Source organism: Kitasatospora sp. NPDC001159 (assembly GCF_053598235.1).
Genome location: NZ_JBSFJV010000004.1, coordinates 115,343 through 171,744 on the forward strand (window position 1 = coordinate 115,343; position 56,402 = coordinate 171,744).

Below are 56,402 nucleotides of genomic sequence, written 5' to 3' on the forward strand. Positions count from 1 at the left end.
CGGGAGACCGCCGAGCAGCGCGACCTGGCCGCGCGCGAGACCGCCGAGCTGCGCGAGGCGGCCGACGCGTACTGCGCCGAGCAACGGGCCCTCGCCGACCGCGAGACCGGCGATCTGCGCGCCCGCACCGAGGCCGAGACCACCGCCCTGCGCGAGCAGACCGAGCTGGAGCTCGCCGCCGAGCGCGAGGCCGCCGAGGCCGAGCTGGGCCGTCAGCGCGCCGAGGCCCAGGCCTACGACGAGCAGCTGCGCGCCGATGCCGAGGCCGAGCTGCGCGCCGCCCAGGAGGCCGCCGAGCAGCTGCGCGCGGACGCCGCCGCCCAGGCCGCCCGGACGGTGGCCGACGCCGAGGAGCTGGCCGCCGGGCTGCGCGCGGAGGCCGAGGAGTACGCCCTCGCCACCCGCTCCCTGGCCGACGAGTACGACAGCGCCACCCGCGCCCGCGCCGACGCCTACGACGCGGAGACCCGGGAGGCCGCCGAGCAGTTCGACAAGGCCACCCGCGAGCAGGCCAAGTCCGTCCTGGAGAAGGCCTTCGCGGACGCCGAGGCACTCGGCGAGGACGCCCAGACCACCGCGCTGGCCACCACCGCGGCCGCCGAGGAGCAGGCGGACGCGATGGTCGCCGCCGCCCGCAAGGAGGCCGACCGCCTGGTCGCGGCCGGCGAGGCGGCCGGGCAGGCCGAGGTCGAGAAGGGCCGGGCCGACGCCGACGCGCTGCTCGCCGAGGCCCGCCGGGACGCCACCGCGATCCGCGAGCGTGCCGAGGAGCTGCGCGAGCGCACCGACGCCGAGGTCGAGGCGCTGCACGAGCGCGCCCGCAAGGAGAACGCGGCGGCCATGAAGTCCGCCGGCGAGCGGGTGGACGCCCTGGTGACGGCCGCTCAGGAGCAGCTGACCGAGGCCGAGGAGCAGGCGGTGGCCACCGTCGCCGAGGCCGAGGACCGCGCCGCCGCCCTGGTCGCGGCCGCCGAGGAGCGGGCGGGCGAGCTGACCTCGGAGGCCTCCGCGGAGGCCAGCAAGGTCCGGCTCTCCGCCGTCCGCAAGGCCGAGGGCCTGCTCAAGGAGGCGGAGACCAAGCTCGCCAACTCCACCGACCGCGCCGAGGCGCTGATCGAGAAGGCCGAGGCCAAGCTGCAGTCGGCCGAGACCGAGGCCGAGGAGCGGCTGGAGAGCGCGGCCGCCGCGGCGGAGAAGCGGCTGCAGGAGGCCGACCGCACCGCCGACGAGCAGATCGAGCTGGCCAGGGCCGAGGCCGAGCGGCTGGTCGCCGAGGCCAAGGCCGAGGCCAAGCGGGTCACCGACGAGGGCCGGCGCGAGCTGGACGAGCTGGTGCGCCGCCGCAAGGACATCAACACCGAGATCTCCAGGGTCCAGGACGTGCTGTCGGCGCTGGAGGCGTTCGAGGCACCGTCACCGGTCGCCCAGGCCAACGGGGGAAGCAGTACCAAGAAGGACGGGGGTGCCAAGGCCGGTGCCGGAGTTGGCTCCCCCCGGTCGGGTGGCAATCGCTCCAAGAACGCACCACCCGATTGAGCGGACATTGGCGGTCATTGTCCGTGAGACAACGGCATTTCGCCGTCGACACTCCGGTACCGTGTCAGGATTCCCTCAACCACCTCAGCGGTTTGACGACAGGAAGCCCAGAGTCCCATGAGCGACAGTCACTCCCCTCACGGCTTCGACCTGGTGCGCCGTGGGTACGAGCGCGCCCAGGTCGACGAGCGGATCACCAAGCTGGTGGCCGACCGTGACAGTGCCTTGACCCGGATCAGCGCGCTGGAGAAGCGCATCGAGGAGCTCCACCTGGAGACCCAGACCGCCCAGGCGGCGGTCGCCGAGCAGGAGCCCTCCTACGCCGGCCTCGGCGCCCGGGTCGAGAAGATCCTGCGGCTCGCCGAAGAGGAGGCCAAGGACCTGCGCGACGAGGCGCACCGCGCCGCCGAGCAGCACCGCGAGCTGGCCGAGGCCGCCGCCCAGCAGGTCCGCACCGAGGCCGAGAACTACGCCAAGGACCGCAAGGCCAAGGCCGAGGACGAGGGTCTGCGGATCGTCGACAAGGCCAAGAGCGACTCCGCCCAGCTGCGCGCCGAGGCCAACAAGGACGCCCAGAACAAGCGCGAGGAAGCGGACGCCCTCTTCGAGGAGACCCGCACCAAGGCCGCCCAGGCCGCGCTGGAGTTCGAGACCAACCTCGCCAAGCGCCGCGAGCAGTCCGAGCGCGACCTGGCCGCCCGTCAGGCCAAGGCCGAGAAGCGCCTCGCCGAGATCGAGCACCGGGCCGAGCAGCTGCGCCTGGAGGCCGAGAAGCTGCGCACCGACGCCGAGCGCCGCGCCCGCCAGACCGTCGAGACGGCCCAGCGCCAGTCCGAGGACATCGTGGCGGACGCCAACGCCAAGGCCGACCGCATCCGCAGCGAATCCGAGCGCGAGCTGGCGGCGCTGACCAACCGCCGCGACAGCATCAACGCCCAGCTGACCAACGTCCGCGAGATGCTGGCGACGCTGACCGGCGCGGCCGTGGCCGCCGCCTCGCTGCCGAACGACGACACCATGGGCGTGCCCGCCCAGCAGTCGCGCTGACGGCCGGCGACCCGCGAGCAGGGACTAGCGCAGCAGGCCCTCACCCTCCCGGGTGAGGGCCTGTCGGCTTTCCCCCCGTCACTACCTCGGGTAGGCCCCGTCGGGCCGCTGGTGCCCGCTGCTGAGCTGGTTGCCCTCGTCGTCCGAGACGGTGCCGAACCAGGAGGTGCACCAGACCGACACCGAGTCGGGCCAGTACTGCACCTCGAACGGGTGCCCGGGCCCGTGGTCGCCGTACGAGGTGACGATGAAGGTCTCCCCCGGGCGCAACCAGTAGTCCTCGCCGAGTGGCTCCAGGGTCAGTTCGACCAACCCCTCGCCGCGGTTGGTCACCGGCATCCGGCCGGTCACCTCCAAGGCGGAGAAGTCCCAGCCCGCCGCGTCCTGACTCATCCGGCGGCCACCCGGGCGAGCAGTCGGCGGACGGCGGCGTCGAACGCGCCGGGTGCCTCCAGGGCGCTCAGATGGCCCACCCCGGGGACGACGGTCAGCTCGGCGTCCGGGCGGGCCCGTAGCATCCGTTCGGCCTCCTCCGGAGCCACCAGGGCGTCCTGGGCGCCCGCGACGACCGACAGCGGCACCCGTAGGCCTGCCAGGACGTCCAGGGAGTCCGGTCGGGCCGCCATGGCCCGCTGGGCCCAGGCGACCGAGGCCGGCGGCGCGGCGGCGACCATCGCCTGCACCCGCTCCACCAGGTGCTGCGAGTCGGGCCCGAGTTGCCCGGCCGCCACCTTCTCGTCCAGCAGCAGCTGGACGCTGTCCCGGGCGGTGACGGCGGCGGCGATCCGCTCCCGGTTGGCCCGGGCGGCATCGGTGTCGGCGGTGGCGCGGGTGTTGGCCAGCAGCAGTCCGGCCAGCCGCTGCGGGTGGCGGCGGGCGAAGGCCAGCGCCACGTAGCCGCCCATGGAGAGCCCGGCGACCACCGCGCGGTCGATCCCGGCCGCGTCCAGCAGCAGCGCGAGGTCGTCGGCGACCAGGTCCAGCGAGGGTTCGTCGGCGCCCAGCTCGGTGCCGCCGAAACCCCGCTGATCGGGGGCGAGCACCCGGACCTCGTCTCCGGTCAGACCGGGCAGCGCGTCCAGCTGGGTGGACCACATCGAGGCGTTCAACGGAAAGGCGTGCAGCAGCACCAGGGGTATTCCGGTACCGCTCTCGCGGACGGACACTGCGGAGGGGGGCTGGGTCATGCGCCCAACCTATTCCGGTGCGCCCGGCGGGGCCCACTCAGCGGGCCGCGTCATCCGCTTTGTCCTAGCGCCGCTGATCCGCCAGGCAATCCTGAGCTTTCCTCAGTTTCTGGTGGTCGCACGCGGCGGCCACCTGGCCGATCGTCTTCGCACCCTGGTGCCGGAACCTGACGATTCCGGCCCGCGTGGTGCGTCCCTCCGGACGCTGGCCGGCCACCGAGCAACTCGCCGCGGCCGGGAGGGCGCCCGACGTCGCCTGGACTCCGGGCCTGTGGTGACACTATGCAACAGGATCACTACCCTTTGCTATTGGGTCGGGTGGGCCCGACAAGGAGTAAGGGAGCGCAAATGATCGAGTTGCACGACCTGACAAAACATTACGGAAAGACGCTCGCCGTGGACGGGCTCAGCTTCCAGGTCCCCCGGGGGGTCGTCACCGGCTTCCTCGGCCCCAACGGCGCCGGCAAGTCCACCACCATGCGCATGATCCTCGACCTCGACCGTCCGACCAGCGGCCGGGTCACCATCGACGGCAAGCGCTACGGGCAACTCAGCGAGCCGCTCAAGTACATCGGCGCACTGCTGGAGGCCAAGGCCGTCCACCCCGGCCGCACGGCCCGCGACCACCTGCTCTGGCTCGCCCAGAGCAACCGCATCCCGGAGCGCCGGGTGGACGAGGTGCTCGCCCTGGTCGGCCTCACGCCGGTCGCCCGCAAGCGGGCCCGCGGCTTCTCGCTCGGCATGGGCCAGCGCCTGGGCATCGCCTCCGCCCTGCTCGGCGACCCGGAGATCGTCATGTTCGACGAGCCGGTCAACGGCCTGGACCCGGAGGGCATCCTCTGGATCCGCAACCTGATGAAGCGCCTGGCCGGCGAGGGCCGCACGGTCTTCGTCTCCTCCCACCTGATGAGCGAGATGGCCGTCACCGCCGACCACCTGGTGGTCATCGGCAAGGGCCGGCTGCTCGCCGACCTGCCGATGCCGGAGTTCATCCGGCGCAACTCCCGCTCCGCCGTGCGGCTGCGCAGCCCGCAGCCCGAGCGCCTGCTCGACGTGCTGACCGGGGCCGGCCTGCGGCACGAGCCGGGCCCGGAGGGCTCCTACGAGGTGCTCGACGGCGACATCGCGGTCCTCGGCGAGCTGGTCGCGGCGCACGGCGTGGTGCTGCACGAACTCAGCCCGCAGCAGGCCTCGTTGGAGGAGGCGTTCATGCAGATGACGGCGGACGCGGTGGAGTACCACGCGGGCGACGGACCGGGCCGGGACGCGGCCGGCGCACCCGGCCCCTGGGGCGCCGGCTGGAAGGCGGACGGCACCCGGCCGACCGCCGCGGTGCGACAGGAGGAGAACTGAGATGGCGTCCTTCCCGGCGATCCTCCGATCCGAGTGGACGAAGATCCGCAGCGTCCGCTCCACCGTCTGGACCCTCGCGCTGGCCTTCGTGGTCACCGTGGGCATCGGCGCGCTGCTGTCCCTGCTCACCAACAACAACTTCACCGAGTTCCGGCGGCACCAGCAGACCCCGTTCGACGCCACCGGCACGGCCTTCTCCGGCATCATGCTCGGCGAGCTGGCCATCATCGTCTTCGGCGTGCTGGCGATCGGCAACGAGTACAGCAGCGGCATGATCCGGGTCACCCTGGCCGCCGTCCCGCAGCGCGGCACCCTGCTCACCGGCAAGGCGATGGTGCTCGGCGCGCTGGCCCTGGCGGTCTCGCTGGTGACCGTCTTCGTCACCTTCTTCGTCGGCCAGTCGCTGCTCGGCGCCCACTCCACCACCCTGGGCGAGCCGAACGTGCTGCGCGCGGTGTTCGGCGCCGCGCTGTACCTGACGATGCTCTGCCTGTTCTCGGCCGGCGTCACCGCCATGCTGCACAACCAGACGCTCGCCCTCGGCGTGCTGGTGCCGTTCTTCTTCCTGCTCTCGCCGATCCTCTCGGCGGTGCCGAAGGTCAAGACCCTGGCCCACTACTTCCCGGACTACGCGGGCTCGCGGATGCTGCTGGTGTACGAGCAGAACGGCCAGCCGTACGGCCCGTGGGCGGGCTTCGCGATCTGCCTGGCCTGGACCGCGGCGGCCCTGGTCGGCGGCGCGCTGGTGTTCAAGAACCGCGACGCGTAAGGCGGTTCGGCACCCCGGGGGGGCAGCCGGTACCGGGTCAGAACCGGTCAGTACCGCGGAGCACCGCGGCCTCGCAGGATGTTCGAGGCCCGGCGCTCCCGCGCTCCCCAACACGCGCGGTGCCAGTGCCGCCGGTCGTCCACCCCGGCGCCGTGCATCGGCCAGGCCACCACGTGGCCCATCCCGGGCGGGATCTCCTGGTCGCAACCCGGGCAGCGGTAGGACCGCCCCGAGGTGCCCGCGACCGTCTGGACCACCCAGTCGTCGCCCTGGTAGTTCTCGGTACGGCGCAGCGATCCGCCGAGCGGGGCGGCGGCCGACTCGGCGCTCTCGCGGGGGGCGGCGATCTTGATCCGGTTGCGGCGGGGCACGGCGGACTGCCTCTCTTCCGGGGCTCGAAGTCGTTCCAGCCTAGGGCCTGTCTCCCGGGCCTGTCCGGGTGCCCGAGCTCTTGAACGGCCCCTATCACGGGTTCGGCCGGTGGTCCGGCGTTTTTGCCGAGATCCACCCGGTCATCGCGGAAATTCGGGGTTCCGCGTGCCATTGGCACATGACATCGGATACCCACGAAGGGAACAGGCGGGGCTCGCAGACCCTGCGTGCACCCGAGGAGGCCCCAGGATGACCAAGACCAGCCCGCGCGCCGAGACCCGTCGGTCCGTCGGCGTCCGGCCACCGGCACCCGGCCCGGCGCTGACCTCCGTACCACCGCTGACCGCCGTCGCGGGCGAGCCACTGACCGCCGCGCAACGCACCTGCGCGCTGCCGCCGAACACCGCCCCGGTACGGGTCGGCGCGTTCCTGTTGTCCGCGCAGTTCCCCGGACAGACCCACGGCGAGGCGCTGGAGCGCACCGTCCGGGCCGCTGTCGAGGCCGAACGAGCGGGCCTGGACAGCGTCTGGCTGGCCGAGCACCACTTCGTCCCGTACGGGGTCTGCCCCAACGCCGCGACACTGGCCGCGCTGCTGCTCGGCCGCACCCGCCGGATCGGCGTCGGCACCGCCGTCAGCGTGCTCTCCACCAGCCACCCGGTGGCACTCGGCGAACAGGCCGCCATGCTGCACCTGACCTCCGACGGGCGCTTCACGCTCGGGGTCGGCCGCGGCGGGCCGTGGATCGACCTGGACGTGTTCGGCAGCGGCGTGAAGGCCTACGAGAACGGCTTCCCGGAGCGGCTGGACCTGCTGCTGCGCTGGCTGCGCGGCTCCCAGGTGGGCGCGGACGGCCCGCAGTTCTCCTTCCCCGAGGTGCCGGTGGTGCCGCAGGCCACCGAGTCGCTGCGGCGCCCGGGCCTGGGCAGCTGGCTCGGCCTGGACGAGCCGTCCGGCCCGGTGCGCTTCCCCCGCCAGCGCCAGGACGCCGGCCTCGGCGAGGAACTCACCACCGCCGGAAGGCCGGTGGCCGGCCCGCCGGTGGTGGTCGCCTGCACCTCGCCGAACGGGGTCAGGCTGGCCGCCGAGCGCGGCCTGCCGATGCTGCTCGGCATGCACTCCGGCGACGACGACAAGCTGCGGATGCTGGAGCTCTACCGCACCGCCTGGCTGGCCGCCGGGCGCGGCGAGGAGCAGCTGCGCCGGATCAGCCGCCAGCACGTCGCGGCCGGGGTGGCCCAGGTGGACGACCGGGCCTCGGAGGCCCGGGCCACCCTGCTGAACGCGATGCCCGGCTGGTTCGAGCACGGGCTGGGCGCGCACCGCACCGTGGATGGCCGCGAGCGGAAGATGCGCGACCCGCACCAGTACACCGAACTCCTCTGCGACCTGCACGCGGTGGGCACCCCGAAGCAGTGCGCCGACCGGCTGCTGGCCACTGCCGAGCGCACCGGCATCCGGCGGTTCGCCCTGCTCGCCGAGGGCAGCGGCGACCGAGAGGCGACCCTGCACAACATCGCCCGGCTCGGCTCCGAGGTGCTGCCGCAGCTCAGTTGAGCTCGTCGGGACGGTCGGGCGTCGCCGCCGCCCCCTCCCCCCGCACCGGGGGACGGGGGCGGCCGGCACCGCCGGGCTCAGCAGTCCCGCAGTTCCTCGGACTGGTTGAGCAACTGCTCCCGGACGGAGGTGAAGCGGTCGTAGCGCGCCTCGTTGGCCTCCGACGGCAGGAACACCGCCACCCGATGACAGTTCTGGAACGCCAGCCGCACCCCGAAGTGGCGCTGCAGGGCGCCCCGGATGGCATCGCTGGCAAGGGCGCGCAGCAGCTGGCCACGGGCCTGCTCGCTGGGCGGCGGTACCTGGTTGTCGGCGAAGTCGGTGCCGTCGACCTTCGCCTGGGCGACCAGCGAGCTGATCAGGTCCCAGGCGTACGGCAGCGAGACGCGGACGCAGTCGACGAATTCCCGCTCGTCGACCTCGCCCCGCTCAGCCTTTTCCAGCAGGGCCGGTGAGACGTCGAGCGACATGGATTCTCCTCTCGCGGTCCACCCGCGCGGCGCCCGGGTGGTCGTGCGTGGTCCGAAGCTCACCGTGAGGGTGGGCGAAATCGCATGTGGCGTCCGGAACACCGTGGGACGGGGGTTTCCGGCACCCTTGCGAAGGGCGGAGGCGCCACGGGACGTGACGTCCCGGACACCGACCGCACCAGAACAGCGTGGCAGTCAACGGCGGAGCAGGCTGGTCATTCCTGGGGATCGCTTCGGAAATACGCCGTGGCGCACCCAGATTGGCCAGATCCTGTTGGATCGTTCATCTGAAGTCTCCATCCCGTTGACAGCGGCCCCGCATTCATGTCGTCACACAACGTAGCGACCACTCGGTGTGGGCGCCAGAGGGCGGCGGGCGGTGGCGGGATTACTGAGCATCCATGTTCGCGGGGTTCGCGCTTTCTTCACCCGGTCGTCGCGGAATCGCATCAACTGGCCCCGGTGGGCTAGCGTGGTCGACCGTGCGTCTCGTAATTGCCCGCTGCTCAGTCGACTATGCCGGTCGGCTCTCCGCCCATCTGCCCTCCGCCACCAGGCTGATCCTGGTCAAGGCCGACGGCAGCGTCAGCATCCACGCCGACGACCGCGCCTACAAGCCGCTCAACTGGATGTCCCCACCGTGCGCCCTCAAGGAGGCCGACGGGGTCTGGACGGTGGAGAACAAGGCCGGCGAGAAGCTCCTCATCACGTTGGAGGAGGTACTGCACGACTCGTCCCACGAGCTCGGGGTCGACCCCGGCCTGATCAAGGACGGCGTCGAGGCACACCTGCAGGAGCTGCTCGCGGACCGGATGGAGGTGCTCGGTTCCGGCTGGTCGCTAATCCGGCGCGAGTATCCGACCGCGATCGGCCCGGTCGACATCCTCTGCCGCGATGCCGACGGCGTCACGGTGGCCGTCGAGATCAAGCGCCGCGGCGAGATCGACGGCGTCGAACAGCTCACCCGCTACCTCGAACTCCTCAACCGGGACCCGCTGTTGGCCCCGGTCAAGGGCGTCTTCGCCGCGCAGGAGATCAAGCCCCAGGCCCGTGTGCTGGCCACCGACCGGGGCATCGGCTGCGTGGTGCTGGACTACGACGAGCTGCGCGGCATCGACGACGACAAGCTCAAGCTGTTCTGATCGGTCAGCCCGTCGTCGGGGGGGACGGGGAGACCGTCCCGGACGGCACCGTCGACGTGGCGGACGGCGTCGTCGACGGGGAGGTGCTCGCGCTGGTCACCGGGGACGACGGGGTGTGGCTCGGCGTCGGCTTCGGGGGCTGCGACACCGGCGGCTGAGGCTGCTGCGGCTGCCCCGGCTGCTGGACCGGCGGCTGCGGCTGCCCCGGTGCGGGCTGCTGCGGCTGCGGCTGCTGCGGGGCGTCCGACCCGGTGGCCCCCGGCGAGGCGCTCGGCCTCCTCGTCGGCGAGGCGCTCGGCGAGTGCGACGCGCTGCCGCTCGCCGAGGCCTCCGGGCTGGCGCCCGTCCCCGCCGGGCTGCCCGGCTCGGCACCGCCCGTACCGGCCGTCCCCGGGCTCCTGCTGGCGGACGGCAGCGGCATCGGCGCGTTCTTGGTGTCGCCGACGTCGTCCAGCCGCCCGTGCGGGTCGTTCCCCTTGTGCTCGTCGGGCCCGGTGATGCTCATCGCCACCGCCGTACCGAGCACCCCGAAGGTGAGCACGGCCGCGGAGGCCACCACCACCCGGCGCCGCTTCCCGGTCCGGGCCTTCAGGCCGGCCGGCACCCGAGCGGCGATCTTGCGGATCACCGGCCCGCGGCCGGGCGCCGCCACGACCGCGGCTGCGGGCAGCTGTCGGCCTTCGGCGCGCAGCAGGTCCAGCATCCGGCGCGCTGGGGCGACCCCGCGCTGCTCCCCGGCGGTGGCCCGCAGGGTGAGCGCGGTCTCCAGTTCGGCGATCGCCCTGGACGGCTGCTGGACGCAGATCGCGTGCACGCCCGCCTCGTGGTGGAACCAGGCCTGGTCGACCGTCGAACCGGTCCGCCGGGCCGCCTCCAGGCCCAGCTGCAGCACCCGCTCCCAGGCGCCCCAGCGCAGCGCCAGCGCCAGCGCGGGCGCCGCGGCCCGGGCCAGCCGGATCACCGCCTCGTGCCGCCCGGCGGTCCGGTCGGCGAGCAGCACGCCGATCACCACCTCGGCCTCGGCGGCGATCTGCTCCAGCGACACCGAGCTGTGCCCGACCCACCAGGCGAAGTGCTGGGCGGCGCCGTCCACGCAGCCGCGGGCCGGCCAGTGCGGGGCGAGCAGTTCGAGCGCCCCGGCGGTGAGCCGGTGGTGCCCGCCGATGGACACCGCCAGCCCGGCGTCGGCGAGTTCGGCCAGCGCGCTCTCGCCCTGGCCGACGTCGATCAGCGCGGGCAGGTGCGGCGCGGTGGGGCACTCGCCGCCGAGCGCGACGGCGAGCCGCAGCACGGCCTGCGCGGGCTCGCTCAGGCCCTCGGCGAGCCGGACGGCGGGCGAGGCGGTCTCGGCGACCGAGAGCAGCGGGACGGTGCGGCGCAGCACGTTCTCGCGCACCGCCGGGTCGGGGTCGCGGGTGGGCTCGTCGATCGCGCCGAAGACGTCCAGCCGGTCCTCCTCGGCGGCGACCAGCGCGTCCACCGAGACGTCCCGCTGGCGCAGCAGCGCGGCGGCCTGGACGAAGCGCAGCGGCAGGCCCTCGGACTCGAACCAGAGGTCGACGGCCCAGGCCTTCTCGGCCGCGTCCAGGGGGCGCCCGGCCTGCCGGGCGGCGAGGGTGAGACAGGCGGAGCGGGAGAGCCCGGCGACGGCGTGGTCCTGCAGCCGGGAGTCGGCCGGCAGCGGCGGGGCGTCCGGGGCGACCGAGATCAGGAAGGCGCAGCCGGGGGCGGCGGCGAGCAGTTCCTCCAGCTCGGCGCCGGTGGGCTCGGCCTCGTCGATCGCGACGATCGCGCCGATCCCGGCGAGGTGTGCGGCCAGCTGGCCGGGGTCGGGCCGGAAGCCGGGGGCGTGGTGGGTGGCCGCGAAGAGGTCCTGGAGCAGGTCGGCGGCGGTGCGGCGGTGTCCGCAGAGCTGGACGACGCCGCCGGGGGCCAGGTCGGCCGCGGCCCCGGCGACGGCCGCCAGCAGTGTGCTGCGGCCCGAGCCGGCTTTGCCGACCAGGCGTATCGAGCGGCCCTCGGCGAGCAGGCCGAGCAGTTCGGCGATGTCGGCCTCGCGGTCGAGCAGCGGCATGTCGGCGGGCCCGGCGCCGAGGGCGAGCGGGCCGACCGCGCGGCCGACGCCGCCGGCCGGGCCGCGGGCGGGCTCGCTGCGCTCGATCCGGCGCGGGCGGGGGCGCCACTCCTCCGGACAGGGCCTGGCCTCGGAGCCTTCCGGGGCTCCGAGGCCGACCAGCAGGCCGCCGGAGACCAGTTCCCCACCGCGGGTGCGGACGGCCTCCTGCCGGAACTCCCCGGTTGGCTGTGCCACGTTCTGCTCCGCATCGTGCTCGGCCGCCGGCGCCCCGCGCCGCCCGGCACCCGTCTCGGTCGCGGCCGCGGGCGGGGCCCGGGCGGCCGTTTTCTGACGGGCAGACTCTCGCACATCCTGGCCCGCCCGTGCAGAGCGGTCCGGTGCGGGGGAGGTGGCGGGGCAGGCCCCGGCCTAACGAAGCACCACTGCCTGACGAAGCACTGCTAGAGGATGTGCGCCTCGGCGACGCCGCCGTCGACGGCCAGGATGCGGTGCAGCTTGGTGGCCACCAGCAGCCGCTGGAGCTGTGCGGGGACGGAGCGCAGCACGAGCCGTCGGCCGATCCGGCCGGCCCTCCGGTGGGTGCCCATGATCACGCCGAGGCCGGTGGCGTCCCAGAACTCCAGCCGGGCGAGGTCGAGCACGAGGTCGCCGAGGCCGCCGTCGACGGCCTGGTGCAGCCGGGCCCGCGCGTCGGCGGCGGTGCGCACGTCGAGGCGGCCTTCGATGGCCAGCGCCGTGTGGTCGCCGGTGATGCGCATGCTCTCCTCCTTCGCCTGGGTGGCCTGCTCGGGGTGGTCCGCCCCGGCCGCGACGGGCTCGGAGGCGGGGTGGGGTTGTGGACGGAACGCCTGTGACGGCTCGGCCCGCACCCGGTCCCGGTCGGAATGCCGGGTTCCCTCATCTGACGGTGAAGCAGCGCCGCAGGTTGCTGGTTTTCGCCCTGGTCTGAAGCAACTTCACTCGTCCGAGGGAATATACGCAGGAACTCTCCACACCTATGCTCGATTACCGCCCAAATCACCCGTCTGCGGCACCCGGCGTGAGGAAACTCACCCGCCCGGCACAGCGGGCCGTACGATTCTCCGATCGCACGGCCCGCCAGGTCGTTCAGCCTTGTCGGCTCACTTGCCTTCGTACGGGTAGAAGCCGCGGCCGCTCTTGCGGCCGAGGTCGCCGGCGGTGACCATGCGGGCCATGATCTCCGGGGCGGCGAACTTCTCGTCCTGGGTCTCGGTGTAGATGTTGCGGGCGGCGTGCAGCAGGATGTCCACGCCGGTCAGGTCGGCGGTCTGCAGCGGGCCCATCGCGTGGCCGAAGCCCAGCCGGCAGGCGGTGTCGATGTCCTCGGCGGTGGCCACGCCCGACTCGTACAGGCTGGCGGCCTCGACGACCAGCGCGGTGATCAGTCGGGTGGTGATGAAGCCGGCCACGTCGCGGTTGACCACCACGACCTCCTTGCCGACGCCCTCGGCGTAGGCACGGGCGGCGGCCAGCGTCTCGTCGCTGGTCTTGTAGCCGCGGACCAGCTCGACCAGCTTCATCATCGGGACCGGCGAGAAGAAGTGCACACCGACGACCGACTCCGGGCGCTGGGTGACGGCGGCGATCCGGGTGATCGGGATGGCGGAGGTGTTGGAGGCCAGCACGGCGCCGTCCTTGGCGAGCTTGTCCAGCTCGCGGAAGACGCCCTCCTTGACGTCCAGGTTCTCGAACACGGCCTCGACCACGATGTCGGCCTCGGCGACGGCGCCCAGGTCGGTGGTGGTGGTGATCCGGCCCAGCGCGGCCTCGGCGTCCTCGGCGCTCAGCTTGCCCTTGGCGACGAACTTCTCGTACGAGGCGCGGATGCCCGCGAGACCGCGCTGCAGCGCTTCCTCGGTGACGTCCCGCAGCACCACCGGGTGGCCGGCCTGCGCGGACACCTGGGCGATGCCGGCGCCCATCAGGCCGGCACCGATCACGGCGATCTGCTTGCTGGACGCATTGCTCATGGCTGGGTCTCCCGATGCCGTCGCCGCCCCGCGGGCGGGCCCTGAAGGCGGCTCAGGGCAGGGGTCGCCGCCTGAGAGCCGCACCGCTCGATTCTCCGCCTCGCTGGCGCTCGGCGGTCACTCTCGCGAAGCGCGCCCCCTGATCGGTTCACTCGCTTCGCTCGCTCACGGCGGGACTCTAGTGCCCGAATCCCCCGTGCAGTAGCAATCTGGAGTGTGATCTGCAACCGACCTGGTCGGTCGCTCAGGAGGCCGATCAGATGGTCAGACCGAGGTCCTGGGCCAGGATCGCCGCCTGCACCCGGCTGCGCAGCCGCAGCTTCGCCAGGATCCGGCTGACATGGGTCTTGGTGGTCGCCTCCGCCATCTCCAGCCGGCCGGCGATCTCCCCGTTGGACAGCCCCGCCCCGATGCAGGCCAGCACCTCCCGCTCGCGGGCGGTCAGCCCGGCCACCGCCTCCTTCGCCTCGGGCCCGACCTGCCGCTCCGGGCGGGCGAAGACGCCGATCAGCCGCCTGGTCACCGAGGGCGCCAGCATGCCGTCCCCGCGCGCCACCGTGCGGATGCCCTCGACCAGGGTGTCCGCCTCCAGGTCCTTGAGCAGGAACCCGGCCGCGCCCGCCCGCAGCGCGCCGTAGACGTACTCGTCCAGGTCGAAGGTGGTCAGCACGAGCACCTGGGCGGCCCCGGCGGCGACCACCTGGCGGGTCGCCGAGACGCCGTCCAGCCGGGGCATCTGCACGTCCATCAGCACCACGTCCGGCCGCAGCTCCAGCGCCAGCCGGACCGCCTCCTCGCCGTCGGCGGCCTGCCCTACCACCTCGAACTCGGGCTCGGCCCGCAGGATCATCACCAGCGCGGCCCGTACCGCCGCCTGGTCCTCGGCCACCAGCACCCGGATCGTCATGCCCGTCCCTCGCTCTCCCGGCCGCGCGGCAGTACCGCGCGCACCCTCCACCAACCGTCCCGCGGCCCGGCCTCGAAGCTGCCGCCGAGCAGCCCGGCCCGCTCCGACATGCCCACCAGCCCGGCCCGGGCGCCGGGCAGTTCGCGGCCCGGTTCGCCCCGGTACGGGCTGTCGACGCTGATCCGCAGCTCCTGGGGCCCGAACTCCAGCCGCAGGGTGACCAGTCCGGGCCCGGCGTGTTTGAGCGCGTTGGTCAGCGACTCCTGGACGATCCGGTACGCGGCCAGTCCGACCGGCACCGGCACCTCGTCGCGCTCGCCCTCCTCGGTCAGCTCGAACTCCAGCCCCACGTCGTGCCCGGTCGTCCTGGCCTTGGTCAACAGGGCGTCCACCGCGGCCAGGTCGGGTGCCGCGTAGGACTCGTCCGCCTCTCCCCCGCCGCTGTCCCGAAGCAGTCCGATCATGCGACGCATTTCGGCCAATCCCTGGACGCTGTTCTCCCGGATCACCGCCAGCACCTCGACCAGCGGATCGTCCTCGGCCAACCGCCGCCGGGCCACCGACTGCGCGCCGGTGGCGTGGATCGCGATCGCCGACAGGTGGTTGGCCACCACGTCGTGCAACTCCCTTGCCATCCTCGCCCGTTCGGCACCGACCGCCTCGCGCCGGTCCATCTCCGAGAGCAGCGCGGTCTGTTCGGCCCGCAGCCGCTCGCTCTCCGCCTCCTGCCGGTGCTTGCGCACCAGGTCGCCGGTCCACACCGGCGCCAGGAACACCAGCGAGCTGACCACCACGATCAGCAGCCCGGCCGCGGTGCCGCCCACCCACCACGTCAGGGCGGAGAGCACCAGCACCGTCGAGCCGCCGGTCAGGTGCAGCACCCGCGACATCCGGTGGGTGCCGTAGAGCACCGCCGCGTACAGCAGATCGGTGTACATGATCGTCGTCGCCAGCAGGCTGCCGGCGACCACGCTCCCCGCGAAGGCCAGCCCGCCGAGCGACACCGCCAGCACCGGCCGGGTCCGCCGGACCAGCTCCAGCCCCGCCATCACCAGCAGCGGCAGCACCACCGCCCAGATCGGCAGGTCGTCGGCGCTGTCGTACACCTTGAAGGCGATCAGCACCGCGCCGCCGAGCACCCCGCACAGGGCGATCAGCTGGTCCACACGGCGCGGGGGGAGGGACGGTGCGAGCACGCCCCCATCTCACCATCCCCGGCGCCCGCACCGGCTCCCGTCCACGGAGGAGCCCGCTACATCGAAAGATGCAGCCCCGGACGGCACCGTGCGACGACGACACGGCCGCGCCCGCGCACGAGGCTGGACCAGGGCCTGTCTCCTGGGCCGTGCCGGGCCCGCCAGAACCGGGAGACAGGCCCGGACCACCGAACCGACCGGGAGCAGAACGTGATCGTCACCCTCATCGTCGCGGCCGAGATCTCCTGGTGGATCGTGCTCGGCCTCGCGCTCTCCGCCCGCTACCTGCTGCGCTGGCGCCGCACCAGCACCGCGCTGCTGATCGGCCTCCCGGTGGTGGACCTCGCCCTGTACGCGCTCACCGTGCTCAACCTGCGCGGCGGCGCCGAGGCGAGCTGGACGCACGCCCTGGCCGCGAGCTACGCCGGCTTCTCGGTCGGCTACGGCCCCTCGCTGGTCCGCTGGGCCGACCGGCACTTCCTGCACCGCTTCGCCGGCGGCCCCAAGCCGCTGCCCTCGCCGAAGTACGGCCCGGAGCGGACCAGGTACGAGTGGCAGGTCGCCGGCCGAACCGTCGTGTCCGCCGTGATCACCCTGGGCCTGATCAGCCTGCTGGTGCCGCTCTCCGCGGGCTCCGCCCACTTCGGCACCTTCAGCCAGTGGTACGTCAAGCTGGGCATCGCGGCCGTGGTGAACCTGGTCGTGGCCGGCTGCTACTCGATCTGGCCCAAGGAGCCGCCGGCCGGCGTGCGGGTCGAGAACGGCCGGGTGGTGGAGCAGAAGGCCCCGGCCGAGCGGGTCTAGCGGTTCTCCCCCGGCACCCAGAGCACGTCGCCACGCTCCTTGTTGGCCACCCGGGCCAGGATGAACAGCAGGTCGGAGAGCCGGTTGAGGTACTTCGCGGTCAGCGGGTTGACCGAGTCCCCGTACTCCGCGATCGCCGCCCAGGTGGAGCGCTCGGCCCGCCGCACCACCGTGCAGGCCAGGTGCAGGTGGGCCGCGCCGGGGGTGCCGCCGGGCAGGATGAAGCTGCGCAGCTTCTCCACCTGCGCCAGGTAGTGGTCGCAGTCCCCCTCCAGCCGGTCGACGTAGGACTGCAGCACCCGCAGCGGCGTGTACGTCGCCCGCGGCGAAGCCGCTGATTGATCCAGCTCCACCACCGGGGTGGACAGGTCCGCGCCGACGTCGAACAGGTCGTTCTGGACCCGGGTGAGCACGGCCACCACGTCCTCGGCCAGTGCGCCGGCCGCCACCGCCACCCCGATCGCCGCGTTCGCCTCGTTGGCGTCGGCGTACGCCATCAGCCGCGGGTCGGTCTTGGTGGTCCGGCTCATGTCGCCGAGCGCGGTGGTGCCGTCGTCACCGGTACGGGTGTAGATGCGCGTCAGATTGACCATGCGGCCAGACTAGCCCGGCAGGTTAGGCGACGTTAACCCTCTGGCCGGGCGGGGCCGCCTCCAGCCAGGCCAGGAAGCCGGTGAGCGCGTCCTCGCTCATCGCCAGCTCCAGCGGTTCCCCGTTGTGCAGGCAGCGCAGCACCACCGAGCCGGAGAGCAGCGCCAGCTCCTCCTGGCCCTCCGGGTAGCGCCGGCCGAGCACCTCGATCTCCCGGCGCGGCAGCACCTTGCGCGGGCGCGGGGCGTACGAGAACACCCGGAACCACTCGATCGAGTCGCCGCTGTAGCGGCCGATACCAAAAACCCACCCCTTGCCGTCGGTCGGGGGGACCGGGGCTGAGGTGGGTTTGCCGTTCTCGTCGAGGTCGGGCTGCGTCGAGGCGTCGGCGGGCATTTTGAGCCGGTAGCTGCAGTCGAACGTGCCGCCGACCCGCTGGATCAGGCGGCGGCGCACGGCGAAGGCCATCAGGCCGATCACTCCCAGCGCCACGACCGCCGCACAGACCACAAGCGCGAGGACCATGCTCACCTACCTCCTCGCTACCCGCGTTCCCCGTTAACGGTCGTACCAAGCGACCGCGCTGACCTACCAACTACGACGACAGTCCCGGGGTCACGCTCGCGCGTCCCCGGGACCGTCGGTCGACCCCGCTAAGCCGGGGTCCGGCACACTCAGGCGTGGGCCTTGAGGCCGCGCGCCGCGAACAGACGCACCTCGGCGCGACGCTCCGCGTGCTCGTCGAGGTCCGACTTGGCCTTCTCCAGTGCGCGCTCGGCACGCGCGACGTCGATCTCGTCCGCCAGCTCGGCGATCTCCGCGAGCAGAGACAGCTTGTTGTCGGCGAAGGAGATGAAGCCGCCGTGCACCGCGGCGATCACGGTGCCGCCGTCCACCGTGCGGATGGTGACCGGACCGGTCTCCAGCACGCTCAGCACCGGGGTGTGGCCCGGCATGATGCCGGTGTCACCGGAGGCCGTACGGGCGACGACGATGGTGGCCGCACCGGACCACACCTTGCGGTCGGCTGCGACCAGCTCGACGTGCAGCTCAGCCAACGTGGGCTCCTAGGCTCATGCAACGCCCGATTACTCGGGAGTTTCGGTAAGAATAACGGCCCCGCGCCTCCGGCATGAAACCGGCGGCACGGATTTGACCGGAATCACAGCCGATGCGACGTGAGGGGTGGACCCCAGGCTCGGGGGCCACCCCTCACGGTCACTCAGCTGCTACCGGCCGCGACTACTTCTTGGCCAGCTCGGCGGCGTTCTTCTCGAGGTCCTCGATGCCACCGCACATGAAGAAGGCCTGCTCCGGAACGGAGTCGTACTTGCCGTCCGCGATCGCGTTGAAGGCCTCGATGGTCTCCGACAGCGGCACGGTCGAGCCCTCGACACCGGTGAACTGCTTCGCCACGTAGGTGTTCTGCGAGAGGAAGCGCTCGATGCGGCGGGCACGGTGGACCGTGACCTTGTCCTCCTCGGACAGCTCGTCGATACCGAGGATCGCGATGATGTCCTGGAGGTCCTTGTACTTCTGCAGGATCCCCTTGATACGGACGGCCGTTTCGTAGTGGGTCTGCGTGATGTACCGCGGGTCGAGGATGCGGGACGTGGAGTCCAGCGGGTCGACGGCCGGGTAGATGCCCTTCTCCGAGATCGGACGCGACAGAACCGTGGTCGCGTCCAGGTGGGCGAAGGTGGTGGCCGGGGCCGGGTCGGTCAGGTCGTCGGCGGGGACGTAGATCGCCTGCATCGAGGTGATCGAGTGACCGCGGGTCGAGGTGATGCGCTCCTGCAGGAGGCCCATCTCGTCGGCCAGGTTCGGCTGGTAGCCCACCGCGGAGGGCATGCGGCCGAGCAGGGTCGACACCTCGGAACCGGCCTGGGTGAACCGGAAGATGTTGTCGATGAAGAGGAGCACGTCCTGCTTCTCGACGTCACGGAAGTACTCCGCCATGGTCAGCGCGGACAGCGCGACGCGCAGACGGGTGCCCGGCGGCTCGTCCATCTGGCCGAAGACCAGCGCGGTCTTGTCCAGAACGCCCGAGTCGACCATCTCGTCGATGAGGTCGTTGCCCTCACGGGTGCGCTCGCCGACGCCGGCGAACACCGACACACCACCGAAGTTCTCGGCGACGCGGTAGATCATCTCCTGGATCAGAACGGTCTTGCCGACACCGGCACCACCGAACAGACCGATCTTGCCACCCGTGACGTACGGGGTGAGCAGGTCGATGACCTTGATGCCGGTCTCGAACATCTCGGTCTTGGACTCGAGGTCCTTGAACTCGGGGGCCTTGCGGTGGATCGGCCAGCGGACCTCGACCTGGGAGTCGAACTCCTCCTTGTCGACGTTCAGCACGTCACCGAGGGCGTTGAACACCTTGCCCTTGGTGATCTGGCCGACCGGCACGGAGATCGCGGCGCCGGTGTCGGTGACCTGCGAACCACGGACCAGGCCGTCGGTCGGCTGCATCGAGATGCCGCGGACCATGCCGTCGCCGAGGTGCTGGGCGACCTCGAGGGTCAGGGTCTTCTTGCCGGTGCCGTCGGGGTTGTCCACCTCGACGTGCAGGGCGTTGTACATGTCCGGAATCGCGTCGACGGGGAACTCCACGTCGACGACCGGGCCGATGACCCGCGCGACGCGGCCCGTCGCCGTGGTCGGCTCAACAGTGGTGGTCATACTCATTCGCTCCCGCGGCTCGCGTCAGCGAGCGCGTTGGCGCCACCGACGATCTCGCTGATTTCCTGGGTGATCTCGGCCTGGCGGGCCGAGTTGGCAAGCCGCGTGAGCGACTTGATGAGCTCGCCGGCGTTGTCCGTCGCGCTCTTCATCGCGCGGCGGCGGGCGGCGTGCTCGGAAGCAGCCGACTGCAGCAGCGCGTTGTAGATCCGGCTCTCGACGTACCGCGGCAGCAGCGCGTCCAGGACGCCCTCCGCCGACGGCTCGAAGTCGTACAGCGGGAAGATCTCCGCCTTGGCCGGCGACTGGTCGCTGAGCTGGACCTCGTCCAGCTTCAGCGGCAGCAGCCGCGCCTCGACCGCGTTCTGCGTCAGCATCGACACGAACTCGGTGGAGATCAGGTGGAGCTCGTCCACGCCGCCGGTCTCGGCCGTGAAGGCCTCGATCAGGTCGGCCGCCACGGTCTTCGCGTCACCGTAGGTCGGCTTGTCCGAGAATCCCGTCCACGACTCCGCGATCGTCAGACCGCGGAACGTGTAGTACGAGACGCCCTTGCGGCCGATGATGTACGTCACCACGTCCTTGCCCTCGGACCGCAGGCGCTCGGAGAGCACCAGCGCGGCCCTGATGGCGTTGGTCGAGTAACCGCCCGCCAGGCCGCGGTCCGCCGTGATCAGCAGGACGGCGGCGCGCGAGGCGTTCGGGTTCTCGGTGGTGAGCGGGTGCTTGGCGTTGGACCGGGTGGCCACCGCCGTCACCGCCCGGGTGAGCTCATCGGCGTACGGAGTGGAGGCGGCCACCGCGCGCTGCGCCTTGACGATGCGCGACGCGGAGATCATCTCCATCGCCTTGGTGATCTTCTTCGTCGCGGTGACAGAGCGGATCCGGCGCTTGTAGACCCGAAGCTGTGCTCCCATGGGTCGTTACGTCCTTTCCCTCGCTACCGGACTCAGGCCTGCTCGGAGAGCAGCTTGCCGTCGGCGGTCTGGTAACCCTGCTTGAAGGCCTCGATCGCGGTGGTCAGCGCGTCGACGGTGCCGTCGGCGAGCAGACCGGTCTCGACGATGCCGGCGAGCAGGTCCTTGTGCTGCAGACGCACGTGGTCCAGGAACTCGCGCTCGAAGCGGCGGATCTCGGCGACCGGGACGTCGTCCATCTTGCCGGTGGTACCGGCCCAGATGGAAACGACCTGCTCCTCGACCGGGAACGGCTGGTACTGACCCTGCTTCAGCAGCTCGACCATGCGCGCACCGCGCTCCAGCTGGGCCTTGGAGGCCGCGTCCAGGTCGGAACCGAAGGCGGCGAAGGCCTCCAGCTCGCGGTACTGGGCGAGGTCCAGACGCAGACGGCCGGCGACCGAGCGCATGGCCTTGATCTGGGCGGAGCCACCGACGCGGGAGACCGAGATACCGACGTTCACGGCCGGGCGGATGCCGGCGTTGAACAGGTCGGACTCCAGGAAGCACTGGCCGTCGGTGATGGAGATGACGTTGGTCGGGATGTACGCCGAGACGTCGTTGGCCTTGGTCTCGATGATCGGCAGACCGGTCATCGAGCCGCCGCCCAGGGCGTCGTTCAGCTTGGCGCAGCGCTCCAGCAGACGGGAGTGCAGGTAGAAGACGTCACCCGGGTAGGCCTCGCGGCCCGGCGGGCGGCGCAGCAGCAGGGAGACGGAGCGGTAGGCCTCGGCCTGCTTCGACAGGTCGTCGAAGATGATCAGGACGTGCTTGCCGTCGTACATCCACTCCTGGCCGATGGCCGAACCGGTGTACGGGGCGAGGTACTTGAAGCCGGCCGGGTCGGAGGCGGGAGCAGCCACGATGGTGGTGTACTCCAGCGCGCCGGCCTCCTCCAGGGCGCCGCGGACGGACGCGATGGTGGAGCCCTTCTGGCCGACGGCGACGTAGATGCAGCGGACCTGCTTCTCCGGGTCGCCCGAGCGCCAGTTGTCGCGCTGGTTGATGATCGTGTCGACGGCCACCGCGGTCTTGCCGGTCTGGCGGTCACCGATGATCAGCTGGCGCTGGCCGCGACCGATCGGGGTCATCGCGTCGATGGCCTTGATACCGGTCTGCAGCGGCTGCTTGACCGACTTGCGGGCCATGACGCCGGGGGCCTGCAGCTCAAGGGCGCGACGGCCGGTGGAGGCGATGTCACCCAGGCCGTCGATCGGGTTGCCCAGCGGGTCCACGACGCGGCCGAGGTAGCCGTCGCCGACCGGAACCGAGAGGACCTCGCCGGTGCGGCGCACGGTCTGGCCCTCTTCGATGCCGCCGAACTCACCCAGGACGACGACACCGATCTCACGGGTGTCGAGGTTCAGCGCGAGGCCGAGCGTGCCGTCCTCGAACTTCAGCAGCTCGTTCGCCATGACCGAGGGCAGACCCTCGACATGCGCGATGCCGTCCGCCGCGTCAGTGACCGTGCCGACCTCTTCCACAGAGGCGGCGTCCGGCTGGTACGACTGGACAAAGTCGGCCAGCGCGTCCCGGATCTCCTCCGGACGGATCGTAAGCTCCGCCATCAGGCTTCCCTGCTCTCCTAGTTTGCGATCCTCGGCCCGCCATTGAGGGCCGCAAGTACTCGACTCTCGGCCGGGTCGTATGAACCGGCCGTACGATTTACCGGCTCCTTGGGGAACCGGTTTCCCGACCGAGGGTCGGATGTGCTGCTTGGGTGCTCAGCCTTCGAGCGACTGGCGAGCGCCTTCGAGGCGGCTCGACACGGTGCCGTCGATGATCTCGTCGCCGATCTGCACCCGGACACCGCCGACGACCTCGGGGTCGATGTCGATGTTCAGGTGGACCTGGCGGCCGTACATCCGGCCCAGAGCACCGGACAGGCGCTCCTTCTGGGTGTCCGACAGCGGCACCGCACTGGTGACCAGGGCCACCACGCGGCCGCGGCGCGCGGCGGCGAGCTTCGAGTAGGACTCCAGGCCCTGCTCCAGGCTACGGCCACGCGGCGCGTTGACGAGAGCGGTGACCAGCCGGACGGTGCCGGCGTTGGCGCGGCCGCCGAGCAGCTTCTTGATCAGCTCGGCCTTGGCGACGGCGCCGGCCTTCGGCTCGGTCAGCGCGGCGCGCAGCTCGTGCGAGCCGCTCACCACCCGGCCGAAGCGGAACAGCTCGTCCTCGACGTCGTCCAGGACGCCGGCCTTGTCCGCGGCGATGACCTCGGCGTACGCGGCGAGCTCCTCGGTCGCGTCCACCAGGTCACGCGAACCCGACCAGCGGGAGCGGACCAGGCCGGAGACCAGGTCCACGGCCTCACCGGAGACCTGACCGGTCAGCAGCGAGGTGACCAGCTGGGCCTTGTCCTGGCCCGACCGGGACGGGTCGGTCAGGACGCGGCGCAGCGAAACCTCGCGGTCCAGCACGGCCGTGACGGCGGTGAGCTCCTCGGCGAGCTTGGCCGCGTCCACCGAGGTGGAGTCGGTCAGGCTCTCCAGGTTCTGCCGACCGGCGGCAAGAGCCTCGCGGCTGGCGCCGATCACTTGGCCGCACCCTGAGCAACGGCGGCCTTGGCCTCCAGCTCGTCCAGGAAGCGGTCGATCACGCCGCTCTGCCGGGCGTGGTCCTCCAGGGACTCACCCACGATGCGGGTGGCCAGCTGGGTGGCCAGCGAACCCACGTCCTGGCGCAGGGCGGCAGTCGCCTGCTTCTTGTCAGCCTCGATCTGGGCGTGACCGGCCGCGACGATGGCCTCGCGCTGACGCTGGCCCTCCTCGCGCATCTCGGCGAGCTGGGCAGCGCCCTGCTCGCGAGCCTGCTCGACAATGCGGGCGGCCTCGTGGCGCGCCTCGGCGAGCTCGGCGCGGTACTGCTCAAGCACGGCCTGGGCCTCGGCCTGAGCCGCCTCGGCGCGCTCCATGCCGCCTTCGATGGCGTCCCGGCGCTCCGACAGCACCTTCTCGATGCTGGGAAGGAGCTTCTTGCCGAGCAGACCGAAGACGATGAAGAAGCAGAGCAGGCCGATAACGATCTCGGGCGTGTTGGGGAGAAGAGGGTTCATCTTCTCCTCAGCCGCGAGCTGAGCCACGATGCTCATTTCTGGACCTTCCTCGAAAGGGTCTGCGGCAGGATTACTTGTTGCCGAAGACGAACGGCATGACGATGCCGATGAGGGCGAGCGCCTCGGTCAGCGCGAAGCCGATGAACATGTTGGAGCGGATCAGGCCGGCAGCCTCGGGCTGACGGGCCATGGCCTGGACACCGTTGCCGAAGATCAGACCGACGCCGATGCCGGGGCCGATCGCGGCGAGGCCGTAGCCGATGGAGGCGACGGAACCGTAGACGTTGCCCTCAGCGAGGATGCTGCTCATTGACGTTGTCCTTTTGCAGGGGTGGTGAACCGGTGGTGATTGGCCACCGGGCGATCCGGGAGGTGGTTCAGGTGGGGCCGGGGGCCCCTGGCTCAGTGCGCCTCTTCCAGGGCACCGGCGATGTAGCTGCTGGCCAGCATCACGAAGATGTAGGCCTGCAGGAACTGGACCAGCAGCTCGAAGGCGGTCAGCGCGACGGCCACGATGAAGGAGGCCGAGCCGTACAGCGCGCCCAGGGTCGGGCTGAGCAGGTACCAGGAGGCGATGGAGAACATCACGATCAGCAGGTGGCCGGCGAACATGTTCGCGAAGGCTCGGACCGCGAGCGTGAAGGGGCGCACGAAGATGTTCGAGAAGAACTCGATCGGCACCAGGATGAACATGACCCAGCCGGGGATGCCCGAGGGCCAGCAGAGGTTCTTCAGACCGCCGACGAAGCCGTGCTTCTTGAAGGTCAGCGTCATGTAGGTGATCCACACGACGGCCGCGAGGCCGGCCGGGAACGCGATCGCCGCCGTCACGGGGAACTGCGCGAACGGGATGATCGACATGATGTTCATCAACCAGATGAAGAAGAACATCGAGACCAGCATCGGGACGTACTTCTCGCCCTTCTTGCCGATCGTCTCCATCACGATGGAGCGCTTGACGAAGTCGTAGCCGATCTCACCGACCAGCTGCAGCTTGCCCGGCACCAGGCGCGGCTTCGCGAAGGCGGCCCAGAAGAAGACGACCACCAGCAGCGCGACGAGGATCGACAGCAGCATCGGCTTGTTGAAGTCGATGCCGCCGACCGAGAAGATCGGCTTGAACTGGAACTCGTTCAGACCCGGGGCCGGGAAGCCGCAGCCAGCGTCCCCGAAGTGGCAACTGCTGGCGAGGGGGAGTTCAGCACTCACCACGGACTCCTTCGTCGTGACGCATGGTTACGGCAACCTCGGTGTGTCGGCGTGGCCTGCGGCCACGGAGCGGCACTGGAACTTGATGGGTTTCTCGCCGACCCCGCGCGGCAGTGCGCTGCACCACAGCGGGATCATCGAAGACTGCGCGGATCCGGGGGGCGATCCGTCCACTGTCCGGACAGACCAGGCCTCTTCCCGTACTCCGTTGTTGCGACGGACGATAGCAGCCCGTCAGTGCGGCATAAACACCGCCCCCCTCGTTGGGGGGACAGTTGGGGCTCGTCACTGTTGACGACCCTTGTCGGAGGGCTTGTCACCCTTGTTTTCCGAGGCATCGGTGTCGACGTAGAAGGTCTTGGCCTTGAGCGCGCCGCGCACCTGGAAGCCCGTCCAGATCAGGGCGCAGCCGAGCAGGGTGAAGGCGAAGGCCTGCCGGTTGAAGAGCTCGGTGTTCTTGAACACCGCCAGGACGATGCCGACCAGCAGGATCTGAGTGGTGTACACCAGGAGCGCCGCAGCCATCATGATCTGCGGGTTCGACCTGGTCAGCCGGTCGAGCGCGACCTGGCCGAAGCTGAAGAAGGCCATCACGAGCAGCGTGCCGATGAGGGCACCGAGCAGCCCCTTCCCACCGGCGACAACGAACGAGATCGCCATGGCGATGATCCCGGCGACCGCAGTGGGAATCGCGGCGCCTCGGAGGATCCGGGCGTCGGTGGACGGCATGTCGGCAGCTCCGGCGGCATGTCGATGTGGCGGGGGACGGGCACAGACGGTGGTGACAGGCACAACGGCGGTGGTGGCACCGGACCGAGCGGGCCGCCGCCGGGCCGCCCGCGTGAGCGGCGGGCCCGTCGAGGGAGACCGACCGGGGACGGAAGTCCTCCACCTGTCAGGTCTTTCGGCGTGTTCTCGGTACTCGTGAACGGTATCACAAACTATTTGATGAGAGCTTTACCATGAACGTGTGGCTCCTGTCACACCGACGACGCAGCGAATCCACCGTACGGGTGAGGCTATTTGGCCGAACGTCAACTTTCTTACTAGCGACGGCCGGTGGCCTTGTCATGGTCGGAGGACGCGGACGAACCCCGGCTGGCCTCACCGAGAAGTTGCTTGTCCTTTGCCGACAGTTCAGCCATCGGAGCGGAGCCGCCCTGCCTCCGGTACCGCGGCGGGACGAAGGACTGCACCGCCCGCGGGGCGCGCGGCCGGAACCGCGGGGTGAGCAGCACCACCAGACCGACGAGGCAGAGCCCGGCGAGGGTCAGCACCACGGTGCGGCCGGTGTTGGTCACCGAGAAGGCCACCGTGCCGAAGGCGATCAGCGCGGCCCAGAAGTACATGATCAGTACGGCGCGGCTGTGCGAGTGCCCGACCTGGAGCAGTCGGTGGTGCAGGTGGCGCTTGTCGGCGGCGAACGGGGACTGTCCGGCCCAGGTGCGGCGCACCACCGCGAGCAGCAGGTCGGCCAGCGGCAGCGCGATGACCGTCAGCGGCAGCAGCAGCGGGATGTAGATCGGCACCAGGGCGTGCACGGTGGCGGTCTGCGAACCGGTCTCGTTGTTGATCAGGTCCGGGTCGACCCGGCCGGTGATCGAGATCGCGGCGACCGCCAGCATCAGACCCAGCATCATCGAGCCGGAGTCGCCCATGAAGATCCGTGCGGGGTGCATGTTGTGCACCAGGAAGCCCAGGCACATGCCGATCAGCAGCACGCTGAACAGCACCGCGGGGGCCGCGTCGGTGATCGCGTAGCCGTACCAGAGCCGGTAGCTGTACAGGAAGAACGCCATCGCGGCGATACAGACCATGCCGCCCGCCAGGCCGTCCAGACCGTCGATGAAGTTCACCGCGTTGACCATGACGACGACCAGGGTGACCGAGATGACCATGCCCTGGGTCGGGCTCACCGCGACCGCGCCGACGCCGGGCACCGGAAGGGTGATCACCGTGACGCCCTGCCAGACCATCACACCGGCGGCGATCATCTGGCCGCCGAGCTTCACCAGCGCGTCCACGCCCCACTTGTCGTCGAGCACGCCGAGCAGCCACATGATCCCGGCGCCGGACAGCAGCGCGCGGATGTCGCCGCCCTGACTGAACACCTTGCTCAGGTTGTCCAGCTGCGAGGCGACCAGGATGCCCGCGCACAGCCCGCCGAACATGGCGATGCCGCCGAGGCGCGGGGTGGGCTCGCGGTGGACGTCGCGGGCGCGGACCGGGGGCATCGCGCCAGCCGCGATGGCGAACTTCCGGACCGGGCCGGTCAGCAGGTAGGTGACGGCGGCGGTGCAGAACAGCACCAGCAGATACTCACGCACCACTGGCCTCCTGCATCACTGTCGAACGGGGAGGTACCGAAGGTACTCCCCTGCCTTCCCGGGGTTCGAGGTGCGTCGCCACGGCACACACCTTATTGAGTCGGACGCCCGGGACGCGCATCGCGGTTCGCCCTCCCGGGTAGGAGATCCGGATGCCCGTGGACGACACCTCTTGATCGGTGCGCTCGCTGTCGCCCGCTCACGCGTCGACGAAGGCCCCGGTATAGGCCCCCGCCAGCTCCCGGACCCGCTCCGCGACCGGCGCCACCGCGTCCCCGGCGAGCAGGCGCGCGATCAGCCCGGCGATCTCCGACAGCTCCGCCTCGCCCATCCCCTGGCTGGTCACCGTACCCGTGCCCAGCCTGATCCCGGAGGCCTCGGTGGCCGGCGCCGGGTCGTACGGCAGCGCGCACTTGCCGAGCAGCAGCCCGGCCGTCGCGCAGCGCCGTTCGGCCTCCGCGCCGGTCACCCCGAGCGAGCTCACGTCGGCGGTCACCAGATGGGTGTCGGTCCCGCCCGTCAGGGGGCGCATTCCGGCCTCTGCGAGCCTCGCGGCGATCGCCCGGGCCCCTGCCACCGCCCGCTGCGCGTAGGCCCGGTAGGCGGGCGTCCGGGCCTCCGCGAGGGCGACCGCCTTGCCGGCCACCTCGTTCATCGCCGCGCCGCCCTGGCTGAACGGGAACACCGCCCGGTCGACCCGCTCGGCCAGCTCCGCGGTGGACAGCAGCAGGCCCCCGCGCGGGCCGCGCAGCAGCTTGTGGGTGGCCGCCACCGTGACGTCGGCGTACGGCACCGGGGAAGGCGCCTCCCGGGCCGCGATGAGACCGGTGGTCTGCGCGACGGCGGCGATCAGATAGGCGTCCACCTCGTCGGCGATCTCCCGGAAGGCCGCCCAGTCCGGGTGCCGGGGGTAGGAGATCGAGCCCGCCACGATGGCCTTGGGGCGGTCCCGGCGGGCCAGGTCGCGCACCTGGTCGAGGTCGATCAGGCCGTCATCCTCGCGCACGCCGTAGCCGGTGAAGGCGAACCAGCGGCCGGAGAAGTTGGCCCGCGAGCCGCAGCTGAGGTGGCCGCCGTGCTCCAGCGACATCGCCAGTACCCCGTCACCGGGCCGCAGCAGCGCCGCGTAGGCCGCCAGCATCGCCGAAGTCGCCGATCGGGGTTGGACGTTGGCGTGCGGGGCGGCGAACAGCTCGCGGGCCCGGTCGATCGCCAGCAGCTCCGCGGCGTCCGCCAGCGCGCAGCCGGTGTGGTGCCGGCGGCCCGGGTAGCCCTCGGCGTACTTGTCGATCAGCGGCCCGGTCAGCGCCGCCAGGACGGCGGGGCTGGTCAGGTTCTCCCCCGCCAGCAGCTGGATCGTCTCGGCCCGCCGCTCGGCCTCGGCGGCCAGCAGGTCGGCGATCTGCGGATCCGCCCGGCGCAGCGCCTCGGACGCCCACGGGCGGCCCCTCGTCGCGGTCGAGCCGGTCGCGGCATCGGTGACGGTCATGGCAGGGCTCCCGGCGCTGCGATGGGGGCGCCCCCGGCCGGCGGCTGGGGGGTCTACCCAGCGTAGGACCGTCTCGGCCGCCCGGCTCGGCGGCGCAGGGCCGTTTGGAGCCCCGGGCTCGGCTCAGCGCGGCGCGGGGATGCCGGTGAGCGCGGTGACCACCGGGTCGACCGCGTGGAATATCTCCTCGCCGCAGTTGCGGAACATGCCGATCGGCGCCCCGTACGGGTCCTCCAGCTCGTCCGACTCCGGGGTGGCGGCCAGCAGCCAGCCGCGCAGCGAGGCGGCCGCCCGGACCAGCGCGCGGGCCCGCTCGGTGACGTCGGCGCCGCGGCGGGGGTCGGGCAGGGTGCCCGGGTCGATCGTCCGCACCAGGCGGGTGAACTCCTTCAGCGTGAAGGTGCGCAGCCCCGCCTCGTGGCCCATCGAGATCACCTGGGCGCGGTGGTCCAGGGTCGCGGTGAGCACCAGGTCGGCCTCGACCACGTGCTCGTCGAGCAGCTCACGGCCGGTGAAGCCGCCGCTGTCGGCGCCGTACTCGTCGAGCACGGTCGCGGCGTGGTCCTCCATCGGCGCACCGACGTGGCCCCAGGTGCCGGCGCTCTCGACCAGCATCCGGCCGGCCACCCGGGGGCTGAGCCGGGTGTCCAGCTCACGCCGGGTGAGCCGCTCGGCTATCGGCGAGCGGCAGATGTTCCCGGTGCAGACGAACAGGATCCGGAAGTGGTCCAGCGGCCTGGGGCCCACGGCCAGGTACGGCGCTATGCCGGGCCCGTCATGGAGCGAGGCGGTGGGTGTCAACTTCCGGCCTCCAGGTCGGGGACGACCTCCCTCAGCTGCTCGATGCTGATCGCGCCGGCCCGCAGCAGGACCGGGACCTTGCCGGTCACGTCGACGATGGACGAGGCGGTGGCGTGGTCGGCCTGCCCGCCGTCCAGGTAGACCGAGATCGCGTCGCCGAGCTGGGCCTGCGCCTCGTCGCAGGTCGCCGGGGACGGCCCGCCGGTCTTGTTGGCGCTGGAGACCGCCAGCGGACCGGTGGTGTTCAGCAACTCGATGGCGACCGGGTGCAGCGGCATCCGGACCGCGACGGTGCCGCGGGTCTCGCCGAGGTCCCAGCGCAGCGAGGGCTGGTGCCGGGCGACCAGGGTGAGCCCGCCGGGCCAGAAGGCGTCGACCAGCTCCCAGGCCTGCTCGGAGAAGTCGGTGACCAGGCCGTGCAGGGTGGTCGGCGATCCGACCAGGACGGGCGAGGGCATGTTGCGGCCCCGGCCCTTGGCGGCCAGCAGCTCGCCGACGGCCTCCGGGGAGAAGGCGTCCGCGCCGACCCCGTACAGGGTGTCGGTGGGCAGCACGACGAGTTCGCCGCGGCGGATGGCCGAGGCGGCCTCACGCAGGCCGGTGGCGCGGTCCCCGGCGTCGGCACAGTCGTAGCGGCGGCTCATCGGTGCGGTCCCCTTCTGGAATGGCTCATGACGGTCACAGCGGGCTCACAGCACGGCTTTACGCGCCGTCGTGAAGCGCGGCCGGTTGTTCAGGTCGCGGTGGTCGGCGGTGTCCGTCCAGCCGCGTTCCTCGTTGAAGATCCACGGCACCTGGCCGCCCTGCTGGTCGGCGTGCTCGATCACCACCGCGCCGCCCGGGCGCAGCAGTCGCGCGGCCACCCGCTCGATGCCGCGGATGGTGTCCAGGCCGTCCTCGCCCGAGAACAGCGACATCTGCGGGTCGTGGTCGCGGGCCTCCGGCGCGACGTACTCCCACTCGGTGAGCGGGATGTACGGCGGGTTGGAGATGACCAGGTCGAAGCGGCCGTCCCAGGAGCGGTCGTCCTCGAAGGCCTTGGTGGCGTCCCCGGCGTGCAGGGTGACCCGCGCGCGGTCCGGGCTGGCCTCGATGTTGCGCCGGGTGTACTGCAGCGCGCCCTCGTCGAGTTCGAAGGCGTGCACGGTCGAGCGCGGCAGCTCCTGGGCCAGGGCGAGCGCGATGGCGCCGGAGCCGGAGCACAGGTCGACCACCAGCGGCTCGGCGACGTCCATGTCGCGCACCGCGTCTATCGCCCACTCGACGACCGTCTCGGTCTCCGGCCGGGGCACGAACACCCCGGGGCCGACCTCCAGTTCGAGGTAGCGGAAGAACGCCCGCCCGGTGATGTGCTGGAGCGGCTCGCGCGCCTCACGGCGCGAGACCGCCTCCCAGTAGCGGGCGTCGAAGTCCGCGTCCTTCACCGTGTGCAGCTGGCTGCGCTTGACGTTGTGGACGTAGGCGGCGAGTTCCTCCGCGTCGAAGCGCGGCGACGGCACGCCGGCCGCGGCCAACCGCTGGGTGGCCTGGGCCACCTCGGCGAGCAGCAGGTTCATCCGTACGACCTCTTGTTTCTGCGCTCCGGCTTCAGGCTTGCGTCGGGCTGGGGCGCGCCGGTCTCAGTTCTCTTGGGCCGCGGCGAGCTTGGCCGCCGCGTCCTTGTCGACGCAGGACTGGATCACCGCGTTCAGGTCGCCGTCCAGGACCTGGTCCAGGTTGTACGCCTTGAACCCCGTGCGGTGGTCCGAGATGCGGTTCTCGGGGTAGTTGTACGTCCGGATCCGCTCGGAGCGGTCCACCGTACGGACCTGGCTTCGACGTGCGTCCGAGGCCTCGCGCTCGGCCTCCTCCTGCGCGGCGGCCAGCAGCCGCGAACGCAGGATGCGCATCGCCTGCTCCTTGTTCTGCAGCTGGCTCTTCTCGTTCTGGCAGGAGGCCACGATACCGGTCGGCAGGTGGGTGATCCGGACCGCGGAGTCGGTGGTGTTGACCGACTGGCCGCCGGGGCCGGAGGAGCGGTAGACGTCGATCCGCAGGTCGTTGGCGTGGATCTCGACCTCGACCTCCTCCGCCTCGGGGGTGACCAGCACGCCCGCCGCGGAGGTGTGGATGCGGCCCTGGGACTCGGTGGCGGGGACGCGCTGCACGCGGTGCACGCCGCCCTCGTACTTCAGCCGGGCCCAGACGCCCTGGCCGGGCGAGCCGTCGGGGTTCGTCAGAGCGCCCTTGGTCTTGACCGCGACCGAGACGTCCTTGTAGCCGCCGAGGTCGGACTCGTTGGAGTCGATGATCTCGGTCTTCCAGCCGATCCGCTCCGCGTAGCGCAGGTACATCCGGAGCAGGTCGCCGGCGAACAGCGCGGACTCCTCGCCGCCCTCGCCCGCCTTGATCTCCAGGATGACGTCCTTGTCGTCGCTCGGGTCGCGCGGCACCAGCAGCAGCCGCAGCTCCTCGGTCAGCTCGTCGCGGCGCTGCTCGGAATCCTTCACCTCGGAGATGAACTCCGGGTCCTCGGCGGCGAGTTCACGCGCGGCCTCGATGTCCTCGCCGGTCTGCCGCCACTGCCGGTAGACCCGGGTGATCGGGGTCAGCTCGGCGTACCGCTTGGCCAGCTTGCGGGCGTTCGCCTGGTCGGCGTGGACGGACGGGTCGGCCAGCCTCTTTTCGAGGTCGGCGTGCTCGACGAGGAGCTCTTCGACTGCCTCGAACATGGGTGGCCTTCTTCCCGGGGCTAGGAACGTGTGAGGAGGTGAATGCGGGGCGTTCGGAACGCGCGGGGGGACGCGAACGGCGCCGGTCCCCAGCGCCCCCGGAACGAGTACGGGGACACCGGGAACCGGCGCCGAGGGAGCGCTAGGCCTTCGCGCTGTGCTGCTTGCCGAAGCGGGCCTCGAAGCGGGCCACGCGGCCACCGGTGTCGAGGATCTTCTGCTTGCCGGTGTAGAACGGGTGGCACTGCGAGCAGACCTCGGCGCGGATCTCGCCGCTGGTCTCGGTCGAGCGGGTGGTGAACTCGGCGCCGCAGGTGCAGGTCACGCGGGTGACCACGTACTCCGGGTGAACGTTGGACTTCAAGGGGTTCTCCTAGGTTTCGGGAGGGCACCGGGTCGGCGGCTGGAGTGCCGCACGTGAACCGGGACCGACGTACCAGTCTGCCAGGACCGGCCGCACCTTCCAAAACCGGGGCCTGCTGCGGGATATTCCGGGGGATGTTCCGGGCGCCGCCCGGGCCCGTCAGCGCCGCGCCGCGGCCGTCGCGGCGGGCTTCTGGGAGGTGGCCGGGGAAGCCGCCGGGGAGGCCGTGGGGGTCGCCTGGGCGGGGTTCTGCGGCTGGGACGAGACGACCGCCTGCGGGACGGGCCGGTCGGCCTTGAGCGCCGCCCAGAGCTGCTGGGCCTGCGGCTGCTGCTCGACCACCCGGTTGGGGTCGCCGGGGGCGGTCTCCACCGGCAGGGTGACCATGGTCAGCTGGTCCGGGCCGATCCCCTTGAGCTCCTGGCCCAGCCCCACCAGGGAGTTCACCGAGCCCAGCGCGGAATCGGTGGTGATGCTCCTGGTCATGGTGTCGCCGACCGACCACAGCTTGACCGGGTTGGAGAACAGTCCGATCCCGCCGGCCTGCTGGAGCAGCGACTTGACCATCTGCTTCTGCAGTTCGATCCGGCCGAGGTCGCTGCCGTCGCCGACGCCGTGCCGGGTGCGGACGAAGGCCAGCGCCTGCTGCCCGTTGAGGTGGTGCTCGCCGGCCGGCAGGTCGAGCCCGCTGTCCTTGTCGTGGATGGCCACCGCGGTGGTCACGGTGGCCCCGCCTATCGCGTCCACGACCCGGGCGAAGCCGGCGAAGTCGACCTGCAGGTAGTGGTCCATCCGCAGCCCGGTGAACTGCTCGGTGGTCTTGACCGCGCAGGCCGCGCCGCCGGCCTCGAAGGCGCTGTTGTACATCGCGCGTTTGGCGGCCGGGACGGCCCTGCCGTTCGCGTCGGTGCAGTCCGGGCGGTCGACCAGGGTGTCGCGCGGGATGGAGACCATCGAGGCCCGCGAGTGGTCCTGGCTGACGTGCACCACCATCGCGGTGTCGGAGCGGGCGCTGTCACCAGTGTCCCCGCCCGCCAGGTCGCCGTTCTCACCGACCCGGGAGTCGGAGCCCAGCACCAGGATGTTGAAGGAGCCGTCGGTGGCGGCCGGGGGCCGGGCGTCACCGAGGCGGCCGTCGATGTCGACGCTCCTGATGTTGCCGTTGAGCTTCAGGTACGCGTACCCGGCCGCCCCACCGCCGAGGACGACGAGCGCGGCGAACGCGCAGGCGGTCACCCGCAGGACCTTGCGGCGACGCCTCGGGACCCTCTTGTGCTCGGCCATACGATCCAGAGTAAAACGGACAAGATGATCGAATAGCCCCAAGTTGTCCCAACTCTGGAACAAAGCCGCCGCCCTGCTGGTCGGCGTGCTGGCGCACGGAACCCCGGACCGCTCGCGCGATCCGGGGTTCCGTGTTCCAACAGCCGTACGGCTACGGTCAGTCGCCGGAGCCGGGGGTGGTCTTGGCGATCTGCATCAGGAACTCGGCGTTGCTCTTGGTCTGCTTCATCTTGTCCAGGAGCAGTTCGATCGCCTGCTGCGAGTCGAGCGCGTGCAGCACCCGGCGCAGCTTCCAGACGATGGCCAACTCCTCGCTGCCGAGCAGGATCTCCTCCTTGCGGGTGCTGGAGGCGTCCACGTCGACAGCCGGGAAGATGCGCTTGTCCGAGAGCTTCCGGTCGAGCTTGAGCTCCATGTTGCCGGTGCCCTTGAACTCCTCGAAGATCACCTCGTCCATGCGCGAGCCGGTCTCGACCAGCGCGGTGGCCAGGATGGTCAGCGAGCCGCCGTTCTCGATGTTGCGCGCGGCACCGAAGAACTTCTTCGGCGGGTACAGCGCGGTCGAGTCGACACCACCGGACAGGATGCGGCCGGAGGCCGGCGCCGCCAGGTTGTAGGCGCGGCCCAGGCGGGTGATCGAGTCCAGCAGGATGACCACGTCGTGGCCCAGCTCCACCAGGCGCTTGGCGCGCTCGATGGCCAGCTCGGCGACGGTGGTGTGGTCCTCGGCCGGGCGGTCGAAGGTCGAGGAGATGACCTCGCCCTTCACCGACCGCTGCATGTCGGTGACCTCTTCCGGACGCTCGTCGACCAGGACGACCATCAGGTGGCACTCGGGGTTGTTGTGGGTGATCGCGTTGGCGACCGCCTGCAGCACCATGGTCTTACCGGTCTTCGGCGGCGCGACGATCAGACCGCGCTGGCCCTTGCCGATCGGCGACACCAGGTCGATGATCCGGGTGGTCAGCACGCCCGGGTCGCTCTCCAGGCGCAGCCGCTCCTGCGGGTAGAGCGGGGTGAGCTTGTTGAACTCGGGGCGGCCGCGTCCGGTCTCCGGGTCCATGCCGTTGACGGAGTCCAGGCGCACCATGGCGTTGAACTTCTCGCGGCGCTCGCCCTCGCGCGGCTGACGCACCGCACCGGTGATGGCGTCACCCTTGCGCAGACCGTTCTTGCGGACCTGGGCGAGCGAGACGTAGACGTCGTTCTGGCCCGGCAGGTAACCGGAGGTGCGCACGAACGCGTAGTTGTCGAGGATGTCGAGGATGCCCGCGACCGGGATCAGGACGTCGTCCTCGCCGATCTGCGGCTCGACGGTGCCGGTCTCGAAGCCCTCGCGGCCGCGACGGCCGCGACGGTCGCGGTAGCGGCCGCGACGGCCCCGACGGCCCTCGCCGAACTCGTCGTCGTCGTAGCCGCCCTGCTGGGCCTGCGGCTGCTGCTGGGTCTGCTGGCCGCCCTGGCGGCTCTGCTGGCCGTCGGGCTGGCCCTGCTGCTGGCCCTGCTGCTGGCCCTGGCGCTCGGCGCGGTCGCGACGGTTGCGGCGGTCGCGGCGCGACTCGCGCGTCTCGCCGTCCTGCCCGGCCTGGGCCTCGCCGGCGTCCTGACGCTCGGTGCGCTCGGTGCGCTCGCCGCCCTCGCGGCGCTCACGGCGATCACGGCGGTCGCGGCGGGTCTCCCGGCTCTCCTCCCGGCCCTCGAAGCCGCGGGTCTCGGCCGGACGGTCGGCCTGCTTGGGCTCGGCCACCGCGACGGTGGCGGCCTCGGCGGCGGCCTCGGCCACCGGGGCGGTCGGGGCACCGGCGGCGGCGGTGGCGCGACGGCGGGTGCGCTCGGTACGGGCGGGCGCGGCGGTCTCGGCGGCGGCCTGGACCGGGATATCGATCTGGGCCTGCGACTCGGCGGCCGCCGCCGCCGCGGCGGCGGCGGCGGCCTTGGTACGACGGGCCGGCTTCTCGGCCGGGGCCTCGGCGTCCGCCTTGGCGGCGGTGCGCTTGGCGGCCGGGGCGCCACCGGCGGCGAGCAGCGGGTCCCCGCCGCTCTTCTCCTTGATGGTCTCGATCAGCTGGCTCTTGCGCATGCGTCCGGTACCGGTGATGCCCAGGTCCGCGGCGAGCTTCTGCAGCTCGGCGAGGACCATGCCGTCCAGGCCCGCGGCGGCACTGCGGCGGCGGCGGGCCGGGGCAGCGGGGGCGGCGGCTGCGTCCGACGCCTCGGCGTCCGGGCGCGCGCCCATCAGATCGGTGGAGTCGCTCACTAAGGGTCCTTCCCTGGAGCGGACGTCGGCCTGTCTGGCTCGGCGACCGGTTGTGCTGTCCTGACCAACGCTCGACTGCGTCGGTCCGAGGCGGTGATCCCTCGAATGGCGGGAGCCCGTCGAGGGAGAGCTGCGAGGTGCGGTGCATGAAGCACGGTGGTGCTGAGGTGGCGCGTGGGCCGGTCGTGTGTCGACCTCCCCTGAGGGCACTGCCCCCACGCTGCCTGCGAATCCCGGGCCCCCGTCGCGTGACGGTGGCCCGTGCTCCGCCCGTCCTGGCCTCAAGGTGGGAGGCCGCGGGTGGGAGTCAGGTGCCGTCACGGCTTCGGGATGCGGCCGCATGTCGCGCAGGCAGGCTGCGTACGCGCTGCGGTGGGCTCCCGGAGAATCGTCGCCCCGGACATCGCCACGACTCCACGGCCGTGGAGTGCTGGGATCGGGACGCGGCGCACCGAGCCCCGGAGGGCACCTGGTGCAGCAATGAGGTTAACACTACCGACCCCCTCACACATTCCCCGACCGCGGGCTTGCCAATCGTGTCCGGACGGCCCGGCTGGACGCCGGGCCCGAACTGGCTGCTCAGACGCCCAGCGGGAGCACGGCGGCCCCGGTCCGGTCGATGCCGAGCCGGTGCGCGGCGAACGCCGGGTCCCCGCCGTGGCCGTGGTGGCCGGCGAAGGAGAGCACCTTGTCGACGCCGGCCGCGTCGGTGAGCGCCAGCACGGTGGGACCGGCCCCGGAGATGACCGCGGGGACGCCCTCCGCGCGCAGCACGCCGACCAGCGCGGCGCTCTCCGGCATGGCCGAAGCGCGGTAGTCCTGGTGCAGCCGGTCCTCGGTGGCCGCGAGGAGCAGCTCGGGCCGCCGGGTCAGCGCCTCCACCAGCAGCGCGGATCGGCCCGCGTTGGCGGCCGCGTCAGCAAGCGGGACGGTCTTCGGCAGCAGGCCGCGGGCGGTCTCGGTGAGCACCTCACCGGCCGGTACGAACACCACCGGGACGACCTGCTCGGAGGGCTCCAGGGCGACCGCCTTGGCCGACTCGTCGTCGGTCCAGGCGATGGTGAAGTTGCCGCGCAGACAGGCCGCGACGTTGTCCGGGTGGCCCTCCAGCTCGGAGGCGAGCGCCAGCAGCGCGTCGTCATCCAGCGCGGACGGGCCGCCGATGGTGACCGCGCGGGCGGCCACGATGCCGGCGCAGATGGCGGCCGAGGAGGAGCCCAGGCCGCGGCCGTGCGGTATCCGGTTGGCGCAGACCACTTCGAGGCCGCGGGGCTGGCCGCCGAGCCGGTCGAAGGCGGCCCGCATCGAGCGGATCAGCAGGTGGCTCTCGTCCCGGGGCAGCGTCTCGGCACCCTCGCCGGCGATGTCGACGGAGAGGCCCGAGTCGGCGACCCGGACGACCACGTCGTCGTACAGGCCCAGCGCGAGCCCGAAGGCGTCGAAGCCCGGACCGAGGTTGGCGCTGGTCGCGGGAACCCGGACCCGGACGGCGGCGGCACGGAACGCAGGACCGGCCATGCGGTGGACTCTCCTGGGGAAATCGGGCGGCGCGGAGCGCGTCGTCGGTGCAAGGGTGGGGGAAGGGCCGAGGACCCACAGGGCGGGCGGCCACAGTCGTCGGCGCGGCCCGCACCAGGACGGGCCCGGGGCATGTGCCACACGGCCGAAGCCAGAGTATCGAAGAGAGGTTCCCCAGTGGTACACCCCGTGGGCCTTCGATCTGGTGTGTTGCCGCTTCTGGCCGGAATGCGTACCCCTCTCTGTCAAAGAGAGGGGCGGAATCGGATCGGAATGCGAAGCGGAATTGACACAAAGGAGTCAGCGGGGAACTTTGACGGGCCTCCCCCCGAAAGAGTCGGCCCGTCGAAGCGTCAGACCCCGTCGTCAGTCCAGCAGTCCGAGCCGCTGGGCCGCGGCCTCCGGGTCGACCGGGACGACCTGCGGCTGCGGCGCGCCGGCCACTGCCCAGTCCGGGTCCTTGAGGCCGTTGCCGGTCACGGTGCAGACGATCCGCTGGCCCGGGTCGACCAGGCCGGCCTCCGCCTCGGCCAGCAGACCGGCCACCGAAGCGGCCGAGGCGGGCTCCACGAAGACGCCCTCCTGCGCGGCCAACAGCCGGTAGGCGGCGAGGATCTGACGGTCCGTCACCTTGTCGATGAGGCCGCCGGACTCGTCCCGGGCGGCGAGCGCGTAGTCCCAGGAGGCCGGGTTGCCGATCCGGATCGCGGTCGCGATGGTCTGCGGCTTGAGGACGGGCGCGCCGTCCACGATCGGGGCCGAGCCGGAGGCCTGGAAGCCCCACATCCGCGGGGTGCGCGAGGCCATCCCGTCGGCGGCGTACTCGCGGTAGCCCTTCCAGTACGCGGTGATGTTGCCCGCGTTGCCGACCGGCAGGACGTGGATGTCCGGGGCGTCGCCGAGCATGTCGACGATCTCGAAGGCCGCCGTCTTCTGGCCTTCGATCCGCGCCGGGTTCACCGAGTTGACCAGGGCCACCGGGTACTTCTCGGACAGTTCGCGCGCGAGCGTCAGGCAGTCGTCGAAGTTCCCGTCGACCTGCAGGATCCTGGCGCCGTGCACCAGCGCCTGGCCCATCTTGCCGAGGGCGATCTTGCCCTGCGGGACGAGCACGGCGGAGACCATCCCGGCCCGCACCGCGTACGCGGCGGCGGAGGCCGAGGTGTTGCCGGTGGACGCGCAGATGACGGCCTGCGCGCCCTCCTCCTTGGCCTTGGAGATGGCCATCGTCATCCCGCGGTCCTTGAAGGAGCCGGTCGGGTTGGCGCCCTCGACCTTGAGGTAGACCTCGCAGCCGGTGCGCTCGGAGAGCACCTGGGCGGGGACCAGGGGCGTACCGCCCTCCAGCAGGGTGACCACCGGGGTGGCCGCGGTGACCGGCAGACGGTCCCGGTACTCCTCGATCAGCCCGCGCCACTGGTGGGTGTGGGTGTGGGTGCTTCTGGCCGCGTTCTCGGCAACGCCGCTCATCATCTGTTCCTTACTCCCCTTCGACCCGCATGATGCTGGCCACGTCCCGCACGCTGTCCAGCGCGCGGAGCTTGTCGACCGTCGCCGACAGCGCGGCGTCGGTGGCACGGTGGGTGACCACGACGAGCGAGGCGTCGCCGTCGCGGCCCTGCTGGCGCACGGTGTCGATGGACACACCGTGCTCGGCGAACACGGACGCGACCTGGGCGAGCACGCCCGCGCGGTCGTCCACGTCCAGGCTGACGTGGTAGCGGGTGACCACCTCGTCCATCGGCTTGGCCGGCAGCCGGGTGTACACCGAGTCACCGGGACCGGTGGCTCCGGCCAGCTTGTTGCGGCAGACCGCGACCAGGTCACCGAGCACTGCGGAGGCGGTCGGCGAGCCGCCCGCGCCCGGGCCGTAGAACATCAGCCGGCCGGCCGCCTCGGCCTCGACGAACACCGCGTTGTACGCCTCGCGGACCGAGGCCAGCGGGTGCGAGAGCGGGATCATCGCCGGGTGGACCCGTGCGGTGACGGACTCGCCGTCGGCCGCCCGCTCGCAGATCGCGAGCAGCTTGACCACGCAGCCCATCTCCTTGGCGGAGGCGATGTCGGCGGCGGTCACCTCGGTGATGCCCTCGCGGTAGACGTCCGCCGCGGTCACCTTGGTGTGGAAGGCGATGCCGGCCAGGATCGCGGCCTTGGCGGCGGCGTCGAAGCCCTCCACGTCGGCCGTCGGGTCGGCCTCGGCGTAGCCGAGCGCGGTGGCCTCCTCCAGCGCCTCCGAGTAGCCGGCGCCGGTGGTGTCCATCTTGTCGAGGATGAAGTTGGTGGTGCCGTTGACGATGCCCAGCACCCGGTTGACCTTGTCCCCCGCGAGGGACTCGCGCAGCGGGCGCAGCAGCGGGATCGCGCCCGCCACCGCGGCCTCGTAGTACAGGTCCACCCCGGCCTCGGCGGCCGCGGCGTGCAGCTCGGTGCCGTCCTGGGCGAGCAGCGCCTTGTTGGCGCTGACCACCGAGGCGCCCTGCTCGAAGGCGGACAGGAGCAGCGATTTGGACGGCTCGATGCCGCCCACCACCTCGACCACCACGTCGATGTCGCCCCGGTTGATCAGGGCCTCGGCGTCGGTGGTGACCAGGTGCTCCGGCACACCGGGACGCACCCGACCGGCCCGGCGGACCGCGATCCCGGCGAGCTCGACCGGGGCACCGATGCGAGCGGCGAGGTCGTCGGCCGTCGTCGTCATGATGCGCGCCACCTCGGAGCCCACCACACCACAACCCAGCAACGCCACCTTCAGCGGGCGCGTACGCATCATCCGACTCCGCTCTGCATTCATCGTGCTTCGGTATTTCCGGCGGTTTTTCGGGGCCGCCGGGAACTTCGGTCCGTACCAGTCTCGGGGACTTTCCACACGGATCTACGGTCGTTCCATGATCTGAGACGAGAATTTCGTCATCCGATATCCAGGCGCAGGAGATCCTCCTCCGTCTCGCGCCGGACGATCACCCGGGCCGCACCGTCCTTGACGGCGAGCACGGGGGGCTTCAGGGCGTGGTTGTAGTTGCTCGCCATCGAGCGGCAGTAGGCGCCGGTGGCGGGCACCGCGATCAGGTCGCCCGGGGTCAGGTCGGCCGGCAGGAAGGCGTCCCGGACGACGATGTCACCGGACTCGCAGTGCTTGCCGACAACCCGGACCAGCATCGGCTCGGCCTCGCTGGTGCGTGACACCAGGGCCACCGAGTACTCGGCGTCGTACAGCGCGGTGCGGATGTTGTCGGACATCCCGCCGTCCACGCTGACGTAGGTGCGCAGGCCCTCTAGCGGCTTGACCGTGCCGACCTCGTACAGGGTGAACGCGGTCGGGCCGACGATCGCCCGGCCCGGCTCCACGCACAGCCGGGGGGTGTCGAGGTTCGCGGCGGCGCACTCGCGGCGGACGATGTCGGCCAGCGCGGCCGCGATCTCGGCCGGCTCGCGCGGGTCGTCCTCGCTGGTGTACGCGATGCCGAGGCCGCCGCCGAGGTCGATCTCGGGCAGCTGGACGCCGTGCTCGTCGCGGATCCCGGCCAACAGGCCGACCACCCGGCGGGCGGCCACCTCGAAGCCGGCCGTGTCGAAGATCTGCGAGCCGATGTGCGAGTGGATGCCGCGCAGCTCCAGGCTGTCGTGGCCGAGCACCCGGCGCACCGCCTCGGCGGCCGCGCCGCCGCCCTCCCGTCGCCCACCACCACCCTCAACCGAGCCGCTTCGCGGCGCAGCCAGATTCAGAGAGAGGCCGAACTTCTGGTCCTCGTGCGCCGTGGCGATGAACTCGTGGGTGTGCGCCTCGACGCCGACGGTGATCCGGATCAGCACCGGCTGGCGCACGCCCTGGCGGGTGGCGATCGCGGCCAGGCGCTCGATCTCCTCGTAGGAGTCGAGCACGATGTGCCCGACGCCGGTCTTCACCGCGTGCTCCAACTCGTCCACCGACTTGTTGTTGCCGTGCAGCGCGATCCGCTCCGGCGGCATCCCGGCGGCCAGCGCGACCGCCAGCTCGCCGGCGCTGCACACGTCGAGGTTGAGGCCCTCCTCGTGCAGCCAGCGCACGATCGCCTTGGAGAGGAAGGCCTTTCCGGCGTAGAAGACGTCCGCGTCGGCGCCGAACGCGTCCCGCCAGGCGCGGGCCCGGGTCCGGAAGTCCTCCTCGTCCAGCACGTAGGCTGGGGTGCCGAACTCGGCCGCCAGCTTCTTGACGTCGATCCCGCCGACGGTGGCCACGCCCTCGGCGTTGCGGGCGACGGTGCGCGACCAGACCTTGGGGTCGAGCGCGTTCAGGTCGGCCGGCGGGGCCTGGTAGTGGCCCTCGGGCAGCACGTCGCCGTGCCGGGGGCCTGCGGGGTGTGCGGAGCGACTCATGCGCCCACCTCGCTGCGCTCGGCGGGGCATTCGCCACGCGCAGTACCCATGATTCGCTCGCTTCGCTCACTCATGTCTGCAAAGTCCTTCGAGACCTATGGCGAGGGGCGGCGACGGTCCCCGTTGACCGTCAGCCGCCCCCCGCTGTGCGCTTGGGGTTGGTGCCTACATCCGCTCGGGCGCCGTCACGCCCAGGAGCGTGAGGCCGTTGGCCATGACCGTGCGCGTGGCCTCGACCAGCCAGAGCCGGGCACGGTGCGTGTCGGTGAGCTCCTCGTCGCCCTTGGGCAGGAACATGCAGTTCTCGTACAGGCGGTGGTACTTGCCCGCGAGCTCCTCCAGGTAGCGCGCGACCCGGTGCGGCTCGCGCAGCTCGCCGGCGGTGGCGAGGATGCGCGGGAACTCGCCGAGGGCGCCGAGGACGTCGTTCTCCCACTCGGTGGCGAGCAGCTCGGGTTTGAACTGCTCGACCGTGCCCTTGCCCACGCCCAGCTCGACGGCCTTGCGCGCCACGCCGCACATCCGGGTGTGGGCGTACTGGACGTAGTAGACCGGGTTCTCGTTGGTCTGGCTGGTCAGGATGTTGATGTCCAGCGTGATCGTCGAGTCCGTGGACGAGCGCGCCAGGGTGTAGCGGGCGGCGTCCACGCCGATCCACTCGACCACGTCGTCGATCGTGATGATGTTGCCGGCCCGCTTGGACATGCGGACCTCTTCGCCGTCGCGAAGCATCTTCACGAACTGGCCGATCTTCACCTCGATGTTGCGGTCCATGTCGTCGCCCGCGCAGGCCGAGATGGCCTTGAGGCGGTTGACGTAGCCGTGGTGGTCGGCGCCCAGCATGTAGAGCGCGACCTCGGCGCCGCGGTCCCGCTTGGACAGGTAGTAGGCGGCGTCGGCGGCGAAGTAGGTCTTGTCGCCGTCGGCCTTGATCAGGACGCGGTCCTTGTCGTCGCCGAAGTCGGTGGTGCGCAGGAAGACCGCGCCGTCCTGCTCGAAGACGTGGCCCTGCTCGCGCAGCCGGTCGATGGCCTTCTCGACGGCGCCGGAGTCGTGCAGCGTCTTCTCCGAGAACCACACGTCGAAGTGGGTGCCGAACTCGTCCATCGAGCGCTTGATCTCGGCGACCATGAGCTTGAGGCCCTCGGTGCGGAAGACCTGCAGCTGCTCGTCCTCGGGCAGGTCGAGCACGCCGGGGACGGCGCCGGTGATCGCCTTGGCGATGTCGACGACGTACTCGCCGACGTACCCGCCCTCGGGCACCTCGCGGCCGTTCGCGGCGGCCTGCAGCGAGGCGGCGAACTTGGTGATCTGCACGCCGGCGTCGTTGAGGTAGTACTCGGTGGTGACGTCGGCACCGGAGGCCCGCAGCACGCGCGCCAGCGAGTCGCCGACGGCGGCCCAGCGGACGCCGCCGATGTGGATCGGGCCGGTCGGGTTGGCGGAGACGAACTCCAGGTTGATCTTCAGGCCCTTGAGAGCCTCGTTGCGGCCGTAGGTCTCGCCCGCCTCGACGATGGTGCGGGCGAGCGCACCGGCGGTGGCGGTGTCCAGGGTGATGTTCAGGAAGCCCGGACCGGCGATGTCGACCCTGGCGACGCCGGTGATCCCTCGCAGGCGGTCGGCCAGCACCTCGGCAACGGCTCGCGGCGGCTTGCCGGCCGCCTTGGCGAGCTGGAGGGCCACGTTCGTCGCGTAGTCGCCGTGGTCCCGGTTCTTGGGCCGCTCGACCGTCACGTGCTCGGGCACGGCGACGGCCAGCTCGCCCGCCTCGACGGCGGAGCTCACTGCGGCCTGGATTGCCTGGGAAAGGTCTGCGGGGGTCACGACGCCAAGCGTAGGCGAGACGGGGTGCCCGCCCGCCACTCGGTTTACCGGTTGAGACGCGTGGAGGCGCCGCCGCGCCGTGCGTCCAGCGGTGTCAGCAGCGATCCGTGCGATCTGTTCGCTCAGGGCGAAACACTTCGGGCTGTCCGGTGAGTCGCATCAGGCGCCGGACCAGGGCCACCAGGTCGGCCGGGTCGAAGGGCTTGCCGAGGTAGCCGTCCACCCCGACGGTCTCCCCCAGGTCCAGATCCGCCGGGGTGCAGGCGCTCACGATCGCGATCGGCAGCCGACTGGTGTCCGGGGTCGCGCGCAGCCGGGCCGCGGTCCGCAGGCCGTCCAGCCGCGGCATCACCACGTCCAGGGTCACCACGTCCGGCTTCACCCGGCGGATGACCTCCAGGCACTCGGCGCCGTCGGCGGCGGTCACCACCTCGAAGCCCTCGAGCTCCAGGTTGACCCTGATCAGCTGGCGGATCACCTCGCTGTCGTCCACCACGAGGACCCGCCCGGACACTCCCGACACCTCACCGAGGGTATCGGCGGGCCCGCCGATACGTCCGGCCTTTGGGCACTTCCGCCCCGGGCCGACCCCGACGATCTTTCCGGAAACCCGTGCACGGACCACGGCCGAAGCCTGGTAGTGTTCATTCCGTCGGAACGCGGAAGCGACCGACAGGCCAACAGGCCCCCGTAGCTCAGGGGATAGAGCACCGCCCTCCGGAGGCGGGTGCGTAGGTTCGAATCCTACCGGGGGCACTTCGCGGTAAGTGCAACCGAGGCCCAGATCAGTGGAGTTGATCCACGGATCTGGGCCTTCGTCATGTCCGGAGCAGGGTTGCGGGCAGTCCGGGCCCGGAGGGGACCGGCGGCGGTGGGGTCGGGCCCCCGAAGGGGCCGGCGCCGCGCGGGGGTCAGGACGCGGCGGACTCCGCCTGGGCGTACAGCTCGGCGATGGTGTGGTCGAAGTAGGCGCTGTACGAGGTGTCGTCGCTGTCGCCGCCCTGCTGGTAGCCGCCGATGGCGCCGACCACGTCACCGGTGGCCGCGCTGATCCACGGGCCGCCGCTGGTGCCGGCCGGGTAGGACGGGCACTGGATGACGCGCTGGTAGGCGCTCTCCTGGGCGGTGGTGTTGGTGCAGAGGCTGGGCGTCTCGGCGTCGGCCGGGTAGCCGTACAGGCGGACTGTGGAACCGAAGGGCTCGCCCGCGCCCAGGCGGTTGCCGCCGACCACGTCCTCGACCTTGCGGCCGTTGCTGGGGGCGGTCTCCAGGATCGCGAAGTCCTCGTCCACGTCGCCCTTCTGGGACCAGCCGGCGGTGGTGTGGACCGCGGTCACCCGCCAGGTGCCGTACGGGGCGGAGCCGTCGCGGTAGCCGGGGACGAAGGTGACGCCGTCGGTGCTGGTGATGCAGTGGGCGGCGGTCAGCAGCAGGTTGCCGGTGGCGCTGTGCAGCACGCTGGCGGTGCAGAAGTGGTTGCCGGCCGCGACCGAGCCGCTGAACAGCGCGCCGACGATGGAGCTCTCCTTGTCGGCGGTGGGGGCGGAGGCGGTCGTGCCGAGGGTGGTGGGGGTGGCCGAAGGGGTGGCCGTGGGGGTGTCGGCAGGGGTGTCGGCGGGGGTCGGGCTGTCGCTCGGCGTGGTGGCCGCGGCCGGGGCGGGCGGTGCGGGCTCCGCCGTGGCGGCGCTCGGGCTGGCGGTCGGCGCGGACGCGACGACCCGGGCGCTGCGGGCCTCCTTCCCGGCGGCCGTCGCGTCGGACAGGTTCAGCTCGTGCGCCCCGGTCACCACCGCGGCCACCACGACCGCGGACAGCGCGGTGAACAGTGACGGGGCGAGCAGACGGTGACGGCGCGACCTCTTGCGGCGGTGCTGACCCATGCCTGTCTCCTGCCGTGGTCGGTGGCGGCGTTCGGTCAACGACTATGACGCCTCAGCCTGCAAAGGTTGTTACCGCAGGCTTGAAGGTCGATGAGAAATCGGTCACCGGGACAGCAGGGTATCCAGTGCGCGGGGGCCGATGAAGTCGGTGTGCGTACCGGCAGTGGTGCAGGTGAACGCGCCGGCCGCCGAACCGGCCCGGGCGCAGTCCAGCGGCGGGTGTCCGCGGAACCAGGCGTACAGGAACCCGGAGACGAAGGCGTCCCCGGCGCCGTTGGTGTCCACCACCGGGCGGCCCGGGTCGACGGCGGGCAGGTGGCGCAGGACGCCGTCCTCGCGGGTGAGCAGGTAGCAGCCCTCCGCGCCCGCGGTGGCGGTGACCGCGCTGGCCCGGCCCTCGGCGAGGATCGCCCGCATCACCTGCTCGTGCCGGCCGCGGCAGCCGGCCACCGAGAGGAACACCAGGTCGGAACCGAGCGCGTAGTCACGGTGGTGGGGGTTCGCGCCGTCCCAGTCGTGGAGGTCGGTGGAGGTGGTGCGGCCCAGCCGGCGCAGGTCGTCGTACATGTCGCGGTTGACGCCGGTGATCGAGAGGTGGACGTGCCGGCTGCGCTCGACGTACGGGAGGTACAACTCGCGCGGGAGCCGCAGGTCGGCGGGGTGCCGGCCGTCGAAGAAGGAGAACCGGCGGCCGTCCGCGTCCACCAGGTTGACCCCGCGCGGGGTGCCGTGCGGGCTCACCAGGTGCGCGAAGTGCAGCCCGTGCCGCCGGTAGTGGGCGCGGACCAGGTCGCCCTGCGGGTCGTCGCCGAGGAAGTCCAGGAAGGCGGTGCGCAGGCCGAGGCGGTGGGCGCCGAGGGCGACGCCGTTGCCGGTGTGGCCGACGTAGTCGCGCACCGGCTCGACGAACCGCGAGTCGCCGGGCGGGATCTCCAGCCGCTCGACCCGGACGATGGTGTCCACCCCGGCACCGCCGACGACCAGCAGGTCGAACTCGGGCGACTCGGTTTCCGGCAGCATGGCGGCGCCTCCTTGGTCCCTGGACGGTGGCCAGGAGTCAAGCAGGCGCCGGAGGTTGACTGCAATACCTTGCTGCAAGCTTTCAATCGGGGTGCTGCCGATCGGCCGCTCTCAATCGGTCCGTGGCGGCTTCGCGTCGGCCACCGCAGCGGCCCCAGGACTCGCGACCGAGTCCCGGAGCCCCACTCCGCACCGGTCCTACAGCGCCGACAGCTCCGCGACCAGGTCGTCCAGCCCCAACGAGCCCTGCGAGAGCGCCGCCATGTGCCAGGCCTTGAGGTCGAACTCCTCGCCGCGGGCCTCGTGCGCCGCCCTCGCCGCCGCCCGGCCGCGCAGCCAGGCGCGCTCGCCGAGCTTGTAGCCGATCGCCTGGCCGGGCAGGCCCAGGTAGCGGACCAGCTCGCTGTCCAGGAAGTCGGCGGACAGGCCGCAGTACCGGCCGAAGAACTCGCGGGCGTGCTCCGGGCTCACCGGCTCGCCCGGCTTGTACGGGGAGTCGGCCGGGAAGTCCAGGCCCAGGTGCATGCCGATGTCGATGATGACCCGCAGCGCCCGCATCATCTGGGCGTTGAGGTAGCCCAGGCGGTGGCCCGGGTCGGTGAGGTAGCCGAGCTCGTCCATCAGGCGCTCGGCGTACAGCGCCCAGCCCTCCAGGTTGGCGCTGACCCCACCGAGGCTCACCTGGTAGGTGGAGAGCCGGTCGGCGACGTAGTTCCACTGCGCGAGCTGCAGGTGGTGGCCCGGGACACCCTCGTGGTACCAGGTGGAGACCAGGTCCCAGACCGGGAAGCGGTCCTTGCCGAGCAGCGGCAGCCAGGTCCGGCCTGGGCGGCTGAAGTCCAGCGAGGGCGCGGTGTAGTACGGCGCGGCGGCACTGCCGGCCGGGGCGATCCGCGACTCGACCCGGGTGACCGGCTCGGCCAGGTCGAAGTGGGTACCCTGGAGGTCCCGGACCGCCTGGTCCATCAGGCCCTGGAGGTACTCCCGGGTCGGCTCGGCGCCCTCGATGGCCGGACCGTCCTCCTCCAGCCACTTCATCGCCGCCATCGGGTCGGAACCCGGGCGGACCTTCTCGGCCTCCGCCGTCATCTGCGCGTACAGGTCGTGGAACTCGCCCCAGGCCCAGGCGTAGGCCTCGTCCAGGTCCAGGTCGGCGCCGGTCCAGTAGCGCACCCAGCGGCCGTAGCGTTCCCGGCCGACCTGGTCCGGGGTGCCGGCGGCGGCCGGGGCGTACACGTCGCGCATCCAGTCGCGCAGCGCGGCCAGCGCCTCGGCGGCGGCCACCGCGTGGGCGGACAGCTCGGCGCGCACGCCCTCCGGGGCGTCCTGGACGAACTGCCCGAACCACCCGCCGGGCACCTCGCCGTCCAGCCACTCGCCGAACTGCCCGATCACGGTCTCCACCTGACGGGGACCGGACAGCAGACCGCGCTCGACGCCCTCCGCCAGGGTCTGCCGGTACTGCTCCAGCGCCAGCGGGAAGCGGGCCAGCCGACGGCCGATCACCTGCCACTCGGCCTCGGTGCCGGTGGGCATCAGGGTGAAGGCCTCCCGCGTGTTGTGCACCGGGGAGGCCAGGTTGCGCACCGCGCGGAAGTTCTCGCCGGCCTCGTGGACGGCGAGTTCGGCGGTCAGCCGCTCGCGCAGCAGCCGGGCGCAGCGGCGCTCGGCCTCGTCCTCGGCGGCGCCGGCTCGCTCGGCCTCGTCCAGCCGGGCCAGGGTACGGCGGCCCAGGTCGGCGATCGCCTCGGTGCCGGCCGGGGAGAGGTCGGGCAGGCGGTCGCCCTCGGGGTCGAAGCCGAGGTACACCGCGGTCAGCGGGTCGAGCTCGGCCAGGGTGCGGACGTAGTCGTCGGCGATGCGGCGCGGGGTGTCGCCGCCGGAGGTGATCAGTTCTTCAACCATCCGGACATCATCGCGTTGCCGGGGCCGTTTGCAAGCCCCTGCCGCAGACCGGTTGACCTGCACCGGCCCGGAATCTGACGGACGGTGGGCGACACAAACGCCCGTTCGGAAAGATCCGTGCCCGACAGGTCCCGATCGATCCGACGCCCATTACGCTGACGGCCATGAAAGCCCGCCCCACCACGGCACCCGGACCGGTCCCCACCCCGGCCGCGCCCGACCTGCGGCCGCGCCGCACCGGCTACCGGCGGCTGCCGGTCGAACAGCGGCGTGAGCAGCTGATCGCGGTCGCCCTGGAACTGTTCGCCTCCCGGCCGCCCGAGGAGGTGGGCCTGGACGACGTCGCCGAGGCCGCCGGGGCCTCCCGGCCGCTGGTCTACCGCTACTTCGCGGGCGGCAAGCAGCAGTTGTACGAGGCCGCGCTGCGCACCGCGGCCGACGAGCTGACCAGCCGGTTCACCGTCCCGCCGACCGGGACGCCGTCCGAGCAGCTGGCGTCCGTACTGGACGGCTACTTCGACTTCGTGTCCGAGCACCAGGCCGGCTACTCGGCACTGCTGCGCGGCGGTTCGGTGGTGGAGACGGCCCGCACCTCGGCGATCGTGGACGACGTCCGGCGGGCGGCGCTCAAGCGGACCGTACGGCACCTGGGCGTGCGGGAGGCCGGGCCGCGGCTGACCCTGCTGGTGCGCTCGTGGATCGCGGTGGTCGAGGGCGCCTCGCTGAGCTGGCTGGACGAGGGGCGCGCGCTGCCGGTGGCGGAGCTGCGCGACTGGTTGGTGGACCAGTTCACGGCGATGGCGGCGGCGACGGCGCTGCACGATCCGCAGACGGCGGAGGTGCTGGCGGGGCTGCTCGCGCTGGACGGCCCGAGTACCGACCGGGCCGGGCGGCTGCGCGCGGTGCTGGGCGGGCGGCAACGCGGTCTCGGCTCGCGATGACCGGGGCAGGGGCCGGGGCCTGGCTCGCGGCAGGGCCTTCCCGACCCCGTGCCAAGGGTCGGGTGCACCCGGAGGCTACGCCTTGCCGAGCACCTGGCGCTGGCGGCCGAGGCCGTCGATCTCGATCTCGACCACGTCGCCTGGGGCGAGGAACGGCGTGCCGGGGCGGCCCAGGGTGACCCCGGCCGGGGTGCCGGTGACGATCACGTCGCCGGGCTCCAGCACCATGAACCGGCTCGCGTAGCGGACGAGTTCGAGCACCGGGAAGATCATCTCGGCGGTGTTGCCGTGCTGCCGCTGCTCGCCGTTGACCCAGAGCCGCAGCTCCAGGGCCTGCGGGTCGGCCACCTCGTCGGCGGTGACCAGCCAGGGCCCGAGCGGGGTGAAGGTCTCCGCCGACTTGCCCTTGTCCCACTGGCCGCCGCGCTCGAACTGGAAGGCCCGCTCGGTGACGTCGTTGGCGATCGTGTAGCCGGCGATCACCCCGGCGGCCTCGGCGTGCGAGTCCAGGTAGCGGGCGGTGCGACCGATCACGATCGCCAGCTCGGCCTCGTAGTCGGTCTTCTCGCCGCCGCGCGGCACCAGGACCTCGTCGTACGGGCCGACCACGGTGGAGCTCGGCTTGAGGAAGATCACCGGCTCGTCCGGGATCGCGGCCCCGGCCTCGGCCGCGTGGTCGCGGTAGTTGAGCCCGATGCCGACCACCTTGCCCGGCCGGGCCACCGGCGCACCCACCCTGAGGCCGTCCAGGTCCACCACCGGCAGCAGGCCGGCGGCCACCTCCCGGGCCAGGGCGTCGGTGTCCAGCCCGGCCAGGAAGGCCCCGTCGAGGTCGCGGGCCCGCCCGGAGAGGTCGTACGCGGTACCGTCCTCGCCCAGCACGACCGGGCGCTCGGCGCCCGGGGGTCCGACGCGGAGGAGCTTCATCGATCCCTCACCAGCCTTTCGTCGCAGCTCACCGGGGCGGCACGGACACCGCTCCCGAGTCTGGCAACGAGGTATACCAACGGCCCGAGGCAGCGGACCAGACCGTCCCGATGGGCGAATTCCCATCAAATCCCACCGGAGCCCGAGGGCCCGAATCGGCGGCCCGTACGGTTGACACCCGCAGGCGGATCCGCCGGGAGCGGACCGCGCACACCCGGGACAGGCCCAGAGCGAACGCGGGCGTACGGCGGCGCCGGAGGGCGCAGGATCCGAGCATGGAGATCACCCGGGTACGCGACGAGTTGCACATGATCACCCTGGAGTTCGGCACCGCCTACCTCTGGCGGGACGAACACGGACTGACCCTGGTCGACACCGGCATCGCCGGGTCGGCGGACGGGATCGAGAAGGGCATCCGCACCATCGGGCTGGATCCGGCCGCACTGCGCCGGATCGTGCTCACCCACCACCACGAGGACCACACCGGCTCGGCCGCCGAGCTGGCCCGCCGCTGGAGCGCCGAGGTGGTGGCGCACCGGCTGGAGGCGCCGGTCGTCCGGCGCGAGCAGCCAGCGGCGCCGCCGGTGCTGAACGCCTTCGAACAGGAGCTGTGGGACGGCCTGCCGCCGATCCCGCCCGCCGAGCCCTGCCCGGTCCACCGCGAGGTCGAGGACGGGTACGTGCTGGACATCGGCGGCGGCGCGCTGGTCGTGCACGTGCCCGGCCACACCGACGGCAGCATCGCGCTGCACCTGCCGGGGCCCGGGGTGCTGTTCACCGGGGACATCGTGTCCAACGTCCAGGGGCAGACCAGGCCGGGGGTGTTCAACACCGACCCGGCGCTGGCCCTCGCCTCCTTCCACCGGCTGACCGCGTTGCCGGTGGAGACGGTGGTGTTCGGGCACGGCGACCCGATCGCCGTCGGCGCCTCAGCGGCCCTGCGCGCCGCCGCCGAGCAGCACCCCCAGGCGTAGCGGCCCCGGGCCCCGCCCCTCGCCCGGGCCGAGCCGGGCGGCCTCCCGCTGCCAGTGCGCGAGGTCGCGCCGCAGGTCGTCCCGGGTCTCCGGGGCGGCGCCGGGCTCCAGCGTCAGCGCCTCCAGCAGCTCGACGGCGGCGCCCCGGCTGCCGTCCCGGGCCAGCCAGAGGGCCAGGTCGTGGCAGGTGCGCAGGGTGCGCGGGTCCGCCGGACCGCAGATCCGGGCGAAGTCGGGAACGAGCTTCAGCAGGACCTGCACGGCCTCCCCAGCCTTGCCGCCGACGCCGAGCTGCCAGGCCTGGTCGGCCCGGCGGCGCAGCTGTTCCGGGCTGGGGTCGTCCGGCCGCAGCATCCCCGGCCGGATCCGGCGCAGCCGCTCCAGCACCTCGGCGGCGTCGGCCGGCCGGTCGGCGGGCCGCTTGGCGAGCAGCCGGGCGACCAGGTCGGCCAGCGCCGGGTCGTGGCTGCGGATCCGCAGCGGGGTCACCTCCAGGTGCTTGGCCATGTACTCGTACGGCGAGTCGGCGTAGAACGGCCGCCGGCCGGTACTGACCTCGTACAGCATCACGCCGAGCGCGTAGAGGTCGGCCCGGCCGTCCACGGTGCCGCCGGACCAGCACTCGGGCGCCAGGTACGGGACGGTGCCGACCACGCTGCCGGTGGAGGTGAGCCCGGTGGACTGGGTGAGCAGCCGGGCGATGCCGAAGTCCAGCACCTTCGCCCGGTCCCCGCTGTCCGAGATCATCACGTTCTCTGGCTTGATGTCCCGGTGGATGACACCGCTGCGGTGCGCCGCGTCGAGCGCCTCGCAGATCTGCCCCATCCAGGCCAGCGCGCGTCCGTGGTCCGGCCGGCCCTCCTTGAGGATCTTGGACAGCGGCCGGCCGCGGACCAGCTCCATCACCAGGTAGTGCATCTCCCCGTCACCGTCGGCGACCCGGCCGTAGTCGTGCACCGTGACGATGTGCGGGTTGGACAGGCCGCCGGCCAGCTTGGCCTCGCGGACGAACCGCCCGACGGCCTCCCGGTCGGCGGCGTGCTCGGCCAGCAGCAGCTTGATCGCGACCTCCCGCTCCAGCCAGTTGTCGGTCGCCCGCCAGACCGATCCGAAGCCGCCCCTGCCCAGGAAGTCGTCCAGCCGGAAGCGACCGTCGAGCACCTCGCCCTTGTGCATGCCCTCCCCCAACTCGACCGCGCCCGTACGTCGTTCGCCGCCGGATGGGCCACCATAGCGGCGGGCCGGGGCGAGCGGGTGAACGGGGAAGGCCCTTGGGGCTTGGGCTTCCTCCGGTCCGCCCGGCTTCCGGCTGCACCGACTGCTCGCTGGCCGCGCTCCCGACGGCGGCGCTGGCGGCGTGAGCGCCGGGTGTTCAGGGCGCCTACGGCCCGAAGATCTCCTCCACCAGGTCCTCGTCCGAGACGTGGTCCGGGGCCTCGAAGACCAGGTCGGCGAGGCCCTTGAGGCCGATCCCCCGGTCCAGCGCGTCGATGGCGGCCCGGGCCTCCTGGTCGGTGGCGAAGTCCCACACCCGCAGCCGCCGGACCAGCACCAGCGCCTCCATCCGGCTCATCCTCGGCGCCTTGCGGCGGTTCGAACCGCCGAGCCCCCTGCGGCCGCTCTGGGCGAGCCGCTGCTGGTAGCCGGCCAGGTCCTGCCAGGCCTGGACGGTGCTCGGGTGGTGCTCGCCCAGCGCCCGGACGAGGTCGGGCAGCAGCGAGTGCAGCTGCACCACCGCGCTCTGCAGGTCGCCCCGGTTGGCCAGGTGGACGGCGAGGTCGTGCCGGGCCTTCAGGACCCGGCTGTCCTGCGGGCCCCAGGCCGCGGTCAGGTCCGGCAGCAGCTCGTGCAGCAGCCGGATCGCGGTGACGGCCGAGCCGCTCTCGCCGATGCACCACGCCAGGTGGTAGCGGGCGCCCAGGGTGTCCGGGTCGGCCGGGCCGAGCGCCGAGCGCATGTCGTCCACGACGGTGGACAGGAGCCGGATCGCGCCGTCCAGGTCCCCGGCCCGGCTGAGGTACCAGGTGAAGTCCCGCCAGGCGGCCAGCGTGTCCCGGTCGGTCGCGCCGAGCGCGGTGACGCACTCCTGGGCGATCGCTTGCAGCTGGATCGCGGACTCGCCCGCCGTCGCCGCCTGGTACGCGGCCGAGCGGCGTTCGCGCAGCCCGGCCCGTACGGCCTCCGCGGACGGCGGGGCGGCGACCACCGGCGGGGTGGTCAGCGGGGACAGCACCGCCGGCCCGGGCACCACCGGCGGGGCGGCGGGCGGCGTGGGCGGGGCAGGGGGTGCGGGCGGGGGCGTGGTCGGCGCGGGCGGCACCACCGGGCCCACCGACACCGGGCCCACCGACACCGGGGCCGGGGCCGGGGCAGGCGTCGGAGTGGGGACGGGGGCCGGAGCCGGCCGGTCCACCACCGTCGGCGCCGACGCACCGGTCCTCGCCCCGCCGCCCTGCCACCCCGCCAGCTCCGCCAACCGCCGCTCGACCGTCCGGGCGTCGGCCGGCCGGTCCGCCGGGTCCTTCGCCAGCAGCTCCGCGACCAGCCCCGCCACCTGCGGCGGCAGCCCGAACTGCGCCGGGTCCAGCGGCGCCGGCGCCTCGTTGAGGTGCTGGTACATCAGCACCGGCGTCGAGTCCCCGCTGAACGGCCGCGCCCCGGTGAAGAGTTCGACCAGCACGCAGCCCAGCGCGTAGAGGTCGGCCCGACCGTCCACCCGGCCGCCGGTCCAGCGCTCCGGTGCCATGTACGCCGGACTGCCGACGATCGTCCCGGTGGTGGTCAACCCGCCCGCGCCGCCGTCCAACTGGGCGATCCCGAAGTCCAGCACCTTCAGGTGCCCGGCGTCGGTGATCATCACGTTGTCCGGCTTGATGTCCCGGTGCACCATGCCCGCGTCGTGCGCCGCCGCCAGGGCGCCGCTGATCTGCTGCCCCCAGCGCAGGCTGAGCGCCGGCTCGGGCACCCCCGCCCGCAGCACCTCGGTCAGGGTGCGGCCGATGAGCAGCTCCATCACCAGGAAGGTGACCTCCTGGCCGCCGAGTTCGCACTGGCCGAGGTCGTGCACCGTGACGATGTGCGGGTGCGACAGGTTCCCGGCCGCGCAGGCCTCCCGGACGAACCGCAGCGCGGCCTTCCCGTGGTCGCCGCCGTGGTGCCCGATGACCTTGACCGCCACCGGCCGCCGCATCCGGCTGTCCTGGGCCCGCCACACCACCCCGAAGCCGCCCTGGCCGAGCTTCTCCCCCAGCTCGTACCGGCCGTCGAGAACGTCACCGACTCGCACGCGCCCCTCCCCCTCCCGTCATGACGCCCAGACTCTACCGACGGCCCTCCCCTTGTTCCGGCCCAGGTGGAAGGATGGCCCGAGCCCCCGCGACGGTGCGGTGGTTCGACCAGCAGAACCCGAGGAGCGCAGTCATGGCCAAGCAGGCCCCGCAGAGCGACCCGGCGCAGGACGCCCCCGGGGTGTCCGCGCCCCAGCACGCGGCCGCCGGCCTGCCCGCCGTCGGCCACAGCCTGCGGATGGCCGCCGAGCAGATGGGTGCCCGTCGCACCCTCGCCACCCTGCTCAAGGTCAACCAGCCGAACGGCTTCGACTGCCCCGGCTGCGCCTGGCCCGAGCCGGACAAGACCCACACCGCCGAGTTCTGCGAGAACGGCGCGAAGGCCGTCGCCGAGGAGGCCACCGAGCGCCGGATCCGGGCCGAGTTCTTCGCCGCCCACCCGGTCGCCGAACTCGCCGAGCGTTCCGGCTACTGGCTCGGCCAGCAGGGCCGGCTCACCCAGCCGATGCTGCTCGACGAGGGCGCCACCCACTACACGCCGGTCTCCTGGGACGACGCCTTCGCGCTGATCGCCGAGGAGCTGCGCGCCCTGGACACTCCGGACGGCGCCGCCTTCTACACCTCCGGCCGGACCAGCAACGAGGCCGCCTTCGCGTACCAGCTGTTCGCCCGCCGGCTGGGCACCAACAACCTGCCGGACTGCTCCAACATGTGCCACGAGTCGTCCGGTTCGGCGCTCACCGAGACGCTCGGCGTCGGCAAGGGCAGCGTCAGCCTCAAGGACCTCTACCAGGCCGACCTGATCATCGTGGCCGGCCAGAACCCGGGCACCAACCACCCCCGGATGCTCTCCGCCCTGGAGCGTGCCAAGCGGGCCGGCGCCACGATCGTCAGCGTGAACCCGCTGCCGGAGGCGGGCCTGGAGCGTTTCAAGAACCCACAGCACGCCCGCGGTCTGGTCGGCCACGGCACCAAGCTGACCGACCTCTTCTTGCAGATCCGCCCCGGCGGGGACCTCTCGCTGTTCCGCGCGCTCAACCGGATCATCCTGGAGCAGGACGGCGTCGACCGCGCCTTCGTCGCCGAACACTGCCACGGCTACGAGGAGTTCGAGGCGCAGGCCCGGAAGACGGACCGGGAGGACGTGCTCGCCGCGACCGGCCTGCCCTGGGAGCAGATCGAGGAGCTCGGCCGGCTGGTGCTGGCCTCCGAGAAGGTCATCGTCTGCTGGGCGATGGGCCTCACCCAGCACAAGCACGCCGTGCCGACCATCCGCGAGGTGGTCAACTTCCTGCTGCTGCGCGGCAATGTCGGCCGCCCCGGCGCCGGGGTCTGCCCGGTGCGCGGGCACAGCAACGTCCAGGGCGACCGGACGATGGGCATCTTCGAGCGGCCGGCGACGGCCTTCCTCGACGCGCTGGGCAAGGAGTTCGGCTTCGAGCCGCCGCGCGAGCACGGCCTCGACTCGGTGGACACCATCCGCGCGATGCGCGACGGCAAGGTCAAGGTGTTCTTCGCGATGGGCGGCAACTTCGTCGCGGCCACCCCGGACACCGAGGTCACCGAGGCCGCGATGCGGCGCTGCCGGCTGACCGTCCACGTCTCCACCAAGCTCAACCGCTCG

General features: G+C 72.0%; 51 protein-coding genes and 1 tRNA gene (2 of these 52 running past the window's edge). 11 read left to right on the forward strand and 41 right to left on the reverse strand.

Annotated elements, in window-relative coordinates; all coding sequences use genetic code 11:
* On the forward strand, positions 1-1,536 hold the end of the coding sequence (locus ACWC9T_RS03815) for a hypothetical protein (RefSeq protein WP_449819425.1). Its footprint begins 3,192 nt before the window's first position; the window shows 1,536 of its 4,728 coding nt (coding positions 3,193-4,728); its start codon lies off the left edge, out of view; its stop codon occupies positions 1,534-1,536.
* 117 nt (positions 1,537-1,653) lie between these two features.
* A complete protein-coding gene (locus ACWC9T_RS03820) occupies positions 1,654-2,583 on the forward strand; it encodes a coiled-coil domain-containing protein (RefSeq protein ID WP_030282004.1) in 930 nt (309 codons plus the stop codon).
* 81 nt (positions 2,584-2,664) lie between these two features.
* Here the strand turns inward: ACWC9T_RS03820 and ACWC9T_RS03825 are convergent, their stop codons facing one another.
* Together ACWC9T_RS03825 and ACWC9T_RS03830 are read right to left on the reverse strand one after the other, a co-directional pair.
* Positions 2,665-2,976: a hypothetical protein gene (locus tag ACWC9T_RS03825; RefSeq protein WP_449819426.1), complete on the reverse strand. Its 312-nt coding sequence runs from the start codon at positions 2,974-2,976 to the stop codon at positions 2,665-2,667.
* Positions 2,973-3,770 (reverse strand): alpha/beta fold hydrolase, encoded by a 798-nt coding sequence (locus ACWC9T_RS03830; RefSeq protein WP_449819427.1) that lies wholly within the window; start codon positions 3,768-3,770, stop codon positions 2,973-2,975. Before ACWC9T_RS03830 ends, ACWC9T_RS03825 begins: the two co-directional genes overlap by 4 nt.
* Before the next feature lie 348 nt (positions 3,771-4,118).
* On the opposite strand from ACWC9T_RS03830, the gene ACWC9T_RS03835 reads away from it, so the two are divergent.
* Together ACWC9T_RS03835 and ACWC9T_RS03840 are read left to right on the forward strand one after the other, a co-directional pair.
* Complete coding sequence (locus ACWC9T_RS03835; RefSeq protein ID WP_449819428.1) at positions 4,119-5,123, forward strand: ABC transporter ATP-binding protein; 1,005 nt, start codon at positions 4,119-4,121, stop codon at positions 5,121-5,123.
* Between the two features lies 1 nt (position 5,124).
* Positions 5,125-5,892 carry an ABC transporter permease subunit gene (locus tag ACWC9T_RS03840; protein WP_449819429.1) on the forward strand — a complete coding sequence of 256 codons (768 nt, stop codon included), beginning with the start codon at positions 5,125-5,127 and terminating at the stop codon, positions 5,890-5,892.
* 47 nt (positions 5,893-5,939) lie between these two features.
* Here ACWC9T_RS03840 and ACWC9T_RS03845 read toward each other — a convergent pair whose 3' ends face one another.
* Positions 5,940-6,263, reverse strand: a complete 324-nt coding sequence (locus tag ACWC9T_RS03845; RefSeq protein ID WP_449819430.1) for an ATP/GTP-binding protein — start codon at positions 6,261-6,263, stop codon at positions 5,940-5,942.
* A 250-nt stretch (positions 6,264-6,513) separates the two neighbouring features.
* On the opposite strand from ACWC9T_RS03845, the gene ACWC9T_RS03850 reads away from it, so the two are divergent.
* Positions 6,514-7,821, forward strand: coding sequence for an LLM class flavin-dependent oxidoreductase (locus ACWC9T_RS03850; protein ID WP_449819431.1), 1,308 nt, complete (start codon positions 6,514-6,516; stop codon positions 7,819-7,821).
* 77 nt (positions 7,822-7,898) lie between these two features.
* On the opposite strand, the gene ACWC9T_RS03855 is transcribed toward ACWC9T_RS03850, so the two are convergent.
* The gene (locus tag ACWC9T_RS03855) at positions 7,899-8,291 is read right to left on the reverse strand and encodes an SCO5389 family protein (protein WP_045694845.1); all 393 of its coding nucleotides are present in this window, start codon (positions 8,289-8,291) and stop codon (positions 7,899-7,901) included.
* A 482-nt stretch (positions 8,292-8,773) separates the two neighbouring features.
* On the opposite strand from ACWC9T_RS03855, the gene nucS reads away from it, so the two are divergent.
* Positions 8,774-9,433: an endonuclease NucS gene (nucS, locus tag ACWC9T_RS03860; RefSeq protein ID WP_449819432.1), complete on the forward strand. Its 660-nt coding sequence runs from the start codon at positions 8,774-8,776 to the stop codon at positions 9,431-9,433.
* A gap of 4 nt (positions 9,434-9,437) precedes the next feature.
* Here the strand turns inward: nucS and ACWC9T_RS03865 are convergent, their stop codons facing one another.
* From ACWC9T_RS03865 to ACWC9T_RS03885, 5 genes are all read right to left on the reverse strand, one after another.
* Positions 9,438-11,744 (reverse strand): ATP-binding protein, encoded by a 2,307-nt coding sequence (locus ACWC9T_RS03865; RefSeq protein ID WP_449819433.1) that lies wholly within the window; start codon positions 11,742-11,744, stop codon positions 9,438-9,440.
* A 206-nt stretch (positions 11,745-11,950) separates the two neighbouring features.
* Positions 11,951-12,268, reverse strand: coding sequence for an STAS domain-containing protein (locus ACWC9T_RS03870; protein ID WP_355671458.1), 318 nt, complete (start codon positions 12,266-12,268; stop codon positions 11,951-11,953).
* A gap of 363 nt (positions 12,269-12,631) precedes the next feature.
* Positions 12,632-13,501 carry a 3-hydroxyacyl-CoA dehydrogenase family protein gene (locus ACWC9T_RS03875; RefSeq protein WP_449819434.1) on the reverse strand — a complete coding sequence of 290 codons (870 nt, stop codon included), beginning with the start codon at positions 13,499-13,501 and terminating at the stop codon, positions 12,632-12,634.
* Positions 13,502-13,757: 256 nt separating this feature from the next.
* Complete coding sequence (locus ACWC9T_RS03880; RefSeq protein WP_449819435.1) at positions 13,758-14,408, reverse strand: response regulator; 651 nt, start codon at positions 14,406-14,408, stop codon at positions 13,758-13,760.
* Entirely contained in the window at positions 14,405-15,604 is a 1,200-nt protein-coding gene (locus tag ACWC9T_RS03885; RefSeq protein WP_449819436.1) for a sensor histidine kinase, read from the reverse strand. The genes ACWC9T_RS03880 and ACWC9T_RS03885 overlap by 4 nt, the downstream gene beginning before the upstream one ends.
* 210 nt (positions 15,605-15,814) lie before the next feature.
* On the opposite strand from ACWC9T_RS03885, the gene ACWC9T_RS03890 reads away from it, so the two are divergent.
* Positions 15,815-16,408 carry a hypothetical protein gene (locus tag ACWC9T_RS03890; protein WP_449819437.1) on the forward strand — a complete coding sequence of 198 codons (594 nt, stop codon included), beginning with the start codon at positions 15,815-15,817 and terminating at the stop codon, positions 16,406-16,408.
* On the opposite strand, the gene ACWC9T_RS03895 is transcribed toward ACWC9T_RS03890, so the two are convergent.
* From ACWC9T_RS03895 to ACWC9T_RS04020, 26 genes are all read right to left on the reverse strand, one after another.
* Positions 16,405-17,001, reverse strand: a complete 597-nt coding sequence (locus ACWC9T_RS03895; protein ID WP_449819438.1) for a cob(I)yrinic acid a,c-diamide adenosyltransferase — start codon at positions 16,999-17,001, stop codon at positions 16,405-16,407. The two genes, ACWC9T_RS03890 and ACWC9T_RS03895, sit on opposite strands and share 4 nt — an antisense overlap.
* A gap of 22 nt (positions 17,002-17,023) precedes the next feature.
* The gene (locus tag ACWC9T_RS03900; protein ID WP_449819439.1) at positions 17,024-17,524 is read right to left on the reverse strand and encodes a DUF2550 domain-containing protein; all 501 of its coding nucleotides are present in this window, start codon (positions 17,522-17,524) and stop codon (positions 17,024-17,026) included.
* Positions 17,525-17,673: 149 nt separating this feature from the next.
* Positions 17,674-18,057: a F0F1 ATP synthase subunit epsilon gene (locus ACWC9T_RS03905; RefSeq protein ID WP_030057524.1), complete on the reverse strand. Its 384-nt coding sequence runs from the start codon at positions 18,055-18,057 to the stop codon at positions 17,674-17,676.
* Positions 18,058-18,241: 184 nt separating this feature from the next.
* Complete coding sequence (gene atpD / locus ACWC9T_RS03910; protein ID WP_449819440.1) at positions 18,242-19,687, reverse strand: F0F1 ATP synthase subunit beta; 1,446 nt, start codon at positions 19,685-19,687, stop codon at positions 18,242-18,244.
* A 2-nt stretch (positions 19,688-19,689) separates the two neighbouring features.
* Positions 19,690-20,604 (reverse strand): F0F1 ATP synthase subunit gamma, encoded by a 915-nt coding sequence (locus ACWC9T_RS03915; RefSeq protein ID WP_449819441.1) that lies wholly within the window; start codon positions 20,602-20,604, stop codon positions 19,690-19,692.
* 32 nt (positions 20,605-20,636) lie between these two features.
* Positions 20,637-22,211 (reverse strand): F0F1 ATP synthase subunit alpha, encoded by a 1,575-nt coding sequence (gene atpA, locus ACWC9T_RS03920; RefSeq protein ID WP_355671467.1) that lies wholly within the window; start codon positions 22,209-22,211, stop codon positions 20,637-20,639.
* A 156-nt stretch (positions 22,212-22,367) separates the two neighbouring features.
* Entirely contained in the window at positions 22,368-23,183 is an 816-nt protein-coding gene (locus ACWC9T_RS03925) for a F0F1 ATP synthase subunit delta (protein ID WP_449819442.1), read from the reverse strand.
* The gene (locus ACWC9T_RS03930; protein ID WP_449819443.1) at positions 23,180-23,737 is read right to left on the reverse strand and encodes a F0F1 ATP synthase subunit B; all 558 of its coding nucleotides are present in this window, start codon (positions 23,735-23,737) and stop codon (positions 23,180-23,182) included. Before ACWC9T_RS03930 ends, ACWC9T_RS03925 begins: the two co-directional genes overlap by 4 nt.
* A gap of 34 nt (positions 23,738-23,771) precedes the next feature.
* Entirely contained in the window at positions 23,772-24,011 is a 240-nt protein-coding gene (gene atpE, locus ACWC9T_RS03935) for an ATP synthase F0 subunit C (RefSeq protein ID WP_449819444.1), read from the reverse strand.
* A gap of 92 nt (positions 24,012-24,103) precedes the next feature.
* Entirely contained in the window at positions 24,104-24,910 is an 807-nt protein-coding gene (gene atpB, locus ACWC9T_RS03940; RefSeq protein WP_449819445.1) for a F0F1 ATP synthase subunit A, read from the reverse strand.
* Positions 24,911-25,195: 285 nt separating this feature from the next.
* Positions 25,196-25,639 (reverse strand): hypothetical protein, encoded by a 444-nt coding sequence (locus tag ACWC9T_RS03945; RefSeq protein ID WP_449819446.1) that lies wholly within the window; start codon positions 25,637-25,639, stop codon positions 25,196-25,198.
* A gap of 317 nt (positions 25,640-25,956) precedes the next feature.
* On the reverse strand, positions 25,957-27,237 hold the full coding sequence (locus ACWC9T_RS03950) for an MraY family glycosyltransferase (RefSeq protein ID WP_449819447.1): 1,281 nt from the start codon (positions 27,235-27,237) through the stop codon (positions 25,957-25,959).
* A 199-nt stretch (positions 27,238-27,436) separates the two neighbouring features.
* Positions 27,437-28,726, reverse strand: coding sequence for a serine hydroxymethyltransferase (locus tag ACWC9T_RS03955; RefSeq protein WP_449819448.1), 1,290 nt, complete (start codon positions 28,724-28,726; stop codon positions 27,437-27,439).
* Between the two features lie 123 nt (positions 28,727-28,849).
* The gene (locus ACWC9T_RS03960) at positions 28,850-29,527 is read right to left on the reverse strand and encodes an arsenate reductase/protein-tyrosine-phosphatase family protein (RefSeq protein WP_449819449.1); all 678 of its coding nucleotides are present in this window, start codon (positions 29,525-29,527) and stop codon (positions 28,850-28,852) included.
* A complete protein-coding gene (locus tag ACWC9T_RS03965) occupies positions 29,524-30,171 on the reverse strand; it encodes an L-threonylcarbamoyladenylate synthase (protein WP_449819450.1) in 648 nt (215 codons plus the stop codon). The genes ACWC9T_RS03960 and ACWC9T_RS03965 overlap by 4 nt, the downstream gene beginning before the upstream one ends.
* Before the next feature lie 45 nt (positions 30,172-30,216).
* The gene (gene prmC, locus ACWC9T_RS03970; RefSeq protein ID WP_449819451.1) at positions 30,217-31,083 is read right to left on the reverse strand and encodes a peptide chain release factor N(5)-glutamine methyltransferase; all 867 of its coding nucleotides are present in this window, start codon (positions 31,081-31,083) and stop codon (positions 30,217-30,219) included.
* 63 nt (positions 31,084-31,146) lie between these two features.
* Positions 31,147-32,238 (reverse strand): peptide chain release factor 1, encoded by a 1,092-nt coding sequence (gene prfA, locus ACWC9T_RS03975; protein WP_449819452.1) that lies wholly within the window; start codon positions 32,236-32,238, stop codon positions 31,147-31,149.
* A gap of 142 nt (positions 32,239-32,380) precedes the next feature.
* On the reverse strand, positions 32,381-32,602 hold the full coding sequence (gene rpmE / locus ACWC9T_RS03980; protein WP_030235761.1) for a 50S ribosomal protein L31: 222 nt from the start codon (positions 32,600-32,602) through the stop codon (positions 32,381-32,383).
* A 159-nt stretch (positions 32,603-32,761) separates the two neighbouring features.
* Positions 32,762-33,886 carry an LCP family glycopolymer transferase gene (locus tag ACWC9T_RS03985; protein WP_449819453.1) on the reverse strand — a complete coding sequence of 375 codons (1,125 nt, stop codon included), beginning with the start codon at positions 33,884-33,886 and terminating at the stop codon, positions 32,762-32,764.
* 157 nt (positions 33,887-34,043) lie between these two features.
* The gene (gene rho, locus ACWC9T_RS03990; RefSeq protein WP_449819454.1) at positions 34,044-36,143 is read right to left on the reverse strand and encodes a transcription termination factor Rho; all 2,100 of its coding nucleotides are present in this window, start codon (positions 36,141-36,143) and stop codon (positions 34,044-34,046) included.
* Positions 36,144-36,722: 579 nt separating this feature from the next.
* Positions 36,723-37,661, reverse strand: coding sequence for a homoserine kinase (gene thrB, locus ACWC9T_RS03995; RefSeq protein WP_449819455.1), 939 nt, complete (start codon positions 37,659-37,661; stop codon positions 36,723-36,725).
* A gap of 366 nt (positions 37,662-38,027) precedes the next feature.
* Positions 38,028-39,131, reverse strand: a complete 1,104-nt coding sequence (gene thrC / locus ACWC9T_RS04000; RefSeq protein ID WP_449819456.1) for a threonine synthase — start codon at positions 39,129-39,131, stop codon at positions 38,028-38,030.
* A gap of 10 nt (positions 39,132-39,141) precedes the next feature.
* Positions 39,142-40,434 carry a homoserine dehydrogenase gene (locus ACWC9T_RS04005; RefSeq protein ID WP_449819457.1) on the reverse strand — a complete coding sequence of 431 codons (1,293 nt, stop codon included), beginning with the start codon at positions 40,432-40,434 and terminating at the stop codon, positions 39,142-39,144.
* A gap of 137 nt (positions 40,435-40,571) precedes the next feature.
* Positions 40,572-42,017, reverse strand: a complete 1,446-nt coding sequence (gene lysA, locus ACWC9T_RS04010; RefSeq protein ID WP_449819458.1) for a diaminopimelate decarboxylase — start codon at positions 42,015-42,017, stop codon at positions 40,572-40,574.
* A 165-nt stretch (positions 42,018-42,182) separates the two neighbouring features.
* Positions 42,183-43,844, reverse strand: a complete 1,662-nt coding sequence (gene argS, locus ACWC9T_RS04015) for an arginine--tRNA ligase (protein ID WP_449819459.1) — start codon at positions 43,842-43,844, stop codon at positions 42,183-42,185.
* A 94-nt stretch (positions 43,845-43,938) separates the two neighbouring features.
* A complete protein-coding gene (locus tag ACWC9T_RS04020; protein WP_449819489.1) occupies positions 43,939-44,358 on the reverse strand; it encodes a response regulator in 420 nt (139 codons plus the stop codon).
* 170 nt (positions 44,359-44,528) lie between these two features.
* Here ACWC9T_RS04020 and ACWC9T_RS04025 point away from each other — a divergent pair.
* Positions 44,529-44,600 (forward strand) — tRNA-Arg (locus tag ACWC9T_RS04025).
* Positions 44,601-44,755: 155 nt separating this feature from the next.
* Here the strand turns inward: ACWC9T_RS04025 and ACWC9T_RS04030 are convergent.
* The 3 genes from ACWC9T_RS04030 to ACWC9T_RS04040 form a co-directional block, all read right to left on the reverse strand.
* A complete protein-coding gene (locus ACWC9T_RS04030; protein WP_449819460.1) occupies positions 44,756-45,724 on the reverse strand; it encodes a trypsin-like serine peptidase in 969 nt (322 codons plus the stop codon).
* Positions 45,725-45,826: 102 nt separating this feature from the next.
* Positions 45,827-46,744: a carbohydrate kinase family protein gene (locus tag ACWC9T_RS04035; RefSeq protein WP_449819461.1), complete on the reverse strand. Its 918-nt coding sequence runs from the start codon at positions 46,742-46,744 to the stop codon at positions 45,827-45,829.
* Positions 46,745-46,942: 198 nt separating this feature from the next.
* Positions 46,943-48,649 carry a DUF885 domain-containing protein gene (locus ACWC9T_RS04040; RefSeq protein ID WP_449819462.1) on the reverse strand — a complete coding sequence of 569 codons (1,707 nt, stop codon included), beginning with the start codon at positions 48,647-48,649 and terminating at the stop codon, positions 46,943-46,945.
* A 164-nt stretch (positions 48,650-48,813) separates the two neighbouring features.
* On the opposite strand from ACWC9T_RS04040, the gene ACWC9T_RS04045 reads away from it, so the two are divergent.
* Positions 48,814-49,590 carry a TetR/AcrR family transcriptional regulator gene (locus ACWC9T_RS04045; RefSeq protein WP_449819463.1) on the forward strand — a complete coding sequence of 259 codons (777 nt, stop codon included), beginning with the start codon at positions 48,814-48,816 and terminating at the stop codon, positions 49,588-49,590.
* Between the two features lie 75 nt (positions 49,591-49,665).
* On the opposite strand, the gene ACWC9T_RS04050 is transcribed toward ACWC9T_RS04045, so the two are convergent.
* Positions 49,666-50,517: a fumarylacetoacetate hydrolase family protein gene (locus ACWC9T_RS04050; RefSeq protein WP_449819464.1), complete on the reverse strand. Its 852-nt coding sequence runs from the start codon at positions 50,515-50,517 to the stop codon at positions 49,666-49,668.
* 275 nt (positions 50,518-50,792) lie between these two features.
* Between ACWC9T_RS04050 and ACWC9T_RS04055 the strand changes: the two genes are divergently transcribed.
* Complete coding sequence (locus ACWC9T_RS04055; RefSeq protein ID WP_449819465.1) at positions 50,793-51,491, forward strand: MBL fold metallo-hydrolase; 699 nt, start codon at positions 50,793-50,795, stop codon at positions 51,489-51,491.
* Here ACWC9T_RS04055 and ACWC9T_RS04060 read toward each other — a convergent pair.
* On the reverse strand, positions 51,447-52,667 hold the full coding sequence (locus ACWC9T_RS04060; protein ID WP_449819466.1) for a serine/threonine-protein kinase: 1,221 nt from the start codon (positions 52,665-52,667) through the stop codon (positions 51,447-51,449). The two genes, ACWC9T_RS04055 and ACWC9T_RS04060, sit on opposite strands and share 45 nt — an antisense overlap.
* A gap of 205 nt (positions 52,668-52,872) precedes the next feature.
* A complete protein-coding gene (locus ACWC9T_RS04065; RefSeq protein ID WP_449819467.1) occupies positions 52,873-54,777 on the reverse strand; it encodes a protein kinase domain-containing protein in 1,905 nt (634 codons plus the stop codon).
* Between the two features lie 134 nt (positions 54,778-54,911).
* On the opposite strand from ACWC9T_RS04065, the gene ACWC9T_RS04070 reads away from it, so the two are divergent.
* Positions 54,912-56,402 carry the 5' portion of an FdhF/YdeP family oxidoreductase gene (locus tag ACWC9T_RS04070; protein WP_449819468.1) on the forward strand. Its footprint extends 795 nt past the window's final position, so the window shows 1,491 of its 2,286 coding nt (coding positions 1-1,491); its start codon is at positions 54,912-54,914; the stop codon falls past the right edge of the window.

What these genes read in the sequence shown, in the direction of transcription:
- ACWC9T_RS03840 (WP_449819429.1), top strand. Translation starts at nt 5,125, where the DNA reads ATGGCGTCCTTCCCGGCGATCCTCCGATCCGAGTGGACGAAGATCCGC.
- ACWC9T_RS04060 (WP_449819466.1), bottom strand. Translation starts at nt 52,667, where the DNA reads ATGCACAAGGGCGAGGTGCTCGACGGTCGCTTCCGGCTGGACGACTTC.
- ACWC9T_RS04005 (WP_449819457.1), bottom strand. Translation starts at nt 40,434, where the DNA reads ATGATGCGTACGCGCCCGCTGAAGGTGGCGTTGCTGGGTTGTGGTGTG.
- atpA (WP_355671467.1), bottom strand. Translation starts at nt 22,211, where the DNA reads ATGGCGGAGCTTACGATCCGTCCGGAGGAGATCCGGGACGCGCTGGCC.
- ACWC9T_RS04035 (WP_449819461.1), bottom strand. Translation starts at nt 46,744, where the DNA reads ATGCTGCCGGAAACCGAGTCGCCCGAGTTCGACCTGCTGGTCGTCGGC.
- ACWC9T_RS03945 (WP_449819446.1), bottom strand. Translation starts at nt 25,639, where the DNA reads ATGCCGTCCACCGACGCCCGGATCCTCCGAGGCGCCGCGATTCCCACT.
- ACWC9T_RS03835 (WP_449819428.1), top strand. Translation starts at nt 4,119, where the DNA reads ATGATCGAGTTGCACGACCTGACAAAACATTACGGAAAGACGCTCGCC.
- thrB (WP_449819455.1), bottom strand. Translation starts at nt 37,661, where the DNA reads ATGGCCGGTCCTGCGTTCCGTGCCGCCGCCGTCCGGGTCCGGGTTCCC.
- ACWC9T_RS03880 (WP_449819435.1), bottom strand. Translation starts at nt 14,408, where the DNA reads ATGACGATCCGGGTGCTGGTGGCCGAGGACCAGGCGGCGGTACGGGCC.
- ACWC9T_RS03900 (WP_449819439.1), bottom strand. Translation starts at nt 17,524, where the DNA reads ATGGTCCTCGCGCTTGTGGTCTGTGCGGCGGTCGTGGCGCTGGGAGTG.
- ACWC9T_RS03820 (WP_030282004.1), top strand. Translation starts at nt 1,654, where the DNA reads ATGAGCGACAGTCACTCCCCTCACGGCTTCGACCTGGTGCGCCGTGGG.
- ACWC9T_RS04030 (WP_449819460.1), bottom strand. Translation starts at nt 45,724, where the DNA reads ATGGGTCAGCACCGCCGCAAGAGGTCGCGCCGTCACCGTCTGCTCGCC.
- ACWC9T_RS03965 (WP_449819450.1), bottom strand. Translation starts at nt 30,171, where the DNA reads ATGAGCCGCCGCTACGACTGTGCCGACGCCGGGGACCGCGCCACCGGC.
- ACWC9T_RS03875 (WP_449819434.1), bottom strand. Translation starts at nt 13,501, where the DNA reads ATGAGCAATGCGTCCAGCAAGCAGATCGCCGTGATCGGTGCCGGCCTG.
- ACWC9T_RS04050 (WP_449819464.1), bottom strand. Translation starts at nt 50,517, where the DNA reads ATGAAGCTCCTCCGCGTCGGACCCCCGGGCGCCGAGCGCCCGGTCGTG.
- ACWC9T_RS03830 (WP_449819427.1), bottom strand. Translation starts at nt 3,770, where the DNA reads ATGACCCAGCCCCCCTCCGCAGTGTCCGTCCGCGAGAGCGGTACCGGA.
- ACWC9T_RS04055 (WP_449819465.1), top strand. Translation starts at nt 50,793, where the DNA reads ATGGAGATCACCCGGGTACGCGACGAGTTGCACATGATCACCCTGGAG.
- ACWC9T_RS03895 (WP_449819438.1), bottom strand. Translation starts at nt 17,001, where the DNA reads ATGGTCAATCTGACGCGCATCTACACCCGTACCGGTGACGACGGCACC.
- ACWC9T_RS03915 (WP_449819441.1), bottom strand. Translation starts at nt 20,604, where the DNA reads ATGGGAGCACAGCTTCGGGTCTACAAGCGCCGGATCCGCTCTGTCACC.
- ACWC9T_RS03955 (WP_449819448.1), bottom strand. Translation starts at nt 28,726, where the DNA reads ATGACCGTCACCGATGCCGCGACCGGCTCGACCGCGACGAGGGGCCGC.
- ACWC9T_RS03985 (WP_449819453.1), bottom strand. Translation starts at nt 33,886, where the DNA reads ATGGCCGAGCACAAGAGGGTCCCGAGGCGTCGCCGCAAGGTCCTGCGG.
- ACWC9T_RS04045 (WP_449819463.1), top strand. Translation starts at nt 48,814, where the DNA reads ATGAAAGCCCGCCCCACCACGGCACCCGGACCGGTCCCCACCCCGGCC.
- prfA (WP_449819452.1), bottom strand. Translation starts at nt 32,238, where the DNA reads ATGTTCGAGGCAGTCGAAGAGCTCCTCGTCGAGCACGCCGACCTCGAA.
- ACWC9T_RS03825 (WP_449819426.1), bottom strand. Translation starts at nt 2,976, where the DNA reads ATGAGTCAGGACGCGGCGGGCTGGGACTTCTCCGCCTTGGAGGTGACC.
- ACWC9T_RS03850 (WP_449819431.1), top strand. Translation starts at nt 6,514, where the DNA reads ATGACCAAGACCAGCCCGCGCGCCGAGACCCGTCGGTCCGTCGGCGTC.
- ACWC9T_RS03855 (WP_045694845.1), bottom strand. Translation starts at nt 8,291, where the DNA reads ATGTCGCTCGACGTCTCACCGGCCCTGCTGGAAAAGGCTGAGCGGGGC.
- thrC (WP_449819456.1), bottom strand. Translation starts at nt 39,131, where the DNA reads ATGAGCGGCGTTGCCGAGAACGCGGCCAGAAGCACCCACACCCACACC.
- atpE (WP_449819444.1), bottom strand. Translation starts at nt 24,011, where the DNA reads ATGAGCAGCATCCTCGCTGAGGGCAACGTCTACGGTTCCGTCGCCTCC.
- ACWC9T_RS03870 (WP_355671458.1), bottom strand. Translation starts at nt 12,268, where the DNA reads ATGCGCATCACCGGCGACCACACGGCGCTGGCCATCGAAGGCCGCCTC.
- lysA (WP_449819458.1), bottom strand. Translation starts at nt 42,017, where the DNA reads ATGAGTCGCTCCGCACACCCCGCAGGCCCCCGGCACGGCGACGTGCTG.
- atpD (WP_449819440.1), bottom strand. Translation starts at nt 19,687, where the DNA reads ATGACCACCACTGTTGAGCCGACCACGGCGACGGGCCGCGTCGCGCGG.
- ACWC9T_RS03930 (WP_449819443.1), bottom strand. Translation starts at nt 23,737, where the DNA reads ATGAGCATCGTGGCTCAGCTCGCGGCTGAGGAGAAGATGAACCCTCTT.
- ACWC9T_RS04040 (WP_449819462.1), bottom strand. Translation starts at nt 48,649, where the DNA reads ATGGTTGAAGAACTGATCACCTCCGGCGGCGACACCCCGCGCCGCATC.
- prmC (WP_449819451.1), bottom strand. Translation starts at nt 31,083, where the DNA reads ATGAACCTGCTGCTCGCCGAGGTGGCCCAGGCCACCCAGCGGTTGGCC.